General features: G+C 64.1%; 46 protein-coding genes, 1 tRNA gene, 1 pseudogene and 1 riboswitch. Of the genes and pseudogenes, 39 read left to right on the forward strand and 9 right to left on the reverse strand.

What is annotated here, in order from left to right:
* The 19 genes and pseudogenes from BLA15945_RS34790 to metF form a co-directional block, all read left to right on the forward strand.
* Nucleotides 1-305, forward strand: a pseudogene (locus BLA15945_RS34790) (methyl-accepting chemotaxis protein); the annotation flags it as partial.
* Nucleotides 306-308: 3 nt separating this feature from the next.
* Entirely contained in the window at nucleotides 309-1,301 is a 993-nt protein-coding gene (locus BLA15945_RS34795; protein ID WP_059232699.1) for a CheR family methyltransferase, read from the forward strand.
* Nucleotides 1,298-2,053 (forward strand): chemoreceptor glutamine deamidase CheD, encoded by a 756-nt coding sequence (cheD, locus tag BLA15945_RS34800; protein ID WP_059232698.1) that lies wholly within the window; start codon nucleotides 1,298-1,300, stop codon nucleotides 2,051-2,053. Before BLA15945_RS34795 ends, cheD begins: the two co-directional genes overlap by 4 nt.
* Nucleotides 2,050-3,141 carry a protein-glutamate methylesterase/protein-glutamine glutaminase gene (locus tag BLA15945_RS34805; RefSeq protein ID WP_059232697.1) on the forward strand — a complete coding sequence of 364 codons (1,092 nt, stop codon included), beginning with the start codon at nucleotides 2,050-2,052 and terminating at the stop codon, nucleotides 3,139-3,141. The genes cheD and BLA15945_RS34805 overlap by 4 nt, the downstream gene beginning before the upstream one ends.
* A gap of 67 nt (nucleotides 3,142-3,208) precedes the next feature.
* The gene (cheY, locus tag BLA15945_RS34810; protein ID WP_006485893.1) at nucleotides 3,209-3,604 is read left to right on the forward strand and encodes a chemotaxis response regulator CheY; all 396 of its coding nucleotides are present in this window, start codon (nucleotides 3,209-3,211) and stop codon (nucleotides 3,602-3,604) included.
* A 1-nt stretch (nucleotide 3,605) separates the two neighbouring features.
* Complete coding sequence (gene cheZ / locus BLA15945_RS34815) at nucleotides 3,606-4,337, forward strand: protein phosphatase CheZ (RefSeq protein WP_059232696.1); 732 nt, start codon at nucleotides 3,606-3,608, stop codon at nucleotides 4,335-4,337.
* Nucleotides 4,338-4,596: 259 nt separating this feature from the next.
* Nucleotides 4,597-5,100: a DUF2844 domain-containing protein gene (locus BLA15945_RS34820; protein WP_059232695.1), complete on the forward strand. Its 504-nt coding sequence runs from the start codon at nucleotides 4,597-4,599 to the stop codon at nucleotides 5,098-5,100.
* 16 nt (nucleotides 5,101-5,116) lie between these two features.
* Nucleotides 5,117-6,346 carry a DUF3443 family protein gene (locus tag BLA15945_RS34825; protein ID WP_059232694.1) on the forward strand — a complete coding sequence of 410 codons (1,230 nt, stop codon included), beginning with the start codon at nucleotides 5,117-5,119 and terminating at the stop codon, nucleotides 6,344-6,346.
* A 165-nt stretch (nucleotides 6,347-6,511) separates the two neighbouring features.
* Nucleotides 6,512-7,009, forward strand: coding sequence for a VOC family protein (locus BLA15945_RS34830; protein WP_059232693.1), 498 nt, complete (start codon nucleotides 6,512-6,514; stop codon nucleotides 7,007-7,009).
* Nucleotides 7,010-7,133: 124 nt separating this feature from the next.
* Nucleotides 7,134-7,307: a hypothetical protein gene (locus BLA15945_RS34835; protein ID WP_155627095.1), complete on the forward strand. Its 174-nt coding sequence runs from the start codon at nucleotides 7,134-7,136 to the stop codon at nucleotides 7,305-7,307.
* A 184-nt stretch (nucleotides 7,308-7,491) separates the two neighbouring features.
* The gene (locus BLA15945_RS34840; protein ID WP_059232692.1) at nucleotides 7,492-7,872 is read left to right on the forward strand and encodes a DUF805 domain-containing protein; all 381 of its coding nucleotides are present in this window, start codon (nucleotides 7,492-7,494) and stop codon (nucleotides 7,870-7,872) included.
* Nucleotides 7,873-8,182: 310 nt separating this feature from the next.
* Nucleotides 8,183-9,382: a flagellar biosynthesis protein FlhB gene (gene flhB, locus BLA15945_RS34845; RefSeq protein ID WP_059232691.1), complete on the forward strand. Its 1,200-nt coding sequence runs from the start codon at nucleotides 8,183-8,185 to the stop codon at nucleotides 9,380-9,382.
* A gap of 199 nt (nucleotides 9,383-9,581) precedes the next feature.
* The gene (gene flhA / locus BLA15945_RS34850; protein WP_059232690.1) at nucleotides 9,582-11,681 is read left to right on the forward strand and encodes a flagellar biosynthesis protein FlhA; all 2,100 of its coding nucleotides are present in this window, start codon (nucleotides 9,582-9,584) and stop codon (nucleotides 11,679-11,681) included.
* A complete protein-coding gene (gene flhF, locus BLA15945_RS34855) occupies nucleotides 11,678-13,438 on the forward strand; it encodes a flagellar biosynthesis protein FlhF (RefSeq protein ID WP_174994494.1) in 1,761 nt (586 codons plus the stop codon). The genes flhA and flhF overlap by 4 nt, the downstream gene beginning before the upstream one ends.
* Nucleotides 13,431-14,249, forward strand: a complete 819-nt coding sequence (locus BLA15945_RS34860) for a nucleotide-binding protein (protein WP_059232688.1) — start codon at nucleotides 13,431-13,433, stop codon at nucleotides 14,247-14,249. The genes flhF and BLA15945_RS34860 overlap by 8 nt, the downstream gene beginning before the upstream one ends.
* Nucleotides 14,250-14,267: 18 nt before the next feature.
* Nucleotides 14,268-15,002 carry an RNA polymerase sigma factor FliA gene (locus BLA15945_RS34865; RefSeq protein ID WP_059232687.1) on the forward strand — a complete coding sequence of 245 codons (735 nt, stop codon included), beginning with the start codon at nucleotides 14,268-14,270 and terminating at the stop codon, nucleotides 15,000-15,002.
* A gap of 98 nt (nucleotides 15,003-15,100) precedes the next feature.
* Nucleotides 15,101-15,214: riboswitch (S-adenosyl-L-homocysteine riboswitch) on the forward strand.
* A 32-nt stretch (nucleotides 15,215-15,246) separates the two neighbouring features.
* Nucleotides 15,247-16,665, forward strand: coding sequence for an adenosylhomocysteinase (gene ahcY, locus BLA15945_RS34870; RefSeq protein ID WP_059232686.1), 1,419 nt, complete (start codon nucleotides 15,247-15,249; stop codon nucleotides 16,663-16,665).
* A gap of 98 nt (nucleotides 16,666-16,763) precedes the next feature.
* Nucleotides 16,764-17,117, forward strand: a complete 354-nt coding sequence (locus BLA15945_RS34875; RefSeq protein WP_006477367.1) for a phage holin family protein — start codon at nucleotides 16,764-16,766, stop codon at nucleotides 17,115-17,117.
* Between the two features lie 34 nt (nucleotides 17,118-17,151).
* Nucleotides 17,152-17,982 carry a methylenetetrahydrofolate reductase [NAD(P)H] gene (gene metF / locus BLA15945_RS34880; protein WP_059232685.1) on the forward strand — a complete coding sequence of 277 codons (831 nt, stop codon included), beginning with the start codon at nucleotides 17,152-17,154 and terminating at the stop codon, nucleotides 17,980-17,982.
* Nucleotides 17,983-18,102: 120 nt separating this feature from the next.
* On the opposite strand, the gene BLA15945_RS34885 is transcribed toward metF, so the two are convergent.
* Nucleotides 18,103-19,581, reverse strand: a complete 1,479-nt coding sequence (locus BLA15945_RS34885) for an amidase (RefSeq protein WP_174994495.1) — start codon at nucleotides 19,579-19,581, stop codon at nucleotides 18,103-18,105.
* An 82-nt stretch (nucleotides 19,582-19,663) separates the two neighbouring features.
* Entirely contained in the window at nucleotides 19,664-20,356 is a 693-nt protein-coding gene (locus BLA15945_RS34890; RefSeq protein ID WP_059232683.1) for a dienelactone hydrolase family protein, read from the reverse strand.
* 223 nt (nucleotides 20,357-20,579) lie between these two features.
* On the opposite strand from BLA15945_RS34890, the gene BLA15945_RS34895 reads away from it, so the two are divergent.
* Both BLA15945_RS34895 and BLA15945_RS34900 read left to right on the forward strand, forming a co-directional pair.
* Complete coding sequence (locus tag BLA15945_RS34895; RefSeq protein WP_059232682.1) at nucleotides 20,580-21,659, forward strand: NAD(P)H-dependent flavin oxidoreductase; 1,080 nt, start codon at nucleotides 20,580-20,582, stop codon at nucleotides 21,657-21,659.
* Nucleotides 21,660-22,077: 418 nt separating this feature from the next.
* On the forward strand, nucleotides 22,078-23,220 hold the full coding sequence (locus BLA15945_RS34900) for a branched-chain amino acid ABC transporter substrate-binding protein (protein ID WP_059232681.1): 1,143 nt from the start codon (nucleotides 22,078-22,080) through the stop codon (nucleotides 23,218-23,220).
* Nucleotides 23,221-23,323: 103 nt separating this feature from the next.
* On the opposite strand, the gene BLA15945_RS34905 is transcribed toward BLA15945_RS34900, so the two are convergent.
* Nucleotides 23,324-24,541, reverse strand: coding sequence for an MFS transporter (locus BLA15945_RS34905; RefSeq protein ID WP_174994496.1), 1,218 nt, complete (start codon nucleotides 24,539-24,541; stop codon nucleotides 23,324-23,326).
* A 265-nt stretch (nucleotides 24,542-24,806) separates the two neighbouring features.
* On the opposite strand from BLA15945_RS34905, the gene BLA15945_RS34910 reads away from it, so the two are divergent.
* The 3 genes from BLA15945_RS34910 to BLA15945_RS34920 all read left to right on the forward strand — a co-directional run bounded on the left by BLA15945_RS34910 (nucleotide 24,807) and on the right by BLA15945_RS34920 (nucleotide 27,515).
* Complete coding sequence (locus BLA15945_RS34910) at nucleotides 24,807-25,466, forward strand: HugZ family pyridoxamine 5'-phosphate oxidase (RefSeq protein ID WP_174994497.1); 660 nt, start codon at nucleotides 24,807-24,809, stop codon at nucleotides 25,464-25,466.
* A 356-nt stretch (nucleotides 25,467-25,822) separates the two neighbouring features.
* Nucleotides 25,823-26,116, forward strand: coding sequence for an H-NS histone family protein (locus tag BLA15945_RS34915; protein WP_006491875.1), 294 nt, complete (start codon nucleotides 25,823-25,825; stop codon nucleotides 26,114-26,116).
* 241 nt (nucleotides 26,117-26,357) lie between these two features.
* Nucleotides 26,358-27,515: a cation diffusion facilitator family transporter gene (locus BLA15945_RS34920; RefSeq protein ID WP_174994498.1), complete on the forward strand. Its 1,158-nt coding sequence runs from the start codon at nucleotides 26,358-26,360 to the stop codon at nucleotides 27,513-27,515.
* Nucleotides 27,516-27,566: 51 nt separating this feature from the next.
* On the opposite strand, the gene BLA15945_RS34925 is transcribed toward BLA15945_RS34920, so the two are convergent.
* From BLA15945_RS34925 to BLA15945_RS34935, 3 genes are all read right to left on the reverse strand, one after another.
* The gene (locus BLA15945_RS34925) at nucleotides 27,567-28,037 is read right to left on the reverse strand and encodes an Lrp/AsnC family transcriptional regulator (RefSeq protein WP_006477376.1); all 471 of its coding nucleotides are present in this window, start codon (nucleotides 28,035-28,037) and stop codon (nucleotides 27,567-27,569) included.
* A gap of 79 nt (nucleotides 28,038-28,116) precedes the next feature.
* On the reverse strand, nucleotides 28,117-28,776 hold the full coding sequence (locus tag BLA15945_RS34930; protein ID WP_027788625.1) for a 3'-5' exonuclease family protein: 660 nt from the start codon (nucleotides 28,774-28,776) through the stop codon (nucleotides 28,117-28,119).
* Nucleotides 28,773-29,417: an MBL fold metallo-hydrolase gene (locus BLA15945_RS34935; protein WP_059232678.1), complete on the reverse strand. Its 645-nt coding sequence runs from the start codon at nucleotides 29,415-29,417 to the stop codon at nucleotides 28,773-28,775. Before BLA15945_RS34935 ends, BLA15945_RS34930 begins: the two co-directional genes overlap by 4 nt.
* A gap of 655 nt (nucleotides 29,418-30,072) precedes the next feature.
* On the opposite strand from BLA15945_RS34935, the gene BLA15945_RS34940 reads away from it, so the two are divergent.
* Nucleotides 30,073-30,684: a septal ring lytic transglycosylase RlpA family protein gene (locus BLA15945_RS34940; protein ID WP_059232677.1), complete on the forward strand. Its 612-nt coding sequence runs from the start codon at nucleotides 30,073-30,075 to the stop codon at nucleotides 30,682-30,684.
* Between the two features lie 99 nt (nucleotides 30,685-30,783).
* Here the strand turns inward: BLA15945_RS34940 and rsmI are convergent, their stop codons facing one another.
* The gene (gene rsmI, locus BLA15945_RS34945) at nucleotides 30,784-31,662 is read right to left on the reverse strand and encodes a 16S rRNA (cytidine(1402)-2'-O)-methyltransferase (protein WP_059232676.1); all 879 of its coding nucleotides are present in this window, start codon (nucleotides 31,660-31,662) and stop codon (nucleotides 30,784-30,786) included.
* A gap of 46 nt (nucleotides 31,663-31,708) precedes the next feature.
* On the opposite strand from rsmI, the gene BLA15945_RS34950 reads away from it, so the two are divergent.
* The 6 genes from BLA15945_RS34950 to BLA15945_RS34975 all read left to right on the forward strand — a co-directional run bounded on the left by BLA15945_RS34950 (nucleotide 31,709) and on the right by BLA15945_RS34975 (nucleotide 36,029).
* A complete protein-coding gene (locus BLA15945_RS34950) occupies nucleotides 31,709-32,137 on the forward strand; it encodes a YraN family protein (protein WP_174994509.1) in 429 nt (142 codons plus the stop codon).
* Nucleotides 32,138-32,263: 126 nt separating this feature from the next.
* Nucleotides 32,264-32,848, forward strand: a complete 585-nt coding sequence (locus BLA15945_RS34955) for an SIS domain-containing protein (RefSeq protein ID WP_174994499.1) — start codon at nucleotides 32,264-32,266, stop codon at nucleotides 32,846-32,848.
* A gap of 17 nt (nucleotides 32,849-32,865) precedes the next feature.
* A complete protein-coding gene (locus BLA15945_RS34960; protein WP_059232673.1) occupies nucleotides 32,866-33,666 on the forward strand; it encodes a BON domain-containing protein in 801 nt (266 codons plus the stop codon).
* Nucleotides 33,663-34,025: a c-type cytochrome gene (locus tag BLA15945_RS34965; RefSeq protein WP_059232672.1), complete on the forward strand. Its 363-nt coding sequence runs from the start codon at nucleotides 33,663-33,665 to the stop codon at nucleotides 34,023-34,025. Before BLA15945_RS34960 ends, BLA15945_RS34965 begins: the two co-directional genes overlap by 4 nt.
* Before the next feature lie 66 nt (nucleotides 34,026-34,091).
* A tRNA-Ala gene (locus tag BLA15945_RS34970) sits at nucleotides 34,092-34,167 on the forward strand.
* An 824-nt stretch (nucleotides 34,168-34,991) separates the two neighbouring features.
* A complete protein-coding gene (locus BLA15945_RS34975) occupies nucleotides 34,992-36,029 on the forward strand; it encodes a replication initiator protein A (protein ID WP_233464366.1) in 1,038 nt (345 codons plus the stop codon).
* A gap of 1,173 nt (nucleotides 36,030-37,202) precedes the next feature.
* On the opposite strand, the gene BLA15945_RS34980 is transcribed toward BLA15945_RS34975, so the two are convergent.
* The gene (locus BLA15945_RS34980; RefSeq protein ID WP_174994500.1) at nucleotides 37,203-38,237 is read right to left on the reverse strand and encodes a TauD/TfdA family dioxygenase; all 1,035 of its coding nucleotides are present in this window, start codon (nucleotides 38,235-38,237) and stop codon (nucleotides 37,203-37,205) included.
* A 90-nt stretch (nucleotides 38,238-38,327) separates the two neighbouring features.
* Between BLA15945_RS34980 and BLA15945_RS34985 the strand changes: the two genes are divergently transcribed.
* Entirely contained in the window at nucleotides 38,328-39,368 is a 1,041-nt protein-coding gene (locus BLA15945_RS34985; protein WP_174994501.1) for a hypothetical protein, read from the forward strand.
* 4 nt (nucleotides 39,369-39,372) lie between these two features.
* A complete protein-coding gene (locus tag BLA15945_RS34990; protein WP_174994502.1) occupies nucleotides 39,373-42,714 on the forward strand; it encodes a UvrD-helicase domain-containing protein in 3,342 nt (1,113 codons plus the stop codon).
* 771 nt (nucleotides 42,715-43,485) lie between these two features.
* Here the strand turns inward: BLA15945_RS34990 and BLA15945_RS34995 are convergent.
* Complete coding sequence (locus tag BLA15945_RS34995; protein ID WP_174994503.1) at nucleotides 43,486-44,223, reverse strand: adenylosuccinate lyase; 738 nt, start codon at nucleotides 44,221-44,223, stop codon at nucleotides 43,486-43,488.
* A 554-nt stretch (nucleotides 44,224-44,777) separates the two neighbouring features.
* On the opposite strand from BLA15945_RS34995, the gene BLA15945_RS35000 reads away from it, so the two are divergent.
* From BLA15945_RS35000 to BLA15945_RS35025, 6 genes are all read left to right on the forward strand, one after another.
* Nucleotides 44,778-44,999: a hypothetical protein gene (locus BLA15945_RS35000; RefSeq protein WP_174994493.1), complete on the forward strand. Its 222-nt coding sequence runs from the start codon at nucleotides 44,778-44,780 to the stop codon at nucleotides 44,997-44,999.
* Nucleotides 45,000-46,695: 1,696 nt separating this feature from the next.
* Nucleotides 46,696-48,516: an N-6 DNA methylase gene (locus BLA15945_RS35005; protein WP_174994504.1), complete on the forward strand. Its 1,821-nt coding sequence runs from the start codon at nucleotides 46,696-46,698 to the stop codon at nucleotides 48,514-48,516.
* A complete protein-coding gene (locus tag BLA15945_RS35010) occupies nucleotides 48,513-49,817 on the forward strand; it encodes a restriction endonuclease subunit S (protein WP_174994505.1) in 1,305 nt (434 codons plus the stop codon). The genes BLA15945_RS35005 and BLA15945_RS35010 overlap by 4 nt, the downstream gene beginning before the upstream one ends.
* Nucleotides 49,814-52,756, forward strand: a complete 2,943-nt coding sequence (locus tag BLA15945_RS35015) for a type I restriction endonuclease subunit R (RefSeq protein WP_174994506.1) — start codon at nucleotides 49,814-49,816, stop codon at nucleotides 52,754-52,756. The genes BLA15945_RS35010 and BLA15945_RS35015 overlap by 4 nt, the downstream gene beginning before the upstream one ends.
* Nucleotides 52,757-52,773: 17 nt before the next feature.
* Nucleotides 52,774-53,094: a M48 metallopeptidase family protein gene (locus BLA15945_RS35020; RefSeq protein WP_265095829.1), complete on the forward strand. Its 321-nt coding sequence runs from the start codon at nucleotides 52,774-52,776 to the stop codon at nucleotides 53,092-53,094.
* Between the two features lie 63 nt (nucleotides 53,095-53,157).
* Nucleotides 53,158-54,342, forward strand: a 1,185-nt coding sequence (locus BLA15945_RS35025) for a phospholipase D family protein (protein ID WP_174994508.1), incomplete at its 3' end; no start/stop codon positions are given.

Here is a 54,342-nt window from a genome sequence, read left to right on the forward strand (position 1 = left end):
CCGCGCTGCCGGCCCCGCAGGCGGCGGCACAGCCGGCACGCCGCGCCGCGCCGGCCTCGCGTGCCGCTGCATCGGGCGCCAGCCACGAACCGAAGCGCGCGGCCGACACCGCCGCACGCACGCAGAAGGACGCTCCGGCTTCCCGTGGCGCTGCCGCGGGCGGCTATGGCCCGCGCCTCACGAAGTCGGCCGCACCGGCGGACAAGCCGGCGGCGAAGCCCGCGCTCGTGCGTCCGGCGCTGAACGGCGAGAAGCCGGCGCTGGCGGCAGCCGGCACGTCCGACGACGACTGGGAGACCTTCTAAACCATGCCGCACGCGCGCGCGCCGTTTCGACCCGATGCACCGGATGCCTCGCCCCGCGCGGGCGAGCCGGGGCGCGACTTCGCGTTCACGGGCGCGGATTTCGCACGCATCCGCGCGCTGATCCATCAACGCGCGGGGATCTCGCTGTCCGAGCACAAGCGCGACATGGCGTACAGCCGTCTCGCCCGGCGGCTGCGTGCGCGCGGCCTCGACACGTTCCGCGACTACCTCGACCTGCTCGAGCAGGAAGACGATCCGCTCGAGTGGGAAGCGTTCACCAACGCGCTGACGACGAACCTGACCGCGTTCTTCCGCGAGTCGCACCATTTCCCGATCCTGTCGGATTTCGTGAAAGGGCGGCCGGCGCCGGTGTCGGTCTGGTGCTCGGCGGCGTCGACCGGCGAGGAGCCGTATTCGATCGCGATCACGCTGATCGAGGCGCTCGGCGACTCGGCGGCACGCGGCGCATCGATCCTCGCGACCGATCTCGACACGCAGGTGCTCGCGAAGGCGGAAGCCGGCATCTATACGTACGACCAGGTCAAGCACCTGTCGCCGGAGCGGCTCAAGCGCTTCTTCCTGAAGGGCACGGGCCCGCAGGCCGGCCGCGTGAAGGTGCGCCCCGAGCTGCGCGCGATGATCCGCTTCGAGCAACTGAACCTGACCGATGCGGACTACGGGATCGCGAAGCCGTTCGACGCGATCTTCTGCCGCAACGTGATGATCTATTTCGACAAGCCGACGCAGGGGCAGGTGCTGTCGCGCTTCGAGCCGCTCGTGAAGCCGGGCGGGCTGCTGTTCGCCGGCCATTCGGAAAACTTCACGTATGTGACGCAGGCGTTCCGGCTGCGCGGACAGACGGTGTACGAACTGACACGCGACGCCGCGCAGGGCATGCGGCCCCGTGTCGCGCAGGCACCTGCGGCGGCCGCGATGCCGTCGCCCGTGCATGCGCGGGCTGCGGGCGCTGCGCCCGCCTATGGAGATCGCGGATGAGCGCACTGCCGATCGCGACCAATCGCTACTTCGACAACCACTTCGGCCTTCCCGGCGTGAAGCTGCTGCCGAACGAGTTCTACACGACGGGCGAGGACATGGTGCTGATGACCGTGCTCGGCTCGTGCGTCGCCGCGTGCCTGCACGATCCGTATGCGCGCATCGGCGGGATGAACCACTTCATGCTGCCCGACGACGGCGCCGATCCGGGCGCGGCCGCGTCGGAATCGATGCGCTACGGCGCATATGCGATGGAAGTGCTGATCAACGAGCTGATCAAGGCCGGCGGGCGGCGCGAGCGCATCGAGGCCAAGGTGTTCGGCGGCGCGGCCGTGCTGGCCGGGATGACGACGATCAACATCGGCGATCGCAACGCGGATTTCGTGCGCCGCTACCTCGCGCTGGAACGCATCCGCATCACGGCGGAAGACCTGCAGGGCGTGCATCCGCGCAAGGTCGCGTTCATGCCGAACAGCGGGCGCGCGATGGTGAAGAAGCTGCGGCTGCAGGTGCCGGGCGTCACCGAGCGCGAAGCCGCGCTTGCCCGCGAGGCCGATCGCGCCCGCGCGGCACGGCCGCGTCCGCAAGTCGAGCTGTTCACGGCGAAGCGGCCGGCGGCGCCCCAGCCGGCGCGACCGCGCATCGAGCTGTTCGGCGCGCGCGGCGCGGCGCCGGCCGGCGGCGTGCGGGCGGCGAGCCCGTATGCCGGGAGCCCGGGCGCGGCGAACCTATCAAGAAAGCAGGAGGCATGACCGCTGTGCAGAAGATCAAAGTATTGTGCGTCGACGATTCGGCGTTGATTCGCAGCCTGATGACCGAGATCATCAACAGCCAGCCCGACATGACGGTATGCGCGACCGCGCCCGATCCGCTCGTCGCGCGCGAGCTCATCAAGCAGCACAACCCCGACGTGCTCACGCTCGACGTCGAAATGCCGCGCATGGACGGCCTCGACTTCCTCGAGAAGCTGATGCGCCTGCGGCCGATGCCGGTCGTGATGGTGTCGTCGCTGACCGAGCGCGGCTCGGAAATCACGCTGCGCGCGCTCGAACTCGGCGCGGTGGACTTCGTCACGAAGCCGCGCGTCGGGATTCGCGACGGGATGCTCGACTACGCGGAAAAGCTCGCCGACAAGATCCGCGCGGCGTCGCGCGCGCGCGTGCGCCAGGCGCCGCAGCCGCAGGCCGTCGCGCGTGCGGCGGACAGCCCCGCGGCCGCGCCGATGATCAACAACCCGCTCGTCAGTACCGAGAAGCTGATCATCATCGGCGCGTCGACGGGCGGTACCGAGGCGATCCGCGAAGTGCTGACGCCGCTGCCGCCGGATGCGCCGGCCGTGCTGATCGCGCAGCACATGCCGCCGGGCTTCACGAAATCGTTCGCGCAGCGGCTGAACGGCCTGTGCCGGATCGCGGTGAAGGAAGCCGAGCACGGCGAGCGCGTGCTGCCGGGCCACGCGTATATCGCGCCGGGCCACGCGCACCTGTTGCTTGCGAGGAGCGGGGCGAACTATATTGCGCAACTGTCGGACGAGCCGCCGGTGAACCGGCACCGCCCGTCGGTCGACGTGCTGTTCCGCTCGGCGGCGACGCATGCGGGCAAGAACGCGATCGGCGTGATTCTCACCGGGATGGGCCGCGACGGTGCGGCCGGCCTGCTGGAAATGAAACGCGCGGGCGCCCACACGTTCGCGCAGGACGAAGCAAGCTGCATCGTGTTCGGGATGCCGCGCGAGGCGATTGCGCTCGGCGGCGCGGACGAGATCGCGCCGCTCGCCGACATGAGCCGCCGCGTGATGGCGCGCCTGGCGACGATGGGCGACCGCGTGCAGCGCGTTTGAATGGAATGTCACGGGGCGCGTGCCACGATACGCGTCCCGATGGAAACGAATCTGGAAAGGAACGACGATGGACAAGAGCATGAAAATCCTGGTGGTGGACGATTTCCCGACGATGCGCCGGATCGTCCGCAACCTGCTCAAGGAACTGGGCTATTCGAACGTCGACGAGGCCGAGGACGGCCTGGCCGGCCTCGCGCGGCTGCGCGGCGGCGGCTACGACTTCGTGATCTCGGACTGGAACATGCCGAACCTCGACGGCCTCGCGATGCTGAAGGAAATCCGCGCGGACGCGACGCTCACGCACCTGCCGGTGCTGATGGTCACGGCCGAGTCGAAGAAGGAGAACATCATCGCGGCCGCGCAAGCCGGCGCGAGCGGCTACGTCGTGAAACCGTTCACGGCCGCGACGCTCGACGAGAAGCTGAACAAGATCATCGACAAGATGGCGAAAGCCGGGAGCTGACGTGAACGAGCCGATCCATGCGGCGCTCGCCGGCGCGGGGTTCAGCGCCGACAGCCACCCAGAAGGCGCCGATTTCCCGAGCGACCGCATCCTCGCCCGCATCGGCCACGTTACGCGCACGCTGCGCGATTCGATGCGCGAGCTCGGGCTCGACAAGCATGTCGAGCGCGCGGCGGAGGCCGTGCCCGATGCGCGCGACCGGCTGCGCTACGTCGCGACGATGACCGAGCAGGCCGCCGTGCGCGTGCTGAATGCGATCGAGATCGCGAAGCCGATGCAGGAGCGCGTCCAGAACGAGGCCGAGGCGCTCGACGCGCGCTGGGCGCAGTGGTACGCGGCGCCGATCGAGCACGCGGAAGTGCGCGAACTGATGGACGATACGCGCAAGTTCCTGCGCGCGCTGCCGGAGTCGACGTCGGCGACCAGCGCGCAGTTGCTCGAGATCATGCTCGCGCAGGATTTCCAGGATCTCACCGGGCAGGTGATCAAGAAGATCATGGACATGGTCTACCTGATCGAGCAGCAGCTCCTCACCGTGCTCGTCGAGAACATCGCGCCCGAGCGGCGCGAACAGTTCGCGGCGACCGCGGCCGCGCTCGCGGCCGAGCAGATGAGCCCGACCGGCAGCCCCGAGTCGCTGTTGAACGGCCCGCAGATCGCGCCGGAAGGCAAATCCGACGTGGTCCAGGATCAGGGGCAGGTCGACGATCTGCTCGCGAGCCTCGGCTTCTGACCCTGCCGTAGTGCATCGGCGCGCCCCGTCCCGCGGGGTTCCCGATGCGCCCAATTCCCGTTCCCGTCCGGTTTCCCCGTGCGCGCCGCGTCCCGGCGGCGCGGCGCGATCCTGCGCCGGATTGACACTTCGCCACACTCAGCAGGCATACTACGCGTCAGCAGCAACGTAGCGTCATTCGTACGATTCATAAGTTGGCTGACGGCGCGGACCCGACGGCGGCGCCGCCGGCAACGAAGCCAGTCCCTTGGGGGGGAACGTGAAGCTGAAACGCTTGGGCTGGACCGTCGCGCATGCGACGGCTGCAATGGGTGTGCTGTGGGCCGTCCACGCACACGCGGAACTGGGTGGCGCACCGATGTCGCCGCCGGCGGACGACCAGGGCGCAACCGTGCGCGCGCTGCAGCGCGCGATGCGGTCGGCAGACGGCGTGCAGGCGAGCACCGCCAGCTATACCGTCCGCGAAATCACGCTCGGATCGGGCACCGTCATCCACGAATACACGTCGGCCGCCGGCAGCGTGTTCGGCCTCGCGTGGCGCGGGCCGACGATGCCGGACCTCGCGTCGCTGCTCGGCAGCTATTTCCCGCAATACACCGCCGGCGTTCAGGCCGCCCACAAGGCGCGCGGCTGGCGCGCGCCGGTGGCCGTCGACACGAGCGGCCTCGTGATCCGGACGGGCGGCCACATGGGCGCCTTCTCGGGCCAGGCATGGCTGCCGGCGGCGCTGCCTGCCGGCCTGGCCGGCACCGACATCCAGTGACAGCGGGAGAGCGATCTTGAGCATTCATCGTACATTCAAGCGCTGGCTCGGCGTGCTGGGCCTCGCAGCGGCGACGGCCGTGCTCGTGACGGCCTGCGGCGGCGGCGACGGCGGCAGCGGCAACAACAACAACTCGGGCAACAACGGCAACAGCGGATCCGACGGCAACAGCGGGAACACGGCCGTCATCACGGTCGGCACCGGCGTCGCGAACGTGATCAACATCCCGACCATCAGCGTGAAGGTCTGCGCGCCGGGCACGTCGAACTGCCAGGTGGTCAGCAACGTGCTCGTCGATACCGCGTCGTACGGGCTGCGGCTCGTCGGCAGCGCGGTGTCGGGCGTGCTCGGCAACCTGCCGCAGGTGACGAGCGGCGGCGCACCGGTGGCCGAGTGCGGCAAGTTCGTGTCGAGCTACACGTGGGGGTCGGTGCGCACGGTCGATCTGTCGATCGGCACCGAGCAGGCGACGTCGCTGCCCGTGCAGATCATCGGCGACCTCGGGACGACGAACGTGCCGAGCTCGTGCACGAACGGCGGCGCGTCGGCCAACTCGGCGAGCGCGCTCGGCGCGAACGGGATCCTCGGCATCGGGCCGGCACCGTACGACTGCGGCACGACCTGCGCGACGTCGACGTCGTCGAGCAACAACTACTACGCGTGTCCGAACGGCAGCAACGCGAATTGCGCCGTCACGCTCGTGCCGCTGGCGCAGCAGGTGGCCAACCCGGTGCATCGTTTCGCGAACAGCGACGGCGTGAGCGTGCAGATGCCTGACATTTCGCCTAATGGGCAGGCGAATGCGACCGGCACGCTGACGTTCGGCCTGCCGAACCTGAGCGGGAAGACGGTGATGACGTCGACCACGACGGGCGACGTCAGCGCGACGTTCCAGGGGCGCAACGTGACCGCGTTCTTCGATACGGGCTCGAACGCGTATTTCTTCAACGATTCGGCGCAGACGGTCTGTTCGCGGAACACGGAGTTCTACTGCCCGGCGTCCGCGACGACCTATTCGGCGACGCTGAGCGGCCAGAACGGCGTGTCGGGCGTCGTATCGATGCCGGTCGCGAACGCCGATTCGCTGTTCTCGAACCCGTCGACGTTCGCGTTCAGCAACATCGCGGGCCCGTTCGGTTCGTCGAGCTGGCTCGACATCGGCATGCCGCACTTCTACGGCAAGACGATCTACTTCGGGATGGACAAGACCGCGAGCGGCGGTGCACAGCCGTTCGTCGCGTTCTGACGACGCGGCGCGGCCGCAGGCAGGAACAAAGGGGGCGATCGATCGCCCCCTTTTTTTATCCGGCCGCCGTGCGTGCGCCTCGAGCGGATTGCCGCCATGCGCCGGCGCAGCGCCTACGATGTAAGACCGGCACCGGTGCCGGCACGATATCGAGGAGACAGCGCCATGAGCCCGCGCATACAACGCATCACGCCGTTCCTGTGGTTCGACAGCGACGCCGAGGCCGCGGCCGGTTTCTACGTGTCGGTGTTCGACAACGCGCGCATCGTGCACGTGGCGCGCTACGGCAAGGCCGGTGCGCATGCGTCCGGGAACGCCGAGGGCGCGGTGATGACCGTCGCGTTCGAGCTTGACGGGCAGGCGTTCGTCGCGCTGAACGGCGGCCCGGTGTTCCAGATCACGCCGGCCGTCTCGTTCGTCGTCAACTGCCGCGACCAGGACGAGATCGACCGCTACTGGGCGCGCCTGTCCGAAGGCGGCGACGAGCGCGCGCAGCAGTGCGGCTGGCTGCGCGACCGTTTCGGCGTGTCGTGGCAGGTCGTGCCCGCGCAGATGGCCGAACTGATGACCGGCGACGCGGCGCGCGCCGAGCGCGTGATGGCGCAGGTCATGACGATGAAGAAGCTCGATCTCGCCGCACTGCAGCGGGCGGCGGCCGGCTAGGCGCTGGCCGGCGCTGGCCGGCGCGCGTCAGGCCGCGCGAACCCGTTCCGGCGGTTCGCCGCGCGTCTCGGCCCAGCGGAACGGGCGAACGACGGAGCCGCGCGGAATCCGGTGGCGATCGGGAATGGCGCAGGGCGGCGCGCCGCGCGCATGGGCGCATTGCCGCATCGCCGGCCAGTTAATCGAATGCCGTGCGCTCGCGGCGATTATCGCCGGTGCCGGTTTTCATTCGGTTGTAATCAAACGCTGGATTATCGAGGTCGCGGTTTCTGTCAGGTCTTCAAGATTATTAAAATGACGTGGCATGCAAGCCTGCAGCGCTGCATTATGCTGCAGCAGCCTTTCCCGCGTCGCGCCGGCGTGTCGTGCGAACGGCCTCGCGCGCCGGCCCGCACGCGAAAAGAATTGGAATCCGGGGAAATTCAAACATATAATTCCGGCGTTGTTTCCGGGGTGCCAATATAAAACAGGAGGGTAATAAGATGGGTTTTTCCGAAGCCGTTCGTACCGTACTCAATAAATACGCGACATTCGAAGGCCGTGCGCGTCGTGCCGAATACTGGTATTTCACGCTGCTGAGCGTCATTCTTTCGATCGTGGCCCAGGTCATCGGCGCGGGTGGCCGTGATGGGGGGCTGATCACGCTGCTGCTGCTCGGCATCCTCTGCCTGGTTTCGCTGGCGCTGCTCATTCCGGGCATCGCGGTCAGCGTTCGCCGCCTGCACGATACGGGCCGCTCGGGCTGGTTCCTGCTGATTGCGCTGATTCCGATCGTCGGCGGCATCCTGCTGCTCGTGTGGATGTGCTCGCGCGGCACCGAAGGCCCGAACCGCTTCGGCGCGGATCCGATCCCGGCGGCCTGACCGACGCCTGCCCCGGCGCGCGGCCGTCGCGCCGGGGCCTGAACGTCCCGCCTGTCGTTTCACCGTTTCTCCGCCTCCCGCCGTCGCCGTCCCGCCCGGGACCGACACCTCGCCATTGCGCCGACCGGCACGTTTTTCCGCCGCGCCGCGCGTCGTTCCGCCCCCGATCCAGCCGCGTTTGCGGCGGCTCGCCCGATTCCCCGAAATACCCCCCTTTCCCGGCTTTGCTCGACCGATCGGCGTTTGACGCCTCCATGAATAATCGGTGTCACTGGAAAGCGGCATTCCGCCGTACCCGACTGGAGGCCCCGTGGCAGACGAGAGCGATCTCGACAAGACCGAAGCCGCCACTCCCAGGCGCCGCGAGAAGGCGCGCGAGGAGGGGCAGGTCGCGCGTTCGCGCGAGCTGGCTTCGTTCGCGCTGCTCGCGGCCGGGTTCTACGGCGCATGGCTGCTCGCGGGCCCGTCGGGCGCACATCTGCAGGCGATGCTGCGCGGCGCGTTCACGTTCGATCGTGCGACCGCGTTCGACACGAACCGGATGCTGTCGGCCGCCGGCAGCGCGAGCCTCGAAGGCTTCGCCGCGCTGATGCCGATTCTCGCGCTCACCGGCGTCGCCGCCCTGCTCGCGCCGATGGCGCTTGGCGGCTGGCTGATTTCGCAAAAGACGTTCGAGCTGAAGTTCGACCGCCTGAACCCGATCTCGGGCCTCGGCCGGATCTTCTCGATCCAGGGGCCGATCCAGCTCGGGATGTCGCTCGCGAAGACGCTGGTCGTCGGTCTGGTCGGCGGCATCGCGATCTGGCGCAGCAAGGACGAACTGCTCGGCCTCGCGACGCAGCCGCTCGGCGCCGCGCTGCCCGATGCGCTGCATCTGGTCGCCGTGTGCTGCGGCACGACGGTCGCCGGGATGCTGGTGGTCGCCGCGCTCGATGTGCCTTACCAAATCTGGCAGTACAACAAGAAGTTGCGCATGACGAAGGAAGAAGTGAAGCGCGAGCATCGCGAGAACGAAGGCGATCCGCACGTGAAGGGGCGGATCCGCCAGCAGCAGCGCGCGATCGCGCGCCGCCGGATGATGGCGGCCGTGCCGAAGGCCGACGTGGTCGTCACGAACCCGACGCACTTCGCCGTCGCGCTGCAATACACGGACGGCGAGATGCGCGCGCCGAAGGTCGTCGCGAAGGGCGTGAACCTCGTCGCCGCGCGCATCCGCGAACTCGCGGCCGAACACAACGTGCCGCTGCTCGAAGCGCCGCCGCTCGCGCGTGCGCTGTATCACAACGTCGAACTCGAGCGCGAGATCCCCGGCACGCTGTACTCGGCCGTCGCCGAAGTGCTCGCGTGGGTCTACCAGCTCAAGCGCTTCCGTTCGGAAGGCGGCGCGTTCCCGGCGGTGCCGGTCGATCTCGACGTGCCGGCCGAACTCGACAAGGGCACGTCGGTGGCCGCCGAAGACGAACGCGAAGAAGCCGAAGACACGCTCGGCAAGCAAGGAGCCTCCCGGTGATTAGCCCCCACGCTCACATGCTTGGCATGGGACCGGAGTACGCGCTGAAGCGCTACGCCGGATCGACACGTTCGCGGCTCTCCGAGGGGGCGGCTGCCGTCCACGGCCGGCTTTGCAAAGCCGGCCGGCTGCGCGGGTGCGGAGCGATGCTCCGCGAATTCCCCGCTACGCCCCTTGGGTCGGCCCGGCGGGAGGCGGCATGAGCACCCCGACCGGCCTGTTCGCGAAGCGCCCGAACCTGCTGGCAGGCACGAACCTGCGCGCGCTCGCGGGCCCGATCCTCATCTGCATGATCCTGGGGATGATGATCCTGCCGCTGCCGCCGCTGCTGCTGGATCTGTTGTTCACGTTCAACATCGCGCTGTCGGTGATGGTGCTGCTCGTCAGCATGTACACGATGAAGCCGCTCGACTTCGCGGCGTTCCCGAGCGTGCTGCTGTTCTCGACGCTGCTGCGCCTGTCGCTGAACGTCGCGTCGACGCGCGTCGTGCTGCTCGAGGGCCACACGGGCCCCGACGCGGCCGGCCAGGTGATCGAGGCGTTCGGCCACTTCCTCGTCGGCGGCAACTTCGCGGTCGGCATCGTCGTGTTCGTGATCCTGATGATCATCAACTTCATGGTGATCACGAAGGGCGCGGGGCGGATCGCCGAAGTGTCCGCGCGCTTCACGCTCGATGCGATGCCCGGCAAGCAGATGGCGATCGACGCCGACCTGAACGCGGGCCTCATCAACGAGGAACAGGCCCGCAAGCGCCGCCAGGCCGTGTCGCAGGAGGCCGAGTTCTACGGGTCGATGGACGGCGCGTCGAAGTTCGTGCGCGGCGACGCGATCGCCGGCCTGATCATCATGGCGATCAACGTGATCGGCGGGCTGATCGTCGGGATGGTCCAGCACGACATGAGCTTCGCGGCGGCCGGCACGAACTACACGCTGCTGACGATCGGCGACGGCCTCGTCGCACAGATCCCGTCGCTCGTGATCTCGACCGCGGCCGGCGTGATCGTGTCGCGCGTCGCGACCGACGAGGACATCGGCACGCAGATCACCGGCCAGCTGTTCACGAACCCGCGCGTGCTGGCGATCACCGGCGTGATCATCGTGATCATGGGGCTGATCCCCGGGATGCCGCATTTCGCGTTCCTCGGGCTCGGCGGCGGCGCGATCTGGCTGGCCCGCACGCAGACCAAGCGCGCGGCGGCCCGCAAGGCGGCCGGCGACGTGAGCGACATCGCACCGCCCGCCGTGCTGCCGTCCGACAGCCACGAGGCGACCTGGGACGACGTGCAGCTGATCGACCCGCTCGGCCTCGAAGTCGGCTACCGGCTGATCCCGCTCGTCGACAAGAACAGCGACGGCGAGCTGCTCAAGCGGATCAAGAGCATCCGCAAGAAATTCGCGCAGGAAATCGGCTTCCTGCCGCCGGTGATCCATATCCGCGACAACCTCGAACTGCGGCCGAACGCATACCGGATCGCGCTGAAGGGCGTCGAGATCGGCGTCGGCGAAGTGTTCCCGGGCCAGTGGCTCGCGATCAACCCGGGCCAGGTGACGGCCGCGCTGCCGGGCGCCGTCACGCAGGATCCCGCGTTCGGGCTGCCGGCCGTGTGGATCGACGTCGCGCTGCGCGAGCAGGCGCAGGTGTACGGCTACACGGTGGTCGACGCGAGCACGGTCGTCGCGACGCACCTGAACCATCTCGTTGTCCAGCACGCGGCCGAGCTGCTCGGCCGCCAGGAAGTGCAGGCGCTCGTCGAGCGCACCGGCAAGGACGCACCGTCGCTCGTCGAGGACCTCGTGCCGAAGACGATCTCGCTGACGACGCTGCAGAAGGTGCTGCAGAACCTGCTCGAGGAAGGCGTGCCGATCCGCGACATGCGCACGATCCTCGAGGCCGTGTCCGAGCATGCGGGCCGCGGCGATGCGTTCGAGATCACGGCCGCCGTGCGGCTCGCGCTCGGCCGCGCGATCACGCAGCAGTGGTATCCGGGCGCCGGCGAAATGCAGGTGATGGGCCTCGACGCGAATCTGGAGCGCGTGCTGTCGCAGGCGCTCGCCACCGGCGCGAACCCGGGCCTCGAACCCGGCCTCGCGCACAACCTTCTGACCGGCACGCAGCAAGCGATGCTGCGTCAACAAAATCTTGGGCTGCCGCCGGTGCTGCTCGTGCAGCACGCGCTGCGCGCGATGCTCGCGCGTTTCCTGCGCCGCAGCCTGCCGCAATTGAAAGTGCTGTCGTATGCCGAAGTGCCGGACACACGCACGATCAAAGTCGTTAACGTCATCGGGGGTTCCGCTTGAACATTCGCAAATTCACCGGCGCAACGAGCCGCGACGCACTTCGTCTCGTGCGCGAGGCGCTCGGCGCCGACGCGGTCGTGCTGTCGAACCGCACGCTCGATGACGGCAGCGTCGAAATCGTTGCACTCGCCGATTCGGACCTCGCCGCGGTGGCGCCCCCCGCCGCCCGCCCGCGCCTCGCCACGCCGCGCCTGCCGGAATCCGTGCCGGCGGCCGCCGTGCCGGGCATCGTGTCGCGCCCGGGCGCCGTCCCGGCTCGTCCGGCCATCAATCCGTACGCGGCCGGCGAAGGCGGGCTGCCGGACGTGTTCTCGTCCGTGTTCGGCGCGAGCGCTGACGCGGAAGAGCTGGACGCGCATCCTTCGCTGCCCGACGCGGACGCGGCATCGCCGTCGATCGCCGCGCCAGCCGCCGGAACGCCGGCCGCCGGAGCGCCGGCCGCCGCTTCCGAACCCGCGCCGTGGCTGGTCGAGCACGCGAAGCGCCTGACGCAGCAGCGCGACGCGCTGATCGCGCGTGCGCAGGCGCCTGCCGCGCCGCAGCCCGCACCCGCGCCGCAGGCCGCCGCCAGCACGACGCCGCCCGACTGGGCGCGCGACATCGTGCGCGACGCCGAGCGCCGGATCCCGGCCGCCGCGACTCGCACGCCCGACACGGGCGCCACGTCCGCTGCCAAGGCGGCCGAACGCGCGCGCCTGTCCGCCGATGCGGCCGCCGCGGTGGCCGATGCGGTGAAGTCGCGCATCGAGCGGATCGTCAACGACACGGTGATGCAGGAGCTCGGCGCGCTGCGCGGGATGATGGAAGAGCAGTTCGACAGCCTGAGGTGGCACGACCGCCAGCGTCGCAGCGCCGTGCATGGCGCGCTGACGAAGCACCTGTTTGCGGCCGGCTTCTCCGCGCAGCTCGTGCGGATGCTGGTCGACAACCTGCCGTCCGGCGACGGCGCGCAGACTTTCGAGCAGGCTGCCGAATGGGCGCAGTCGGTGCTCGCGTCGAACCTGCCGGTGCTCGACAGCGAGGATGCGCTGATGGAGCGCGGCGGCGTGTTCGCTCTGATGGGGCCGACGGGCGTCGGCAAGACGACGACCACGGCGAAGCTGGCCGCGCGCTGCGTGATGCGCTTCGGCGCGAGCAAGGTCGCGCTGCTGACCACCGACAGCTACCGGATCGGTGGCCACGAGCAGCTGCGCATCTTCGGCAAGATCCTCGGCGTGCCGGTCCACGCGGTGAAGGATGCGGGCGATCTCGCGCTCGCGCTGTCCGAACTGCGCAACAAGCACATCGTGCTGATCGACACGATCGGGATGAGCCAGCGCGATCGCGCGGTGTCCGACCAGATCGCGATGCTGCACGGCGCGAACACTCCGGTGCAGCGCCTGCTGCTGCTGAACGCGACGAGCCACGGCGACACGCTCAACGAAGTCGTGCAGGCGTACCGCAGCGCGGGCGAGCATCCGCATGCGGCATCCCCGGACCTCGCCGGCTGCATCCTCACGAAGCTCGACGAGGCGACTCACCTCGGCGGCGTGCTCGATACGGTGATCCGCTACAAGCTGCCGATCCACTACGTGTCGACCGGCCAGAAGGTGCCGGAGAACCTGTACGTCGCGTCGACCAAATTCCTGCTGAAGAGCGCGTTCTGTGTGCCGCGCGACGGCTCGCCCTTCGTGCCGCAGGACGAGGACATGCCGACGCTGCTGTCCGCATTGACCGCACGTTCCACTGCCGAGCTGCACGAGGTGCGATTTGGATAAACGGATCATCGATCAGGCCGAAGGGCTGCGGCGCCTGCTCGCCGGGCGCGCGTCGCGCATCGTCGCGGTGACGGGCGGGCCGGCGGGTGTCGGCTGCACGTCCACCATCGTGAACCTCGCGGCGGCGCTCGCATCGCTCGGCAAGGACGTGCTCGTCGTCGACGAACGTGCCGACGTGCACTCGGCCAGCGCGACGCTGGCCGGCGCATGGCTGCGCGACGGCGAACGCACGCGGGTGGCGGCCGGCTTCGGCCTGTGCGCCGCCGCACGGCTCGCGCGGGCCGGCTACAGCGACGCGCAGCTGAGCGATTTCATCGACGGCCCGGCCGATATCGTCCTCGTCGACGCGCAGCTCGGCGCCGACGGTTCGTTCTCGGCGCTCGCCCGCGAAGCGCACGACGTGCTGGTCGTCACGCGGGTCGCCGCGCAGGCGATCACCGAGGCGTACGCGTGCATGAAGCGGCTGCATTTCGCGCATGCGTTCGCGCAGTTCCGCGTGCTGACCAATCACGTCGGCAGCCATGCGGACGCGAAGACCGCCTTCGACAACCTCGCGGGCGTCGCGAGCCGCTACCTGACCGTGTCGATCGCCGACGCGGGTTGCGTGAGCGCCGATCCGCTCGTCGAGCATGCGCGCGAACTGACGCATGCGGTGGTCGATGCGTTCCCGTCGTCGGCCGCCGCGCGCGACTACCGGCAGATTGCCGCGGACCTGCTGTACTGGCCGATGCGCCCGCGTTCGGGTGCGGGTCGCGCCGTCCACGCGGGTGGCAAGCCGTCGTATGAGGCGGGCGCGGCACACGCCGCGTGAGCGCCTAAGGAGAGAGCCATGATGTACAACGCTCAAGGAAAGATGTCCCAGGCCGACGTGCTCGCGCAATACGCGCCGCTCGTGCGCCGCCTCGGGCTGCAGCTCGTCGCGAAGATGCCGGCGAGCGTCGATCTCGACGACCTGATCCAGGCTGGCATGATCGGCCTGATGGACGCGGCCGGCCGCTACAAGGAAGACCAGGGCGCGCAGTTCGAGACCTACGCGACGCAGCGCATCCGCGGCGCGATGCTCGACGAGCTGCGCAGCAACGACTGGCTGCCGCGCAGCCTGCGCAAGACGTCGCGCGAGGTCGAGCACGCGGTGCACCAGGTCGAGCAGCATCTCGGCCGCTCGGCGAGCGAGACCGAGATCGCGGAACACCTGAACATGCCGCTCGACGAATACCAGGGGATGCTGCAGGACCTGCACGGTAGCCAGCTCATCTACTACGAGGATTTCGACCGCGCGGCCGACGACGAGCCGTTCCTCGACCGTTATCGTGTCGATCACGCCGATCCGCTGTCGGCGCTGCTCGACGAGCACCTGCGCGAGGCCCTCGTCGAGGCGATCGAGCGGCTGCCGGAGCGCGAGAAGCTGCTGATGTCGCTGTACTACGAACGGGGTCTGAATCTGCGCGAGATCGGCGCGGTGCTCGAAGTGAGCGAGTCGCGCGTGTGCCAGCTGCACAGCCAGGCCGTCGCGCGCCTGCGTGCGCGGCTGCGCGAACAGGCGTGGGTCGGCGCGGAATCCTGACCCTTTGCTGACGGCCGCGCGCGCCGACGCCGCGCGCTCGTGCCAGGGTTGCGCGGTGCTTGCGCATTCCGCGCGCCGATTTGCTACAATCCCCTCCGTTTTCCGAGGAGCGTTGCGACGGACATCTGTGTCCGCCAGGCTCGGAAGGCTTCACCAAGCAGCCGTGCGGCGATGTCGCGCCGGCCCCGCTTCCTGAACGGCGCTCACGTCACCAATCTAGAAACTTTTTAGAAAGGAGGGCGTGATGAACGCCATTATCGATTCCAAGGCTTCCCACGATTACGTCGTCGCCGACATGGCGCTGGCCGGCTGGGGCCGCAAGGAACTCAACATCGCCGAGACCGAAATGCCGGGCCTCGTGCAGATCCGCGACGAATACAAGGCAGAGCAGCCGCTGAAGGGCGCGCGCATTGCCGGTTCGCTGCACATGACGATCCAGACGGGCGTGCTGATCGAGACGCTGAAGGCGCTCGGCGCGGACGTCCGCTGGGCGTCGTGCAACATCTTCTCGACGCAGGATCACGCTGCGGCCGCGATCGTCGAAGCCGGCACGCCGGTGTTCGCGTTCAAGGGCGAATCGCTCGACGAATACTGGGAGTTCTCGCACCGCATCTTCGAATGGCCGAACGGCGAATTCGCGAACATGATCCTGGACGACGGCGGCGACGCAACGCTGCTGCTGATCCTCGGCTCGAAGGCCGAGAAGGACCGTTCGGTGATCGCGAAGCCGACCAACGAGGAAGAAGTCGCGCTGTACAAGTCGATCGCGAAGCACCTCGACATCGACGCGACCTGGTACTCGAAGCGCCTCGCGCACATCAAGGGCGTGACCGAGGAAACCACGACCGGCGTGCACCGCCTGTACCAGATGGAAAAGGACGGCCGCCTGCCGTTCCCGGCGTTCAACGTGAACGATTCGGTCACGAAGTCGAAGTTCGACAACCTGTACGGCTGCCGCGAGTCGCTGGTCGACGGCATCAAGCGCGCGACCGACGTGATGATCGCGGGCAAGGTCGCGGTCGTCGCGGGCTACGGCGACGTGGGCAAGGGCTGCGCGCAGTCGCTGCGCGGCCTCGGCGCGACCGTGTGGGTCACCGAAATCGATCCGATCTGCGCGCTGCAGGCGGCGATGGAAGGCTACCGCGTCGTGACGATGGAATACGCAGCCGACAAGGCCGACATCTTCGTGACGGCCACCGGCAACTTCCACGTGATCGGCCATGACCACATGAAGGCGATGCGCCACAACGCGATCGTCTGCAACATCGGTCACTTCGATTCGGAAATCGACGTTGCGTCGACTCGCCAGTACCAGTGGGAAAACATCAAGCCGCAGGTCGACCACATCATTTTCCCGGACGGCAAGCGCGTGATCCTGCTGGCGGAAGGCCGCCTCGTGAACCTCGGCTGCGCGACCGGCCACCCGTCGTTCGTGATGTCGAACTCGTTCGCGAACCAGACGCTCGCGCAGATCGAGCTGTTCGTGCGCGGCAACGAGTACGAGAACAAGGTGTACGTGCTGCCGAAGCATCTCGATGAAAAGGTCGCGCGCCTGCACCTCGCGCGCATCGGCGCGAACCTGTCCGTGCTGTCGGACGAGCAGGCTTCGTACATCGGCGTGCAGAAGGACGGCCCGTTCAAGCCGAACCACTACCGCTACTGATGTACGGCCGCCGCCGTGCCGTGCGCGCCCCGCTGCGGGGCGTGCGGCGCGGCGGCGGCGATTGATCGTACCGATCGACCACCGAACCGGAGCACTCCATGAGCGTCATCCTCACCTGGGTCATCAACGCGCTCGCGCTGCTGATCATCACGTACCTCGTGCCGTCGATCCACATCAAGAGCTTCGGCACCGCGCTGATCATCGCGGTCGTGCTCGGGCTGATCAACACGGTGATCCGCCCGGTGCTGATCCTGCTGACGCTGCCCGTCACGATCGTCACGCTCGGGGTGTTCATCCTCGTCGTGAACGCGTTGTGCTTCTGGTTCGCGTCGTCGCTGCTGAAGGGCTTCGAGGTGTCGGGGTTCTGGTCCGCGTTCTTCGGTTCGATCCTGTACAGCATCGTGTCGTGGCTGCTGTCCGCCCTGATCTTCGGCCAGCGCGACATCGGCTGAGGGCGGGCGGGCGCAGGCCCAACCCCATCGAATCATGAAACCGATCGAACTCTCGTTTGAATTCTTCCCGCCGAAGACGGCGGACGGTGTCGAAAAGCTGCGTGCGACCCGTGCGCAGCTGCTGCCGCTGAAGCCGAAATTCGTCTCCGTGACGTTCGGCGCCGGCGGTTCGACGCAGCAGGGCACGCTCGATACCGTGCTCGACATGCAAAAGGACGGCCTCGAGGCCGCGCCGCACCTGTCGTGCATCGGCTCGTCGCGCGACAGCCTGCGTGCGATCCTCGACCAGTATCGCTCGCACGGCATCCGGCACATCGTCGCGCTGCGCGGCGACCTGCCGTCGGGGATGGGCGAGGTGGGCGAGCTGCGCTATGCGTCCGAGCTCGTCAGCTTCATCCGCGCCGAGCATGGCGACTGGTTCCACATCGAAGTCGCCGGCTATCCGGAGTACCACCCGCAATCGCGCTCGCCGAAGGCCGATCTCGAGAATTTCGCGCGGAAGGTGAAAGCCGGCGCGAATTCCGCGATCACGCAGTATTTCTTCAACGCGGACGCGTATTTCCGCTTCGTCGACGATGCGCGCAAGCTGGGCGTGGACGTGCCGATCGTGCCGGGCATCATGCCGATCACGAACTTCTCGCAGCTGATGCGCTTCTCCGAGATGTGCGGCGCCGAAGTGCCGCGCTGGGTCGCGCGCCGGCTCGAGAGCTTCGGCGACGATCGCGAGTCGATCCGCGCGTTCGGCGCGGACGTCGTCACGGGCCTGTGCCAGCGCCTGATCGATGCGGGCGTGCCGGGTCTGCACTTCTATACGCTGAACGCAGCGACCGCCACGCGGACGATCTGCGAACGGCTCGTCGTGTAAGCGCGGTCACGCGGTTGCATGCGCAAAAGCCCCGCCGGGTTCGCCGGCGGGGCTTTTTTTATCGTGACGCGTGACGCGTGGTGCGTGGTGCGTGGTGCGTGGCGCAGGCGCGTGCGCGCGTCAGCGCTGCGCCTGCATCAGCGGCGGGCGGCGGTCGAACCACGGCCGCGCTTGTTCGAGCTGCCGTGCAAGCCTGAGCAGCAGCGCTTCGTCGGCATGACGCGCAGCGAACTGCACGCCGATCGGCAGCCCGCGCGCATTCCAGTAGAGCGGCACCGACATCGCCGGCTGGCCGGTCAGGTTGAACAGCTCGGTGCAGCCGGCCCACGCGAACGCCTTCTCCGACGACCTCGCGAGCATTTCCTTCAGCAGCGGCTTCACCGGCAACGCGGCGAGCAGCTTCATCTGCGCGGATTCGAACGGCGTGGGCTGCAGCTCGCCGATCTTCACCGGCGGCGCCGCGAGCGACGCGCACAGGATCGCGTCGTAGCGCGACACGAGGCCGGAAACCTGCACGGTCAGCTGACGCTGCCATTCGAGTACGTCCGGCAGGCGCGTGCGCGCGAGGCGCCGGCCGACCACCGCCATTGCCCAGGTCGCGGCCTCGAATTCGCCGCGTCGCGGCGTGCGGCCGGTCAGTTCGCGTGCGCCGAGCACCATTTCCTCGGCGATCGTCGCCCACAGCGTGAGGAAGGTTTCGGCCGCGCGCGCGTAGTCGACATGCAGCGTCGCCGGTTCGACGTGATGGCCGAGCGATTCGAGCAGTGCGGCCGCATCGTCGAGCGCCGCGCGCGTGTCGTCGGCGAGTGCCGGCGCGAGCATCGGATCGACGACGAGGCCGATCCGCAGCGGGCCGGGCGGCGTGTCGAGTGCGCCGAGGAACGTGCCGGGCGCGCCGTGCGGCAGCGTCTGGCCGGTTGTCACGTCGAGCAGCAGCGCGCTGTCGCGCACGCTGCGCGATACCGCATGCTGGACGACGAGCTCGCCGTTCGACGGCAGGTCGACGAGCACCGGGTTGCGGCTCGGTTTCAGGCCGAACAGCCCGCAGCACGATGCGGGGATGCGGATCGAGCCGCCGCCGTCGGACGCATGCGCGAGCGGCACGATGCCGGCCGCGACGGCTGCCGCCGCGCCGCCGCTCGAGCCGCCGGGTGTGTGGTCGAGATTCCACGGGTTGCGGCACGCGCCGAACAGCTCGGGTTCGGTGTACGGCATCTGGCCGATTTCCGACGTGTTGGTCTTGCCGAACACGTTCAGGCCCGCCGCGCGGCTGCGCGCGATCACCGGCGAATCGTCGGCCGGCACGAAGTACCGGTAGTGCCGGCTGCCCATCGACAGCGGCAGCCCGGCCACCGCCGCGCCGAGATCCTTGACGAGATACGGGACGCCCGCGAACGGCGCATCGGCGCCGGATTCCGTTGCGGCGGTCGCGCGCTGGCGCGCGGCTTCGTAGTCCTGCAGCACGATCGCGTTGATCGCGCTATTGACCGCCTCGGCCTGGCCGATCGCGGCGTCGAGCAGTTCGCGCGGGCTCGCCTGGCGGTCGCGCACGAGCGCCGCGAGGCCGATCGCGTCATGCGCGAGATAGTCCGAGTGCATCGCAGTCACCCCCGTTGTGACGCGTGGCGATGATGGGAGCATAACGCGGACCCGGCGCACCGGGCCCGCAGCCGGGCGCTTTTTACAGGTGCTCGGCGAGGAACGTCAGCGTGCGGCCGTGTGCGAGCGCCGCTGCGCGCTGGTGGTACGACGCGCGGTCCGTGCAGTTGAAGCCGTGCTCGGCGCCCGGATAAACGTGGAAGGACGCGTGGCCGTGGCCGGCGAACGCGGCCTTCACCTGGTCGACGGCCGTGAGCGGGATCCCGTGGTCGTTTTCCGCGTAGTGGAACAGGATCGGCTGCGTGACCTTGTCGGCGAGGTCGAGTGCATTCTGGATGCCGCCGCCGTAATAGGACACCGCCGCGTCGAGCTTGCCGGTCGCGGCCGCACGGTACGCGAGCTGGCCGCCGAAGCAGTAGCCGATCGCGGCGACCTTGCCGGCCACTTCGGGGCGGGCACGCAACGCGTCGGCTGCCGCGCCGATGTCGGCCACCGCGAGACCCACGTCGGTCTTCTTCATCAGTTCGATACCCTTGTCGCGATCCGCGCCTTCGTAGGTCAGCTCGACGCGCGGCTGCGTGCGCCAGAACACGTCCGGCGCGAGCGCGACGAAGCCGTCGGACGCGTACTGGTCGGCGACCGCACGGATGTGCGAGTTCACGCCGAAGATCTCCTGGATGATGATGACGGCTGGGCCCGTGCCGCGCTTGGGCAGCGCGAGATAGCCGCCGAAGCTGTCGTTACCGGTCGGGATGTCGATCCATTGGGCAGTCACGTTCTGAACTCCTGGCGAACGGGATGCGCGATGCGCACCCCGGGGTGAAAGAGGGCGGCCTAGTGTGCCACCAATCGTCGGGTGATGCAGGGCGCGCGCCCGCTTCTCGCGCAGCGATCGTTTCGATCTCGATTATTCATTTTTCGGCGCTGCGCCGCTTCGATAGAGTCGATGTGCCGGCCTTTACAAAGCGCTTTCGCGCATCGTCATCGAAGGATTCGCCATGTCTGCCCGTCAGTTTTCCACCCCCTTTTCCGAACGCTTCGGCCTGCGCCTGCCGCTCGTGCAGGCGCCGATGGTCGGCGCGACCACGACCGCGATGGTCGCCGCCGCATCGAACGCCGGCGCGCTCGGCAGCCTCGGCGCCGCCGCCTTCGCGCCCGAGCGCCTCGCCACCGAAGTCGACGCCATTCGCGCGGCGACCGATCGCCCGTTCGCGGTCAACCTGTTCGTGCTGCCGGACGCCGCGCCCGATGCGGCGACCGTCGCGCGCGCATTGGCGGCGATCGACCCGCTGAACGCGGCGCTCGGCTTGCCGCCGGGCACGGCGCCTGCCCGCTACGCGCCCGATTTTCGCGCGCAGCTCGATGCACTCGTCGCATTGCGCGTGCCGGTCGCGAGCTTCACGTTCGGCGTGCTCGACGCGGCCGACGTCGCGCGGCTGAAGGCGGCCGGCACCTATGTGATCGGCACCGCGACGCACGTGGCCGAAGGGCTCGCGTGGCAGGCGGCCGGCGCCGACGCGCTGTCCGCGCAGGGTGCCGAGGCGGGCGGCCATCGCGGCACGTTCATCGGTTCCGCCGACGATGCGCTGATCGGCACGCTCGCGCTCGTGCCGCAGCTCGTCGATGCGACCGGCCTGCCCGTGCTCGCCGCGGGCGGCATCATGGACGGCCGCGGGATCGCGGCCGCGCTCGCGCTCGGCGCGCAGGGCGCCCAGCTCGGCACCGCGTTTCTCACCTGTGCGGAAAGCGCGATCGCGGCAGACTGGAAGGCGCGCCTGCTCGCGAGCACCGATACGTCGACGCAGGTCACGCGTGCGATCACCGGCCGCCATGCGCGCGGGCTGCGCAACACGCTGATGGCGCGGCTCGGCGAACACGTGGCCGACGTCGCACCGTACCCGGTGCAGAACGCGCTGACCCAGCCGCTGCGCCAGGCCGCCGCGCGTGCGAACGACGGCGACTACCTGTCGCTGTGGGCCGGGCAGGGCGCGCCGCTCGCGCGGCGGCGCGGCGATGCGCTGACGACGTCGCAACTCGTCGCCGCGCTCGATGCCGAATGGCGCGCAACGGCCGCTTGAATCGTTCATATCGGACGACGAAACGCGCGTGTTGTCACGCGCGTTTCATTCAATGATCCCGGGCACAAAATACCGAATCGAAATGCCCCGGGAATCTTTTAAAACGACCTTTCGGCGGGTCGCCCTGAATTAGCGGAAACCCTTATCCGACGGGGCTTGCGGCGATATTCGAGTGGTTGCTCCAAAGTGCGCATATCAGTAGTGTTACCACTACCCCAAAAAAGTCCCACAAATTAATTTGATCACCTACACTTGCGCGCAAGTACGGACGGGTGGCTGCTAAAAGCGGCTGTTTTCACGTGCTTGAGGCCAAGTGCATGAACGATGCAACCGGCGAATCGTCCAGTGATTGCAAACACAGGGATGGCAGCGGGGCACCGGGCGATGGCGTTTATTGGGACCGAAACTGGAGACTTACATGAATATCAAGATGCAAAAGCTGTTGCCGATCACCGCCGCGGCGATGCTGTGCGTTGCAGCTGCAAGCAACGCGGCCGCCGATCAAGTCGTCAAGATCGGCCACGTCGCGCCCTTGACGGGCGGTATTGCACACCTGGGCAAGGACAACGAAAACGGCGCACGTCTCGCAGTCGAGGAGATCAACGCGAAGGGTCTCACGGTCGGCGGCCAGAAGATCACGCTGCAACTCGACCCGCAGGATGACGCCGCCGACCCGCGGCAGGCCACGCAGGTTGCGCAGAAGCTCGTCGACGACAAGGTCGTCGCGGTGGTCGGCCACCTGAACTCGGGCACGTCGATCCCGGCCTCGAAGATCTACAGCGATGCGGGCATCGTACAGATCTCGCCGTCGGCGACCAACCCGGCGTACACGCAGCAAGGCTTCAAGACCACGTACCGCGTGGTCGCGACCGATGCGCAGCAGGGCCCGGCACTGGCGAACTACGCGCACTCGAAGGGCATCAAGAGCGTGGCGGTGGTCGACGATTCGACCGCCTACGGCCAGGGTCTCGCGAACGAGTTCGAGAAGAAGGCGAAGGCGCTCGGCCTGAAGGTGATGTCGCATGACGCGACGAACGACAAGGCGGTCGACTTCCGCGCGATTCTGACCAAGATCAAGGGTGAGAATCCGGACGCGATCATGTACGGCGGCATGGACGCCACCGGCGGCCCGTTCGCGAAACAGGCGAAGCAGCTCGGCCTGCGCGCGAAGATCTTCGCAGGCGACGGCGTGTGCACGGAAAAGCTGGCCGACCTGGCTGGCGATGCGACCGACAACGTCGTGTGCTCGGAAGCCGGTGCGTCGCTCGAGAAGATGCCGGGCGGCGGCGCGTTCAAGGCGAAGTACGAGAAGCGTTTCGGCCAGCCGATCCAGATCTACGCACCGTTCACGTATGACGCCGTGTACATCATCGCCGATGCGATGAAGCGCGCGAACTCGACGGACCCGGCGAAGATCCTCGCGGCCATGCCGGCGACGAACTACACGGGCGTGATCGGCACGACGACCTTCGACTCGAAGGGCGACCTGCAGCACGGCGTGATCTCGCTGTACAACTACAAGGGCGGCAAGAAGTCGCTGCTCGACGAAGTGAAGATGTAACGCAACAAGCGGTCAACAGAAGGGGTGAAAGCGCGCATGCGGCAACGCATGCGCGCTTTCTTTTTGGCCGTTTTGGCCGTTCGGGCCGGCGTGGGCCGGGTGGTCAGATCTTCAGGTGCGCGAGCACCTTCGGCGCGATGGCCGCAACGAGCGCCGCGCACAGCGCGACGACCGACAGGCCGATCGTCAGGTTCGCGGCCTGCGCGACCGCACCGATCACGACCGGACCGAACAGCAGTCCGAAATACGCGAGCCCGGCCACGTGCGCGAGCCCTTCGGCCGCGTGGATGCCCTTCACGCGCGCGGCGGCCGCGAACAGCACGGGCATCATGTTGGCCAGGCCGAGGCCCATCAGCGTGAAGCCGGTCAGCACCGCGACCGGATTCGGCAGCAGCAGCGCGCCGATCATCCCCGCGCATGCGAGCGACGCGCTCGCGAACACGAGCTGCGGCGCGCCGAAGCGCGCACGCACGGCGTCGCCCGCGAAGCGGGCGATGGCCATCCCGCCCGAGAACGCCGCATACGCGGCGCTCGCGAGCGCAGGGCTCGCCGCAACGACGTCGCGCATGTAGACCGTCGCCCAGTCGTACATCGCGCCTTCGGCGATCAGTGCGATCAGCGCGATGCCGCCGAGCATCCACAGTGCGGGCGAGCGCCAGCGGTTGCCGCCGCCGTGCGCCTGTTCGTGGTGCGGCACATGCGGCAGCACGGCCGGGCCTGCGGCCACGAGCACCGCGGCGCTCACCGCCGCCGCGAGCGCGAGATGCGCGGCCGGCGCCATGCCGGCCGACAGCAGCGCGCCGCCGGCCGCTGCGCCCGACATCCCGCCGATGCTGAACATCCCGTGCAGCGACGACATGATCGGCTTGCCGAGCGCGATCTCGACCGCGCTGGCCTCGGCGTTCATCGCGACGTCGAGCGTCGCCATCGAAAAGCCGAACAGCGCGAGCACCGCGAGCAGCATCCAGTAGTCGGGCACGACGAGGATCAGCGCCGCGCACGCGGACATCACGAGCCCGCCGGCGAGGCACGCGGTGCGCGAGCCGACGCGGGCGATCCAGCGCGCGATGGTCAGCATCGCGGCGATCGAGCCGCCGGCGACCGCGAACAGCGCGATCGACAGCAGGCCGGGGCTCAGCGCGAACTTGTCGCGCACGGTCGGTACATGCACGCCCCATGACGCGTACATCATGCCGGCGACGAAGAACAGCGCCATCGACGCGGTGCGCGCCCGCTGGCGGGCCGGCAGCGGCAGCACGCGGTGCGCGTCGGGCGGCGCGGCGAACGGGGACGACGATTCGGGAGAGGAGGATTCGGACACGGGAAGGCTCGTCAAAAAATGCACGGACGCACGCGGCGCCCGCCGGAATCGTCCGATTCTATCGAACCGCTTACGATCCTGCCGGACGCCGGACGCCGGACGCCGGACGCCGGACGCCGGACGCCGGACGCCGGACGCCGGACGCCGGACGCCGATCGTTCGGCCGTTCGGCCGTTCGGCCGATGCGCGGCGCGTTGCGCCGGCGGGTAACATCGAAGCGCGCACGGCAAGCCCGGCGTACCGCCCTTCGACCGCAGGAGTCCTCTTGAACATCGATCCCGCCCTTGCCCTGCATCTGCTGCACCGCTGCGCGCTCGGCACGCTCGCCACCCATGCGCGCGATCCGCAGGGTTTCCCGTATCCGACGGTCGTTCCGTTTGCACCCGATGCAAGCCATCGGCCCGTCATCCTCGTGAGCGGCCTGGCCGAGCACACCCGCAACCTTGCCGCCGATCCGCGCGCGGGCTTCCTCGTCGTCGATGCGACCGATGGCGACGTCCTGAACGCCGAACGCGCAACGTTGCTCGGCCGGTTCGTGCCGCTGGGAGACGATCCGCACGTCGCGGCGCGCTATCTGCGCTACGAACCGGACGCCGCGCGCTATCTTGCCCTCGGCGATTTCGCGTTCTGGGCGCTCGATGTCGAACGGCTGCGCTATATCGGCGGTTTCGGGCGGATGGGCTGGGTCGACGGCACGCATCTCGATGTACTGCCGTCGCTTGCGTTCGACGACGAACAGGCGCTGTGGGAGGCCTACGACGGGGGCGCGGCACGTCGCGACGGGCTCGATTTGCTCGGTGTCGATCGCCACGGTGCCGACTGGCGTTGCGACGGCCGCCGCGTGCGCACGCCATTCGACGCGCCGTCGGCCGATACCGGGGCGCTGCGCGACCGGCTGATTGCATGCGCACGGGATGTGACGTGACGTCGCGGGTCAGTGATTTGTCCGTTTAGCAAACCGCGTCATGTGGTTTTTGCAAAGCTGTCGTCCGATGAAAGCTTCGATTTTCCCGAATAGAGGGTAATTGCGTATGTTGATAGCCCGAATAGGCAATCACTAATGTCCTAATCTCTGTGTACGCGCGTAAAAATTTGAGAAAAGGCCGCAGCCGGTCAAAATGACATGCGCGAATTACAATGGGTCTCGGGATTTTCATGAATCTCTCTTCTATCAAATCTTTTTTGTGCTAATCTCTGCCTTCGAAAATCCGAGGCACATATATTTCATGAATGGTGAGCTGGCTGCAGACCGGCGCCATTGGTCAGATAGAAAGGGAAACTATGTCTTCTTACAAGGACCTGCTGGCCCAGCGGGAGAAGCTGGAGAAGCAAATCGAAGAAGCAAAGTCGCGTGAATACGCTGAAGTGCTGAATGACGTGAAGCAGAAAATTGCCGACTATGGCTTTTCGCTCGCCGAACTCGGTCTCAGCCGCGCGAAGGCAGGTAAGGTTGGCCGTCCGCGCGCAGGCGTGGCCGCGAAGTACCGCGATCCGGAAACAGGCGCAACGTGGTCGGGCCGCGGCAAGCCGCCGCGCTGGATTGCCGGCAAGAACCGCGAACAGTTTGCGATTTAAACGTTTGTTTAAGTCGCCTGTGCTTCAAAAAAGCCGCGTGTCCGTTCAGGAGCGCGGCTTTTTTGTTTCCGGGCACCGCCGGCGCGCAAACATTGTCATAAAAATGTAAGAATCCGGTGTGAATGAAAATGCGACACGTTCGTATAAGCGGTTGATTTAAATGAGAAATTTGTGGGTATTGGAAGGGGTTGCGGAGCGCTTTTGATAGAATTGCGTATCGCACACCGATATCTCATATTTCATGTCCACCTTTTCCGGCGACGCGCAGAGCGCGGATAAGCACGCCGTTGCGCGCAAGAGCACGCTTGTCAGTATTGTTCTGAATGTCGTCCTGGCGACATTTCAGATCGCCGTTGGTGTGATTGCGCATTCGCAGGCATTGATTGCTGACGGTGTGCATTCGATATCCGATTTGATCTCGGATTTTGTCGTGCTGGTTGCGAATCGCCATAGCGGCGCATCGCCGGATGCCGACCACAATTACGGCCATAGCCGCTACGAGACGGTCGCGTCATTGTTTCTCGGCGCGATCCTGATTGCGGTCGGGATCGGCATGCTCTGGCGCGCCGGCGACCGCCTCGTTAATCTCGAAAACATCCCGGCCGTGCATTTTTCCGCGCTGATTGTTGCGTTGACCGTGCTCGTGTCGAAGGAGGCGCTGTTTCGCTACATGCTGCGCGAGGCGCGGCGCGTGCGCTCGGCGATGCTCGTCGCGAACGCCTGGCATGCGCGTTCGGATGCCGCGTCGTCACTCGTGGTCGCGATCGGTATCGTCGGCAGCCTGGCCGGCGTGCGGTTGCTCGACCCGATCGCCGCGGCGATCGTCGGCTTCATGGTCGCGCGCATGGGCTGGACGTTCGGCTATGACGCGTTGCAGGACCTCTCGGATCGCGCGCTCGATACGGCCGACACGGCCGAGATCCGCGCGCTGCTCGCCGCGACACCCGGCGTGCGCGATGTGCACGATCTGCGGACGCGCAAGATGGGCGATGCCGCGCTCGTCGATGCGCACATCCTCGTCGATCCGAAGATCTCCGTCTCCGAAGGGCATTACATCGCTGAGACCGCGCGGGCGCGCGTCCTGTCCGACCCGCGCGTGCTCGATGCGCTGATCCATGTCGATCCCGAGAACGACGCGGCGCGCCGTCCGGCGCTCGCGCTGCCGCCGCGCGGCGAGATTGCCGCACGGCTCGAGGCCGCGCTCGCGCGGCGCGGGCTGCGTGCGGCGACGATCAACCTGCATTACCTGAGTACGGGGCTCGAGATCGACGTGACGCTCGCCAGCGATCCGCGCGATACCGACGCGGCGCTGGCCGGCCGGATCGACGTCGGCGCGCTGGAGCGCGAGTTCGGCGCACGCCGGATCGGCTTTACGCGCGCGATGCCCGCGCAGGTGTAACCCGCGGCCGGTAACTGCGAACGCGGCGAACCGGCCGTGCCGGCCCGTGCGTTACAGCGGCAGTTGCGTGTCGAACTTGATTTCGCGCAGCACGACGCTCGTGCGCACCTGCGACACGGCCGGGATCTTGAAGATCCGTTCGTGCAGGAACACGTCGTAGGCCTTGATGTCCGGTGCGACGATCTTGAGGATGTAATCGGCTTCGCCGGTCGTGCTGTAGCACTCGGTGACTTCCGGGCAGGTCGCGATCTCGCGCTCGAACTGCTCGACGCCGCCTTCGTTGTGGCGCGTCAGGTGCACGTGCGCGAGCGCGCAGACGTGCAGCCCGAGCTTCTCGCGATCGAGCAGCGCCGTGTAGCGCTGGATCACGCCCGACTGTTCCATGTCCTTGATGCGGCGCCAGCACGGCGTGCTCGACAGGCCGACCTGGTCGGAGATTTCCTGTACGGAACGGCGCGCGTCGAGCTGCAACAGGCGAAGGATTTTTTGCGAAAAGGAATCGAGCGTCACCTGCGCCTCCATGCGGCAGCAACAACATGCTGAATGTTAGAGGGCCGGGAAAGGAAACGCAATCTGGTGTGGCGCTGCTGAGCGAGATTCGCTAATTTGCCCGCGGATCCGTGGGATTTTGCCCCGCCCCCGCGTTTTCCGACCGATCGGTGTCCGACACGGCGAGGCCCGCGAGCGCGGCCTGCTGCCGGCGCAGGTCGGCGAGCATGTTGCAGAACAGCGCGCCTTGTTCGATCGCGTCGTCGAGCGCGACGTGCGTATGCGGATGGTCGTCGAACCAGTGCTTCGGAAAGCGCGGCTTGATCGCCTTGCGGTACGGCAGGCCGGTCATCGCGAACGCGAGCGTCTTGATGTCGAGTGCCGACCACGAGAACGGGCAGCGTCCCGCGAAGCGCATCATGTACCAGAACATGAACGTGAAATCGAAGCCGGCCGGCATGGCGACGAACACCGGCTTGCCGGGCAGCGCCTCGACCCAGTCGACGTATGCGACCAGCGCCGCCTCCGGCGCCTGCAGGTCGCGCCGGCACGCGGCCCAGGCTTCGGGCTCGGTTTTCCACCAGGCTTCCTGCACCGGGTGCGCCTGCGCGCCGGGCAGCGTCTCGAGGTTCGCCGAGAAGGTCGCGATCAACTGCTTGTCCTCGGTGTAGGCGGCCGATGCGAAGCTCAGCATCGAGTGCGGGCCGGGGATCGGGCCGTCGGCCTCGACGTCGGTGCTGACGTAGATTTCCGGGATGGCAGTCTGGTTCATCCGAACACCTTGTCGGACACGAACGGGTTCGTGCGGCGCTCGTCGCCGAACGTCGACACCGGGCCGTGGCCCGGCACGAACGTGACGTCGTCACCGAGCGGCCACAGCTTTTCCTTGATCGAACGGACGAGATCCTCGTGATTGCCGCGCGGGAAATCGGTCCGGCCGATCGAGCCGGCGAACAGCACGTCGCCGACGATCGCGACGCGATGCTCGCGGCTGAAGAACACGACGTGGCCGGGCGTGTGGCCCGGGCAGTGATAGACCTCGAGCGTCTCGTCGCCGAACTGTACGGTGTCGCCGTCGTTCAGCCACTGGTCGGGCTCGAAGGTGTCGGCGGCCGGGAAACCGAAGCGTTCGCTCTGCATCGGCAGCTTCTCGATCCAGAAGCGTTCTTCTTCCTGCGGCCCCTCGATCGGCACGCCGTAGTGCGTCGCGAGCGTCTTCGCGCCCGCACAGTGATCGATGTGCCCGTGCGTGAGCAGCACCTTCTCGACCTGCACGTTTTGCCGCGCGACTTCCTGCTGGATCCGGTCGAGATCGCCGCCCGGATCGACGACGGCGGCACGGCCCGTTTTCTCGCAGACGAGCAGCGAGCAGTTCTGCTGGAACGGCGTGACCGGAATGAGCGTGACTTTCATGAGGGCACCGGCGGCTAAAAGGAGCGATTGTACCGGTCGCGCGCGCCGCCTGCCGCTCGTGCGCCGCATGCCGAGGCGTGCGGACGAGGGCATTCCCGGAGCATGTCGATTGTTACAGCCATAGTGAGAATCAATGGTCCGCCGGGGGGCTTTTCGGGACAACGTTTTGATTTATGTATAATGCGCTCCATTGCGCGTGAATTTCACGCCATTCGCTGGTGTTTCGGCCCCGTTAAAAGAGGCGTCCGATTCACCGTCAAGCATCAGCCGCCGGGGAGTCCGGCGGTGTATCCAGCACCGAACATTCGGTGCTCACGTCTTGTCCGGCCGGGTGCTGCGCGCCCGCCTTGCGGCCCTGCTGCCGCGCCGCCGGATGAGGCCTGTGCCGCCGTTCCTGTGCGTTGGTCGTATCGACGCGCGCGAACGTGAAGCCATGTTCGATGGCGGCATGTGGGGTCTGGTCAGGCTGTTGGGGACAGGTTGCGCCAGACGTGAAAACTAATCAGGACGGTTGCGGCATAGACGAAAGCCGCGCCCATGCTAGCCGCCTGCTCGCATCCGAGCGGGGCGTGCACGCATTTGCCGTCCGGGCCGCGTGTCTGCGCAGTAGCGCAGCGTTGTGAAGGAGCGGCCCGAACCAGAAGGCGACACGTCGATGAATTTACGTTTTCCGAGTCGATTCGGGACCATTGCATTGTTTTTTGCGCTGACGGGCTGTGCGGTGCCACCCAGCCAGACCACCAGCAGCGCGAACCAGAAGAAAGCGGTCGACAAGACGGCCGCTGCCGCGAAGGCGGACGACGACAAGCAGCAACTCAATTTCGATTCCGCGCTGGCATCGATGCCGGCGACGGACAGCAAGGACGCGAAGAAATCGTCGCTGGCCGACGCCGAGCCGATCGACGGCAAGGATGTGTCCGACTTCCGCCAGACGGGCCGCGCTTCGTGGTACGGGCGGGATTTCCACGGCCGCCGCACCGCGAACGGCGAGCGCTTCAACATGAACGCGTTCACCGCCGCGCACCGCACGCTGCCGCTGTCGTCGTACATCAAGGTGACGAACTCGTCGACCGGCAAGTGGGTCGTCGTGAAGGTCAACGATCGCGGGCCGTTCAAGCGCGGCCGTGTGCTCGACCTGTCGTATGCGGCTGCCAAGGTGATCGGCCTCGTGCACGCCGGCACGGGCCGCGTGAAGATCGAAGGGCTGTCGCCGCAGGAAGCGCGCGAGGCCCGTGACGAAATGTTCGCGTCGATCTCGGCGAAGTGACGCGGCGGTTCGTCCGCACACGCATCAGGTATCAAGTATCGAGTACAAAGGGCTGCCTTCCGGCAGCCCTTTGTCGTTCCGGCGCGGCGTCGTCCCGCGTCAGCCTTCCTTCAGCGCGAGCGCACGCGCATACAGCGTGTTGCGCGATGCGCCCGTCAGCGCGGCCGCGAGCTTCGCGGCACTCTTCACCGGCACTTCTTCCAGCAGCAGCCTGAGCAGCGCGTCGTGCGCGGTGTCGTCGGCTTCGCCGCTCGCCGCCGGCGCGCCTTCGACGACCAGCACGAATTCGCCGCGCTGACGGTTCGCATCACCGGCAAGCCAGGTCTGTCCTTCGGCCAGGGTGCCCTGGAACAGCTGCTCGTGTAGTTTGGTGAGTTCGCGCGCAATCAGCAGCCGGCGCGCGGGGCCGAACGCATCGGCGAGCGCGGCGACGGTTTCGGCGATCCGGTGCGGCGCTTCGTAAAACACCAGCGCATACGGGTGCGACACCAGCGCCTGCAGCGCGGTTGCGCGCTGCTTGGCCTTCGGCGGCAGGAAGCCCGCGAACGTGAACGCGCCGGCCCAGCCGCCGGCCACGCTCAGCGCGGTCACGGCCGCGCTCGCGCCCGGCAGCGGGATCACCGCGAAGCCGGCGTCGCGCACCGCGTCGACGAGCCGGGCGCCGGGGTCCGAGATGCCGGGCGTGCCGGCGTCCGAGACGTAGGCCACGCGTTCGCCGCCACGCAGCAGCTCGATCACGCGCTGCGCGGCTTCGCGTTCGTTGTGCTCGTGCACGGCCAGGAGCGGCTTCGAGATCCCGTAGCGGGCGAGCAGCTGGCCCGTGTTGCGGGTGTCTTCGGCCGCGATGCGGTCGGCGAGGCCGAGCACGTGCAGCGCGCGCAGCGTGATGTCGGCGGTATTGCCGATCGGCGTGGCGACCACGTAAAGCGCGGCGTCCGGGTAGTGCTGCGTATGCGCGAGTTCGAGGAGGGCAGTCATGGCAGGCAATGCACGCAATCGCGGCGCAAGCGGAACAAGGTCGGCATTGTGCCACGCGGCGCCGGCCGGCCCGGGCGACGGGCGCGGTTTGCCGCGCGCGGGCGACAACTTTTCCGGCGCGGCGCGATCCAAACCGGTCGGCGCGGCGTTCGAGCAGCGCGCGCGGCAGTTTCTCGAGCGCCGCGGCCTCGGGTTCGTCGCGGCGAACGTGACGATGCGCGGCGGCGAGCTCGATCTCGTGATGCGCGAGCCCGACGGCATGCTCGTGTTCGTCGAAGTGCGTGCACGGCGCAGCGTCCGGCACGGCGGCGCGGCCGCGAGCGTCGGCTGGCGCAAGCGGCGGCGTCTCGTCGCGGCGGCGTTGCAGTTCTGGGCGCGACACGGTGCCGGTGCCGCGTGCCGTTTCGACGTCGTCGCGTTCGAGGCCGGGCGGCTTGCGTGGCTGCGCGACGCATTTCGTACCGACGATGCGTAGCCGCGAGCTGTGACGAGATGTAAAGAGTTCTTGCCGGACCCCCGGAGTGGGTGCCGGAGTACGGTAAACTCGCCGCACCCACGATGTCGCGCGACATGTGCCACGCGCCCAGTTCACCAGGAATCGATGTCAGTCGAACGTATTCAGCAACAATTCCACGACAGCGCCGCGCTTCACGCCGAAGCAGCCGACGCGCTGGCGTTGCCGATCGCAGCCGCGGTCGATGCGATGTTCGCCGCGCTGGCGAACGGCAACAAGATCGTCGCGTGCGGTGACGGCCCGTCGGCTGCCGCCGCGCAGTACCTCGCCGCGTCGCTCGTCGGCGGTTTCGAGCGCGAGCGTCCGGGCCTGCCCGCGATCGCGCTGGCCACCGATGCGTCGCAGGCCGGTCTCATGGGTGCGATGGCCGCCGAGCAACTGTTCGCGCAGCAGGTGCGCGTGCTCGGCCAGACCGGTGACATCCTGCTGGTGCTCGATTCGGGCGGCGCGTCGTCGCGCGTGCTGGCCGCGATCGAAGCGGCGCACGAGCGCGAGATGACCGTCGTCGCACTGACGGGCGGCAATGGCCATGCAGTCGCGGCCGCGTTGTCCGATACCGATATTCCGATCAGCGTGCACGCCGTTCGCGCGGCACGCGTCCACGAAGTCCATCTGCTGACCATCCACTGCCTGTGCGACGGCATCGACGCGATGCTGCTGGGTGAGGATTGAACGAAGGAGAGCCGTCGATGAATCAAAGCCGCGTCAAACAGACGCTCGTCAGAACCACGCTGCTCGCCGCGCTGACGGCGGGCCTCGCCGTGTCGCTGCAGGGTTGTGTGCTCGGGGTCGTGGGCGCAGCGGCCGGCGGCGGCGCGCTGATCGCGACCGATCGCCGTACGCTCGGCGCGCAGACGGAAGATCGCGAGATCCAGGTCAAGTCGCTCACGCAGATCAACAACGGGCTGCCCGACCAGTCGCACGTGAACGTGACGGTGTACAACCGCCGCGTGCTGCTGACGGGCGAGGTGCCGAACGATGCGTCGAAGCAGCGCGCCGAGGAAATCGTGCGCGGCATCAACAACGTGAACGGCATCGTCAACGAGCTGTCGGTCGAGCCGGCGTCGTCGCTGTCGTCGCGTGCGAACGACTCGTACCTCGAAGGGCGCGTGAAGTCGGAACTGATCGCGACGAAGGGCATCTCGGCGAACTACTACAAGGTCGTCAGCGAGCGCGGCAACCTTTACCTGATGGGCCTCGTGACGGTGGACGAAGGCAATCGCGGTGCGGAAGCCGCGAGCCAGGTGCCGGGCGTCGAGAAGGTCGTGAAGGTGTTCCAGTACGTGAAGCCGCAGGACGCGCAGGCGCTGCAGGACGCATCGCCCGCGAGCGGCGCATCCGGCGCGCAGGCTGCCGCCGCGCCGGCGGACAGCGCGACGGTCGGCGCCGTGCCGGACGCGTCGGTGCAGTCCACGCCGCTGCAATCGCCCGCACCGATCTCGAATTCGTCGAGCGTGCATCCGGGCAACCCGAAGGCGAAGGCGCAATGAAGGCCGTGAAGATGACGCAGATGAAACGATGGATCGCGCAGGGCGCCACGGCGGTTGCGCTCGTGGCCGGCACGCTGGGCGCGGCGCACGCGGACGTCGGCGACGGCCTGAAGGTGGCGCGCAGCAACGCATGCATGGGCTGTCACGCGGTCGACCGCAAGCTCGTCGGCCCGTCGTTCAAGGATATCGCCGCCCGCTACAAGTCCGATCCGCAGGCCGTCGCGAAGCTGTCGAAGAAGGTGAAGGACGGCGGCTCGGGCGCCTGGGGCGCGATTCCGATGCCCGCGCATCCGCGCATGAGCGACGCCGACGTCCGTTCGGTGGTCGAATGGGTGCTGGCCGGCGCGCCGTCAAAGTGACGCTTCAGGGGGCACGTAACCCCTATTGCCAAGCGCAGAAATGCGTGTGTATGATGATTGACTGATGGGGCGGTAGCTCAGCTGGGAGAGCGTCGCGTTCGCAATGCGAAGGTCGTGAGTTCGATCCTCATCCGCTCCACCAAGAATTTCCTTTAAAACCGGCCGCTTAGGCCGGTTTTTTCTTGTTTTTCTTCTATATCAGTCCCATTCTTTTTCGGTCCATTCCAGTCTATTAGTGTCCCAGATTTGTCCCGCGTGAGACCCGTGTCGGATCGGCCGATGCGGCCACTATGGTTCCGTCCGCACGCGTATCCGCTGTTGACTGATTTAAGCAGACCATAGACAATCCAACTCGATTGACCTTTGACTTGATCGGACGAGCCGATCAAGGCCCGTGTGGATAAGCACCCTCCGCGCGCGGTTAACGACATGCCAACCGACCGAATACGAACGGCGTCGGCGCAGCGCAATACAGAGCGCAGCAGGGCATGGCGAAGGAGCCACTGAGGGCCATTCGGCCCGCCTCTTGGTACAACGCTGCGGCGTCTGGGCCATCGGCTGGTGCGCACGTTCGGTAGCTCACATGCACATATTGCTTGTGGGTCGCCGGAGTTCGCCCATGCCAAAAGATTTTCCCGTCGAGTTGCTGACGCTCGGTCAGCTATGTCTTCTTCTCCATAGAAAGCCCGCGACAGTCTACGCAGACATTGCAGGGAAGCGTTTCGATCGCTTGCCGCCGATCGTTCGATTGCCCGGCCAACGGAAGTTGCTCTGGCGCAAGCAGGACGTCTTAGACTGGATTGATCGGCACGTCCAACCAGCAGTGGCTGCCACCGTTGTTAAGCTCAGGTCCCGCAAAGCGGTGCAAAAGGCCGAGGGGGTAGCCGAGTCCCCGCAATCACGTCGAAGCGGGCGACCGACGAAACGCGAACAGCTTGAACGTCTGGCGGCAATGCGGGAGGGCAGATGAACTCCCCAGTTGAGCAGAACTTGCCGTCAATTGCCGAGGGTGTCGAGGATGCGCGGTTGGACATGAGTTCGTCCTCGAATTTCGTGTCGTCAACCGCATGTCGCCCGAAAGAGCCGACCCATGACGAGCAGGGCATTTCCCCGGCGCATATTGATGTGTTCGAGGTGCTTGTCGTTGCACATGACTGGTCGGTAAAGGGTGACTTGTCTTCGATGGAATACCCCATCTTCTCATTGAGCAAGAACAAAGACACCCGCATCCGTGTCTATTCTCGAGGCGGGAAGACGGTGAAGGTGATCCCCTCTGCCCTCGGGGCCGCTACGTTGTTCGACAAGGACATCTTGCTGTACTGCATCAGCCAGATCGTCAAAGCCCACGGCGCCGGCATCAAGGTGAGCCCCCGTCTCAAGATCGCAGTGCATCCGTTGCTGATCGGCACGCGGCGAAGCACGGGTGGTGCGTCCTATATGCGCGTGCTTGATACGTGCCGCCGCCTCAAGGGCACCACGATTGAGACCAACGTCAAAACTAACGAGCGCGAGCAAGTCGAAGGGTTCGGTCTGATCGAAGACTATAAGGTGGTGCAGTACACCAAGAATGGTAAGGGCGCGTTGGAACTAGAGCTGACGATCGCCAACTGGCTCTACAGGGCCGCCCTTGCCTCCGACATCCTGACGCTGCACCCAGACTACTTTTCGCTTGGCCAAGCGCTTGAGCGCCGTCTGTATGAGCTGGGCCGCAAGCACTGTGGTTATCAGCCCTGGTTCTCCATCGGTTTGCCGTTGCTCAAAGAGAAGGCTGGCAGCTCGCAGAGTGCGAGCCATTTTCGCCAAGAACTGAAGGACATTATCAAGCTCAACCGACTGCCGGACTACCGGCTGGCCCTGGACGAATCGACCAAACCCAATCAGCTTGTCTACCTAACCCGCGACAGTAAGCGTCTCGTAACAGAAGCCAACCGCGCCGGTAAACTGAGCTGGCTTTCGGACCTACTCCAGCAGCCGATGCTGTTGTCCAAGCCTGTCACCCGATGACTTGCCTATCGCCGCAGGTCGTCTATCGCCGACAAAACCGATTGCGAGCCTCAATCGGTCGATTCGTCTATCGCGGTGACTTTACTCGTCTTTCGCCGATGGTCGTTTTGCGCGAAAAGCCGCGCCGGAAGCGGGTCTTGAGCACACTGGGGCCGGAACGCGACCGAACTGCAGTCAGCCTGACGGCTGAACATTACTCGTCTATCGCCGTAACCTTGGCCACTTGTCCACAGATTTTCCGTCATCGTCGTCTATCGCCGTCGCATTTGTCGTCTATCGCCGTGACTCTGACTCGTCTATCGCCGGACCTCAAATTCGTCTTTCGCCGATGTGACATCCGGAATATTTATTTTCAATCATCGACTTACGACGGATTTCCACACCCTTAACACGCGTGCGCGTCTTAACGCTTTTTCTTTTAACGCCTTTAACGCGACACATCTCAACGGACTTCGCCCCCTCTCCTCCAAGGCGCGGCGCCCCTTGGCCTTCGGCCTTACCCTGCAAATCGTGCGCGCCCTCGGCGCGAGGATCATTACAGGCCCGGCTGCGCCAGGCGGGCTGTAGGTAACCGTCATAGCAGCAGCCGTCTAAGCGGCTCAGGACCGCCGCAAGCGGCCATCCTGACCTGGCCCGCAAGCGGGCCACCCTGACGGGCGCTAAGACCCGGGATAAATCACGCTGGCCACGTCTGCGCCGTGGCCAGCGCTCAACCGGGGCGCGTGTGCGCGCGGCTGTAAGCCGCGGTAGGGCGCGAAGGCCCAATAGGGCTTGTAGAAGGGAGCGAGGGAGAGCGATAAACCGTCAACAGGCTTATGAACGAGCGTGGCATCCATCGAGGGATGTGTCCAGTATTCGTATTGACTGGTTGATGCGGGCGTTCTCTATTGCATTGCAAAAAATCGGGCACGCTAACCGTGCTTCGGTCGGTGAACTTATTTCGACCCAGAACGGTCGGCGCGAATTGGCACGACGTCAGCGGCAGCATCTGGAGAACCATTGTGGTCCCTCGAGCAGTCAAGCTAAAGGTCAGCTACGAAGCGATTCCGATCGTGCGCGGCCGGCCACGGCATTGCCGCCTTTCGGCGGGCCTAACGGAAGTCGGCCATCCTAGCGACTGCGCCTGGAAGGCCGTTATCAAGTCCGGTTGAAGGGGCCCATCTGCTGGTGGTGCTAAGGGTACAGAATATGCGGGGGGCGATCACCAAGATGACGCTTGTAGGTCGCAAGGTTCGAGGTATCGAGGGCGTATGCACGGAGAAGCCATCGTGACTGGCCTCCGACGTCCTCTCCGACCTCTCCCCGGCCGTGCAGGCTCAACCGGTTGTTGATTATGAGGATGTCGCCCGGCTGCACCACGACCGGCACGGCAACCCGGTTGCAAACCGCCTCGAGATTGTTGGCAGCTTGTTCTGCCAGCCCGCCCATTTCGGACGGAACGACGGCGCTATGGCTATAGCGCACGTAGGTGCCACCGGCAACGTCCTTCAAAACGGGCTCGTCGACGACAACAAGCTCCTTTCCCAAGATGCGCTTCATACCCTGAACGAAAGTCTTCTGGGAGCGAATCGAGTATTGCGGCTTCTTGAGCTCATCAATGTCGTCGGGCAGCATGGTAGCAAGCACGTCCGCCAGCGGCATCAGATTCGTTGGAACGTTCATAGGGTTACGCAGCCCCACGAGAGTCACGAGGTCAGGCGAAGGGGCGATGCGCACATCTTCGGCGTCATCTTCACCATTGAACGGGAAGCTCACGCCATCCGTATGGCCGCGCATACTCTTCCTCGATTTCTCGGCGAAGGCACCGTCCCCTGGCATCGCCACAAGGTTCACGAACAGGTTGCCGTCGTTCTCGGTGGCGTAGGAGATCGTTTCCAGATTCAGCGCGCCATGTACGGCGAGCACGGCCGCCCTGCCCGCCATCGTGGCACCCGTATCGGGAACGGGAAAGAACCCTTGGGGCGTGTCGATCAGCTCGACAGGGTCGAAGACATTCTGCAGATGGCGATGCGCGGCCTGACTCACGAATCCTCGAGCGGCGGCCGGCGTATGGCCGCCGAGCATCAAATTGCGTTCCACGGCAGCGCCCAATGTCGCACTCAGGGCAGCCGGATTTGCCATCTCGGCGTGCCGTTGGGCCAGTGCGGTCGTCTGCATCCAGTGGTCCACAGCCGCCCTGACGGCCGTGGCGAGGTCCGTCTCCGTCATAGGCTCCTCCTGAGGTTGATATATTATTGATACGCGCATAAACTGATGTCAAGGGGCGAACGTTCGCCTGCTATGCCACGGAGGGCGTTAATGAATCCCGCTCATGACCCTGTAGGCCTTGCAGAGGGACGAGCACTGCTGGCCCAACTGCCAAACCTTTACCTTGCCGCCTTGAAGAGTACCCAACTAGAGTATCCAGTTGGGGGCGAAGTGCGCTGCTCATTTGAACTCCCCACCTTAGGCAAGCGAACAAAGACAGCGCCTACTGCAAGGGAAGCTATCCACGCTGTCCTTATAGAGCTTTCTGATGTTTTGATGACCCGGATGCCATTTCACGATTGGTCAAAGGATGCGGACAAGCATGCCTTGCCTATTGCACCTTCGATGGGAAGTACATCGTCGTTGGAAAGCGAGAGCGCCGAGCGATTTCAGTCAAAGGATCGCCAGTTCACCATCGGGGTCACACTGCCCGTGACATTGAAGAAGGCGTTGAACGGCCTTGCGGAACAGCAAGGAACAAGCTTTGCGGGTGTTGCTCGTCAATTGGTAGCGGTAGGGTATGACGACTTCGACGATAGGTCGTTCTCGGAAGGGTCGGCGGGACTGCTCTCCAAGTTTGCTTCCGACGTTGGCAAATGGTTTCCCGCAGACACTGAGCAGGTAATGCTTAGGCTCGATCGATCCTTGGCAGTACGTCTTCGTTCTAGTGCAAAGGAGTACCGAAGGTCAGCATCCGAGTTTGGAGTGATGTGCTTGGCACATGGACTTGTTTTGCAGACTCAGCTAGTTGAGCTCGAGCAGAAGGTCGCAGCATTTCGCGGTGCGGCTGTTCGCAAACTTGCTCCACAGGTCGGTCTCGGAGCTCAGGTAGCTCTGCTCTCGGGAGTGCTCGCAGGTTCCATCCGTGCACCAAAGAGGGTGCTGAGGCGTCTCAGTGAAGTCTTCGATGCGACAGAGCTTGCTTTGACAGAGTTCTTCAAGCGCTCCTTTGAGAATCGCACTGTTCCAGCGTTCAAGGCAGAGAATGGAAAGCCTCAAGTATCTCCTTCTGCGACGTCTTGGGAGGATGCTGTCAAGTCGTTGAACTTGCCAGCGGACCAAGCGAAGGAACTTCTTCAGCTCGACGAATAGAGCCATGAACCCATTTCAGCGTGCACGGAACGAAGCCAGAGCCACAAGAGAAAGGCTTGCCCCTGGACAGGCTGACACTGCTATTCCGGCAAAGGACCTTCTCGGAGCTATCGAGGACGAGCTCGGCCTTGCCATCGAACCCGTCGAACCGTCATATCCTGACCTTGGCGAGGGAAGCGCAGTACTGCAGCGCGAGCAGTTGTTCATCTATGTCAGCAACGAAGTCCCGTTGTGGAGCGATGTATTCTGCGGACTCGTTGCCCATGAGCTCGGCCACTGGTTTCTTGATGCAACCAAAGCACCGATAACGGTTGCTCACCTGAAGACTCTATTTGGGAGTGACGGTTCGCCCGCCGTCATGAAGGTGGAGGCCTATGGAGCCAGAGAGCGACAGGAACTTCAAGCCAACGTATATGCTAGAGAGCTGTTGTTGCCTCGGGACTTGGCGCGCAAACTTGCGCTTAGTGGTGTGGGCCCAAGCAGTGTCGCCAGGGACCTTGGCATTCCACTGGAGTTCGCTCGCCAGCAGATGCTTGACGCGCTGCTTCTGCCAGATACCGAATCCGCTGCTAGTGCGCTGAATCCCCCGAGTCCCGACCAGCTCGCTGCTGCACGAGCCGAAGAGCGTGCAGCAAACGTCGTTGCCGGGCCCGGAACAGGCAAGACGTCGACGCTCATCCACCGGGTCAAGTATCTCGTTGAAGAGAAGAAGGTGGACCCAAGTCAAATCCTCGTTCTGACGTTCACGAACAAGGCTGCATTTGAACTTGTCGAGCGTTTGCGCGGCGCCGGCATTGACCGCGCAGCCGACATTTGGGCAGGTACTTTCCACGCATTCGGGCTCGAGTTCCTGCGCAAATTTCACCAACGGTTCAAGCTGGAACCCGACCTGCACGTCGCTGACCGTCTCACGTCGATGACGATGCTCGTGGCGGGGCTGCCGCAGTTGAGCTTGAGCTACTACCTGAGGGTGGAAGACCCATATGATTGGCTCAGCACAGTCATCGAGGGAATCAAGCGCCTCAAAGAGGAACTCGTTTCTCCTGAAGAGTACCGCGAGTACATCACCGAGAATCCAGCGGAAGACGCAGAACTTCAGCGCCGTCGGGAAGATGTGGCGACGCTCTTTGAAGCGCATGAAGGGCTGCTGGCGCAGGGCCGGACGGTCGACTTCGTCGACCTCATTGCAAAGCCGGCTCTAGCTCTTAAGGCAGACCGAACGCCATTCACCGAGCTCGCCGACAGGTTTCAGTACATCCTCGTCGACGAGTACCAGGACGTTACACACGCAATGGTCGAGCTGCTGCGCCAGTTGGCGCAGAAGGCGAAGTCAATCTGGGTTGTTGGCGACGTTCGGCAAGCCATCCATCACTGGCGCGGTGCCTCGCTCAAGAGCTTGTTGAAGTTCGACGCAGAGTTCAAGGCGCACGCTGGCGGCACAAAGATCCAGCGCTATCCCCTCGATACCAACCGTCGCAGTGCCCGCGAAATTCTCGATCTGGTGCAGGAGGTGGGTCGTCAGCACAAGCTTGAGACCAGCATGCCGCTCGATCCGATGTCGGCGGCAAAGGGTGCTTGTGGGGAAATGCCCAAGGTCATTACTTGCGCCAAGCGGGAGGAAGTCCTAAGTGCGGTTGTCGATAACGTGGTGGCTCTACAAAGGGCTGCAGTTCCCTTCGGACGCCAGGCAGTATTGTGCCGAAACGGCAGCGATGTTCAGCAGGCTGCTGAAGTACTCGCCTCCCGAGGGATTCCGGTAATCTACATCGGCGAATTGGCGCAGCGACCAGAGATCAAGCGGCTACTCTGCCTGATGCAGCTGCTCGTGGAGAGACAACCGCGAGCACTATTGGGCCTCGTGGATGTTGCCGGATTGGCAATGCCCGTGGCCGACATCCACCGACTGCTGGAGGCGGCTAATGCCGACATGGTGTACCAGCGAGGCCGGTGGCTGGAGGACCTGCCGACAGGCCTTTCCGCTCCGGGCATGGCAGTCATTGCAAAGCTGAGCCAATTGCTGCGTGGCCATCGCCATAGTTCCAACCCCTGGGCCTTCGTTTGCGACATCCTGCTGGAGCATCACTTCGGTCTGCCGCCTCACGCAGACCAATCCGTCAGTGCGTGGGTGCAGCGGATCGCACTATGGCAATTTGCGTATGCTGTTCGCAACGGAGATGGCGAAATGAAGGAGGCACGCCTCTCGCGCTTCCTGATGCGTCAGCGCTTGCGACAGCGCATCGGTGAAAGTTACGTCGACCGCGAGCTGCCCCCCGAAGCCGGTGCTCTCGATGGCGTGCGACTGCTGACTGTGCATGGAAGCAAGGGGCTTGAGTTCGAAGCGGTTCACGTGGCCTATGTCAATGCAGGAAGCTATGGCGCGCAGATGCCCACGTGGGTGCCACCCGAGAACGTGTTGGACATCGTGCCTCCGGAAGCTCTTGGTAGCAGCCAGGCCGAATACGACGTTGAAGCGGCGGTCGAGCGAAACAACCTGCTGTACGTCGCGGTCTCACGTGCCAAGCGCCACCTCCACATCTATCAGGAGAACGAGTTCGGTGACGACACGCTCGCTCCGCAGCTCCAGCATTTTCCTCGCAAGTTCATCCCTGTTTGCTATAGCGGCTCGGCCATTAGGGCGGCTGCCGCAGCACCACACCGGGCATTTACGCCGCCGAGCGTCGTGAACTTTGAGCATTTCGACACCTATGTGATGTGTTCCCTTCAGTACTGGTACTCTCAGGTCGTAGAGCTCAGGAGCGAAGCGGATATCGACATTTCTCTGCGAGCGCGTTGGGCAGTCATGAGCGCTTTGAAGGCGGTGGCCTCGGGCATGCCGGGTGCGCCGGATGCACACCTGCTTTCGGCATGGACGGAGCAAAAACTTCCATCCGACCTTGAGGACCCGTCTCTATGGCGAGATGCGAACTTCGCGTTCTCGCGAGGCCTTGACCTCATGCGCTTGATTCTTAATGAAGGCGGCCGATTTGCTGAACCCACCTCCCTCGTCGGTGGAGTAACCGTCCAGATGCCATGGGGCTTCGTTATCAAAGGGCCGTACTCCACTGAGTTCGCGATGATGCGCTTCGCCCGCCGTAGGGTGTCGGATATTTCGACGGTGTTGAAGCCTATGGTTCCCGGTCTCGACCTCCCTGGAACGAAGAAGCTAACTCTCAACCACGTCCTCTCCGACAAAGTCGACGACGTGCCAGGCGGCAAGCGCCTCGAGGCAACCAAGTCGTTCAAGGCGGCGGTCCGAATGCTCGCGGGCGACAACCGACCTACGAAGGGTCGGCACTGCGGCCGCTGCGCCTACATGACCATCTGCCCATCGGCACCGAGCTTGTAGCAATGCTGAGGAGAGGTCCACCGGTCGTTCGCTCCGACGCCTCTCACGCGGCGGCAGACGCCGCGGTGCCGTGACTGAGCGCACTTACCTTACGACCAGCTTCAACGGATGGACCGCGTCAAGGCTCTTCACGCTCGACCCGCCGCTGCGTCTAAGCAGTTAGCCGCGAGTCCCATATGCTGGTTACGGTGGGTTCCAAGTCGAGGCGCGACCAAATAACCTCGGCGGCCGGGCTGAAAAAAGAGACGGCATTCAGTCATCGAATGTTTCACGGAAGATTAAGAGACTTAACTGGCCCCTTGCATCGCAACGCTCTCGGCTGTTTCGAGGGGAAATGTTTCACGGTTGGAAAGGGTTTGGCGGCAAGCCAGCATTTCAACGGTGACATAACAGCGCGTATGTAAGATTGCGGCCGCCGATCGTCATACTCATGACGTTATACGTAATCATGAATCAGCAAGTTATGGTGTGACGAGGGGAAGCGATGCTGCTTCGCCGGAGTAGCCGGAATCCCAGCACACACCGTTTACCGGGGGAATCCATGGTTGATTTGCCACGGCGACGTGGCGAAGGCTGCGCAATGCAAGTGGCTGCCAGGCTGTCGCCGAACAGCCAAGAGCAGACGTTCGGCCATAGCGTTGGCAATCTCGAGCGAACGATAGCGAGAATGTAAGTCTTGATCGCCGGCAAAGGATCGCTCGAACCCCAGTGCCTAAATTTGACTCAAGCCGCGATGTGGCTTCAGCTTAGAAAAATTGCGACGTCCTTTGATCACGGCAGGAGCAACCATGTGACCTGGTAGACGCGCCCAAGAAGGACTTGCACCTGCTCAATTGGTCTGGCACGTTCCAAAGCCGGCGTCATTGTCGCTCGGAAGCGAGAATTTCGAGTTCTATCAAGCAGTTCGGCACTTAGCTCTTCGATGTAGTTAAGGTCAAGACGACTCTCTCTTAGTTTCGGGGAATTTTCCTTTCCTCCTGAATAGTGACGCTCGAATCGGCGAGTCTCCGAGTGAAGTGTCGCATTTAATCCCGTTGGGCCGTAAGTAATGTTGTGGCGGTCGGCGTCGCCAATTTGACCGACATCGATCGGGTCAAGAAGTATCGAGTTGCCGGCAATACTGCTTGCGCGGAAATGCGTTTCGAGTTCGTGGCTGAGGTGAAATTGGGGTGCGCAGTAGAACGCATTTCCCTTAGTTCGACTTAGCTCGAAAAGCGTGTTGTGCTGCTCATTGTCCACTGGGAATCTGAAATATGGGCCAGAATGTGCATCAAAAAAATGCGCATTGCGTCCGGCCTTGGTATCGGCGTAGGAGGAGACCTTGTGTTGGAAAAATACAGATTTTGTGTAATGACCATGTCGAATGCGAAATTCGACGTCGTATCCCAAGTCCTTCTCTGCTTGTTGAGATGGAATATGTGGATGACTAGCCAACAGAGCAGCGTTTGAGCGACAGTATTCAGCATTGAAGCAGAACTCAAACGTCCTTTCACTAAATCCAGGGCCCATACATAATCCTTGTTTGAACAGAGCTTGCCGCCTATTAGGCAAGCATTGAAGTTCGGTTGCGCATCGAAATCGCGCCATCGGCACTAAGCCGTCTGACGAAGCACACTTTATCAGTGAAATATCCAGTCAACCAGTCCAGGCAAGGCCAGGCATTGAGTCAGTAAGATGATCGCTTTGGGGCGAAATGCGCCTGCTAGGCGAGTGCGGGTTGTGTGCCAGCTCTTGTGATGCAGCCTAGGCGGCTGGCAATGCCGAAAATGACGGATATGCCGACTATCGACCTAGGGGTTATTTGGTCGCGCGGCACCGCTGTGTGACCGTTCGAGTACGACGGTGCCTAATGCCATCAAGGCACTATTTGCAGTGTCTGCGACGCTCGGCGAGGGTTCCTGGGAGTGGCGAGCCAGCCGAACGGCTCCTGAAGCCCAAAATTTCGCCTGATTCTTTCAGCTGATCGAGGTTATTTGGTCGCGCCCACGGGATGCAGCAGGCGAAATCAACACTTTCGAGAGTCTGGGCAGCTGGCGTATGCTTGTAACAAAGGAGAACATGCCATGCCAGCTGACAAACTAGGCCGCTATATGCGGAGCCCCGAGTTTCTGAAGCGGGCCAATGAAGCCGTCGCTGAAGCTGTGCGCGATCTGGAGTCGTGCGGCATCCGGCCTGTTTATCTCGATCGGAAGACAGGCAGGATTGTCGGTGGCAGCGAGGACGTGTTACGCGAAAACGGCTCTTGCGAGGAGCGGCTGACGTCTGGACGCAGCCAAAACGCTTGAGATCAGTGAAATGGGAGTTGACGGACGCGCAACGAATGCTCTTCGTCAACTATCCGTTCCGAGGCGTTGATCGCCGGATGGACGCTTGCATCGACGCAGTTGGTTTTGCGGTTTGCACTTGCCGGAATTCAGACCAGGCGCTGCGGCGCGGTGCATAGTGTCGGCGCGCAGTGCGGGTCGATCGGTGGCCGAGGAGAGCGGCAACCTCTTCTGCGGACGCGATAGCCTTCGCGTTCGCAGAAAATTGATGGCGAGCGGAGTAGAGCGCGTATGTTCGCTTGTAGTCACCAGGCCACAGAGCGGCGCACGTTCGTCGAATTGCTTGCGTGCATCCCTTCTGAATCACGGAGAACTCGAGCCCGCTAGCGAGAAGCTCTCCGAGTGACTCAATGTGAGCGCGGACTACTGGGAAGTCGTCGGCGCCAACGGGGACCACTCGGCTTATGCCCGTCGCTCGGCCGTTGGTAGCTTTTGCGTTCAGTACGTTGAGAGTCCTGCCGTCTTCGGACAGTCGTGCATTTTCCCATTCGCACGGACGCAACCCCGTCGCAAGTCCCGCCATTAACCACAGTGCGGCGCGTTTCGAATAATCGCTAGCGCGGGCTGGATTGGCGAGGTTTGCTACCAGCACATCATAGTCGCGCCTTGGAATGCCTTTTCGTTTGCGCGATGACGTGTGGCCGGGGTCGCGGTTCGACCGACAATCGGTGGACGGAAGGCTGCGGATCTCCTCTGCGGTTTGTTGGAACAGCGGATCGCGGTTTCGCTCGAACTCGATCTCGTATCTGCAAACGAGGCTAGCTTGGTACTGCCGAAAAGTCGCCCACTTCCAGTCCTTGGCGCGCCGCTTCATGTAGGCAATGACATCGCTTGGTGCCGGATAGGCATCCTCAGGTAACTCCAATTCTTCTGCGATCCGACACAAGAGGCCATGTGCGCGCGACAGGTATGCAGCGATGGTCGGTTTCGTTCGGGTTTGACTTCTGGCCGTTTGACGTGGGTCCTTCATGATGTGGATCCGGCTTCCCTTTCGAAGGCAATTGGTGAGTGGTCGACTTGGCGTGATCGAGAAGTTGCGGTTTCAAGGCTATCAGTTTTCGAATGAATTTTGCATTCTGCCCGATCGTATTCTGAGTGCTTTGGGATTCGTTACACGGTGAGGTATCACGTAGCGGCTATATTCCATATAGCCGCGTTACAGCTTCACATGGTGTGAGCTGTAACAGCCATAAGGTGTCTTAAAGGACTCAGATACCGGCAGGTTAGAACCCGTACTGGCCGCGTGCTCCCGCTCATGCGGCGGCGGCAAGTTGCATCCTGTTGGTTGAGATAGCAGTGGTATAGGGGCGAACGAGTCGGATGCGTCGAAAGTGCGTCGTTTTGGGGGGGCATCGTAAAGTGTCGAGCTCTCACGAAAGTGGAAGCGACGCAGAAGTGCGTCGATTTGCGGCGGAGCGCGCTCATGTGAACTCGGAGCTGCGTCAATAGTGCGTCGTTTTCTCCATCGCCGATAGCGACCATGAATCGGGCACGACTCAGGGAGTGAGCTGCAGACTCCTGATGCCGGTCACCGCTGAGCGCGTGCCTGCAGCTTCCTGTCGAAACGAAGGGACTCGATTCTTCGTTCGGCCAGCAAGCCAAGACTAGGTTCGGCAAGGTCTTGACAAATTTCTGTCATATCGCAAATATAGCAAACATGACAAAAATCCATCTACCTGCAACGCTTCGCGCCATTCGCGCCAAGCTCAATCTCACCCAAGAGCAGCTCGGCGAGCGGCTCGGGGTATCGTTTGCCACGGTGAATCGCTGGGAAGGAGGCGGTAGCAAGCCGCAACGCGCAGCGACTGAAGCCATTTCGGCGCTCGCGACGGAAGCGGGGATCGAGTTGGAATCCCTCGAGATCACGGCAGCCGTTCCCGCCGTGCCACGCCTCCGCCGCGGACGGGCAGCGCCGCCCACGCCGACTACCAAGCCGATGGAGCAGATGCTTTGGGATGCGGCCTGTTCGATCCGTGGCGAGAAGGACGCGGCAAAGTTCAAAGATTACCTGCTACCGCTGCTGTTCCTGAAGCGATTATCCGACGTGTTCGACGATGAGGTTGGGCGCTTAGCTGAGGAATACGGCGACCGTGCTACGGCGCTAGAGATCGCTGAAGCGGACCACTCGCTCCTGCGCTTCTATATGCCGCCCGAGTCACGTTGGACAATCATCAGTGGCCGTGAGTCTTATGAGTGGCCACTTGACGAACGTGGAAGGTCTACCGCACCGAAGGACATCGGGGAACATTTGACCAAGGCCGTACGCGCGGTGGTCAAAAACAACCCGTCGCTTTCGGGCGTGATTGATGTCGTGGATTTCGGCGCCGAGCGGAACGGCGAGCGTGACATCAACCCGGCCAAGTTGCGCGGCGTGGTAGAGACATTCTCCGATCCGCGTTACCGCTTGGGGCTGGCCGACGTGCAGCCGGACTTCCTGGGCCGCGCTTACGAATATCTGCTGCGCAAGTTCGCCGAGGGATCGGGGCAGAGCGCAGGCGAATTCTTCACGCCGACCGAGGTGGGCTTCCTGATGGCTCACATCATACGACCGAAGCCCGGCGAGACCTGCCATGACTACGCGTGCGGTTCGGCGGGCTTGCTTATCAAGCAGCAGCTCGTCGCCCGCGAGCTCGACCCGACTAGCAAGGTGCCGCTCAGGCTCTCCGGTCAGGAGCTGCAGGCCGAGAGCTATGCCGTCGCTCAGATGAACGCAATCATCCACGACATGGAGGTGGAGCTCGCACGCGGAGATACGATCATCAACCCCAAGTTCCGGGATGCCGATGGCACGATTCGCCAGCACGACATCGTCGTCGCGAATCCGATGTGGAACCAGCCGTTCGCGTCCGACCTGTTCGCCAACGACCCGTTTGATCGCTTCCGCATTGCCGGCGGCATCACTAGCGGCAAGGGTGACTGGGCTTGGCTGCAACACACGCTTGCGTGTATGGACAACGACGGTCGGGCCGCTGTCGTGCTCGACACCGGCGCAGTCACGCGAGGCTCAGGCTCGAAGAACGAGGACAAGGAGCGCAACGTCCGAAAGTGGTTCGTCGATCACGACCTGATCGACGGCGTGATCCTGTTGCCCGAGAACCTCTTTTACAACACCACGGCCGCTGGCGTGATCGTTGTGCTGCGCAAGAACAAGCCCGCCGACCGGCGCAACAAGATCGTCTTGCTCAATGCAAGCAAGCATTTCAGAAAGGGACGGCCGAAGAACTATCTGCCCGAGGATGACCTCCGCTCGCTAGCGGCGATGTACCACAAGGGCGAGCCGGTCGAGGGTGAGCTGACCGTCATCACCATGCAGCAGGCCGAAGAAGCGGACTACAACCTCAGCCCGGGGCGTTGGATCGCCCAGGGCGGCGACGCGGACCATCGCTCCATCAAGAGCATCATGGCGGACATACTGGCGCTTGACGAAAAGGCCAGAGAGATCGATCAAACCCTCGCAACGCTGCTCGCCCCCCTATGACGAATTCAAACTGGACATGGCGCCCCTTGGGCGAGCTGTTCGAAATCGGCGCGGGCAAAACGATGTCCGCCGCAGCGCGCGCCGGAGCCGACAAAGTGCCATTTCTGCGCACGTCAAATGTGCTTTGGGACAATATCGATCTCACCGAGGTCGACGAGATGTCGATCTCCGCAGCCGAACTAGTGGTCAAGAGCCTCGAAGCTGGCGACCTGCTGGTATGCGAAGGTGGAGAGATCGGCCGCGCGGCCGTCTGGGACGGTCGCGTGCCCGTGATGTCGTTCCAGAACCACCTCCATCGACTGCGCCCTCTTTTGGGCGACGTGGATGCGCGGTTCTACGTCTACTTTCTACAGAGTGCGTTCACGCAGCTTGGCATCTTCGAAGGCGCAGGCAACAAGACAACGATCCCCAATCTTTCACGCAACCGACTCGCGGCGCTGGATGTGCCTCACCCACCATTAGCAGAGCAACGGTCGATTGCGGAGTCGCTTGCCAAGGTGCGTGATGCAATCGTTGTTCATGACAAGGCCACGTTGACCGCGCTGGAGTTGAAGCATGCGGTGATGAACGACCTTTTCGCGCGCGGCTTGCGAGGCGAAGCGCAGAAGGAAACCGAGATCGGGCTAATACCAGAGAGCTGGAGCCTCGTCGAATTCCGCGAAATCCGTGAATGGTTGCAGTACGGCACATCGACGCGCTGCAGCGTCGAACGACGCAGCTATCCGGTCTTGCGGATACCGAACGTCGAATCTGGACGCGTCAACCCTTCGGACTTGAAGTACTGTGACCTTTCTGCGACTGAAGCCAGCAAATATCTGTTGGAACCGAGCGATCTCCTTTTCATTCGCACCAACGGGGTGCTGGAGCGACTAGGCTCTTGCGCTGTGTATCAAGGCGAGCCGGAGGGCTCTCTCTTCGCGTCCTACCTGATCCGGGCTCGAGTCAGGACGCCCGTCGCCAATCCGCGATACCTCGCGTACTTCTACGGATCACGCCTAGGCACATCGCTGATCGCCGGTCGCGCTACCCCGGCAGCAGACGGCAAGTACAACTTGAACACAGGCACCATTGACTCGCTGCCGATGCCCCTCCCGCCGACGTTGGACGAGCAGACGGAAATTGTCGGCATCCTCGAAGCCATCGACCGCAAGATTGACTTGCACCAGAAGAAGCGCGCCGCGCTGGAGGAGCTTTTCAAGTCCCTGCTGCACAAGCTGATGACCGGAGACCTCTCAGTCTCGGATCTGAAGCTGTCGGCACTTTCCTCGGCCTTGAATGAACGCGAGGATATCGCGGCATGAGCACCCTCAAGATCAGCGAGGCTGGCACCGTGCAGTTTCCAATGGTGAAGCATGCCGTCGAAATCGGGTGGTCAGCTATCACGCCCGACGATGCCCGAATCAAGCGCGGCGGCGAGTCGGGCGCATTCTTACGCGACGTGCTGGAGGCTAAGATTGCAGCCTTCAACCCTTGGCTCACCGCCGACGCAGTGCGCTCGATCGTCGAAACTATGGATGCGCTGCCTGCCAGCATCGAGGGAAACCGTGAACTTCTGGCGTGGTTGCGCGGCGAAAGGCAGTGGTACGACGAAGCCGAAAAGCGCCATCATGCCGTAACGCTGATCGATTTCGAATACATTGAAGACAACGTCTTCCATGTGACGTGGGAGTGGAAGATCAAGCCGCCTGCTCGGAAGGGAAACAGGGCCGACGTGATGTTTCTGGTCAATGGCTTCCCGGTCGTTATCGTCGAGCACAAGAACCCGAAAGACGGCGACGGTATCGAGCGTGCGATCAAGCAGTTGCGCCGATACGAATTGGAGACACCGGAGCTGCTCGCCGCGCCGCAACTCTTCAACGTCACGCACCTGCTGGACTACTGGTACGGTGTAACCTGGAACGCGAATCGGCGCGACATGGCGCGCTGGAAGCAGGCGCCCGAGGAGACTTATCGGTTCGCGGTTCAGGCCTTCTTTGAACGCCACGACTTCCTGCGCACTCTGCAGCACTGGATTTTGTTCTACGTGCAGGACGGCGAGACGCGCAAGTCGGTGCTGCGCCAACACCAGCGCCGTGCCATCAACGCCATCCTCGACCGGTGCGCCGATCCAGCTAAGACGCGTGGGCTGGTTTGGCACACCCAAGGCTCAGGCAAGACGTTCACGCTGTTGACCGCAGCGCGCCTGATCCTGGAAAACAAGGCGCATTTCGCCAATGCAACGGTCATCATTGTCGTAGATCGCACTGAGCTGGAAGGCCAGCTAAAGGGCTGGGTGGAGCGTTTGCTCGGGGAGATGCAGCAAGAGGACATCGCCGTAACCCGCGCGAAGAATAAGGCCGAGCTGCAGTCCCTGCTGGACGCCGATTTCCGGGGCCTCATCATTTCGATGATCCACAAATTCGAGGCCATTCGCAAAGACAGTTGCCTGCGCGACAATGTCTACGTTTTTATCGATGAGGCCCACCGCTCGGTAGCCAAGGATCTAGGTACCTACCTGATGGCCGCCGTGCCCAAGGCCACGATCATCGGTTTCACTGGCACTCCCATCGCACACACATCGCAGGGTGAGGGCACGTTCAAAATATTCGGCACGCAAGACGAGCAGGGGTACTTGGACAAATACTCGATCGCCGAGAGCATCGCCGACGAAACCACGTTGCCGATCAAGCACGTGATGGCACCTAGCGAAATGACGGTGCCAGCTGAGCGGCTGGACAAGGAGTTCTTCGCGCTGGCTGGGAGCGAAGGTGTCACCGACGTTGAAGAGCTCAACAAGGTACTCGAACGCGCGGTAGGACTTCGAACTTTCCTTACGGCCGACGATCGCATCGAGAAGATAGCGACCTTCGTGGCCGAGCACTTCAATGAGAACGTGCTGCCGTTGGGCTACAAAGCCTTCGTGGTGGCGGTGAACCGCGAAGCCTGTGCCAAGTACAAGAAGGCACTGGACAAGCTACTTCCGCCCGAGTGGGTTGTACCGGTCTACACGCAGAACGCGGCGGATGCGGTGGATCGTCCATTGGTCGCCGAGCTGCAACTCTCGGACGAGCAAGAGGAGCAGGCGCGACTATTGTTCAAGAAACCTGCCGAGAACCCCAAAATTCTGATCGTCACGGACAAGCTGCTCACCGGCTATGATGCGCCGCCGCTATACTGTCTGTACCTCGACAAGCCGATGCGCGACCACGTGCTACTGCAGTCCATTGCGCGTGTGAACCGCCCATACGTTGACGCTAATGGCGTGCAGAAGCGCGTCGGGCTCGTGGTGGATTTCGTGGGTGTGCTGCGCGAGCTCAAAAAGGCGCTGCAGTTCGATTCGTCAGACGTCGGTGGCGTGATCGAGGACCTGGACGTGCTACTTCAGGAATTCCTGAAGAAAATCGCGCAAGCTGAGAAAGATTACCTGCAAGTCTCCAGCGGCGACTCCCCGGACGAGCGCCTCGAAAAGCTTGTGTTCGGCCGCTTCCTCTCGCCCGATGCTCGCAAGGCATTCTTCGAGGCATACAAAGAAATCGAGGCGTTGTGGGAAATTCTCTCGCCCTCGCCGGAGCTGCGCGATCACATTGGCACTTACAAACAGCTTAGCCAACTCTATGCGGCCGTGCGCAATGCATATGCTGAAAAAGTCGGGTTCGTGGCGGATCTCGCTTACAAGACGCGTCGGCTGATCGAGGAGAGCGCAGAACAGCAGGGGCTGGGGCGGTTGACCAAGAGCGTGACCTTCGACGTACAGACCCTGCAGGCGCTGCGTAAGGAAGATGGCTCAGACGAGGGCAAAGTCTTCAACCTGGTGCGGGGCCTACAACAGGAGATGGACGAAACCCCTGCAGTCGCGCCTGTATTACAGCCGCTGAAGGATCGTGCCGAGCGCATTCTGAAGGACTTGGAGGATCGCAAGACCACCGGACTGGCCGCGATGGACCAGCTTGCGGCGTTGGCCGCCGAGAAAGAAATAGCGATTAAGGCGGCGCGGGACAGTGGGCTATCCGCGCGAGCATTTGCGGTGTATTGGGTATTGCGCGAGGACGTCGCGGTTAAGACCTCTGCTATCAATGCGATGATGCTTGCAAAGGACGCGGAAGCACTGTTGTCGCGCTTTCCGAATTCGGCAGTGAATCCAGATGAACAACGTCGCCTTCGGGCTGCCATGTACAAGCCGGTACTGGCGTTAGGGCAGGACGAACGCGCGCGTGTCGTCGATCTCATCGTCAGGCTGCTGCTCGCGGAGGCTGACGAGTGAAGTCGTCTCTGTACCCTGTGCAAGAGCTGCGACGGCGCGCGTTGGCGTGGGCGGTCAAGCTGCGCGTGAACCCGCGCGTCGTTCGGATTCAGGAAATGCGTAGGAAATGGGGTTCCTGCTCCTCGTCCGGGACGATCACTTTGGCTTCCGATCTCCTCGACCTGGATGAGCGCGTTCAAGACTACGTCATTGTCCATGAGTTGCTCCACCTACGCTTCGCTAGCCACGGAAGGGTGTTCAAGGCCTTGATGGGTGCCCACGTCCCGCAGTGGCGTGAGCTTGAAAGGACGCTCCGCACCGAGAACGCAAGAAACCAGCGGGGTAATCGACAAGCCTAACTCGAAATCCAAAATAGTCAGTGCCCGAAGCCACCTTGCACATAAAGAGGAAACACGAACCTCATGCGTTTTATCGCTGGTCCCCTCAATAGGCAGCTCCTGCACAATCTGCTAGTCGAAATGATTGACGATTGCACCCGGGTTCGCGCTGCAGTCGCGTATGCCAGCCAGGATAATATGCAGCTCTTCGAGGCTTGTGCTAAGCATCTCAAGCCTCTCGAATTCTACGGTCGCTATGATCACACAGTGGCGATTGACCCCGCGGTGCTCAAGTGGTTTTTAGAAAAGGCAAGCCCAAATTTCGAATGTCGGCTTGTTCCGGATATCCTTCATGCGAAAGTTATTTGGTGGGTCGATGCGGGAGTGTATATTGGCTCAGCTAACCTATCCGATCGGGCATGGATATCGAATATCGAGGCTGGCACATTCCTGTCGCATGACGAGCTAGTCGAGACAGGAATGGAATTGGAGCTCCTACGATTCTTCGAAGAAGTTGACGACCGCGCACGTCCGTTGACCAAGGAGATCTACCAGGAGCAATTACGCCTCAAAGAGAGTCGGTCAGATCTTGAGAGACGCGACTATGGCCTTGAGCAGCAGTTCGACAAGAACAGGTTGCTGCCGAAGAACCATGGGCTGGTGTTCGTGGATACTAAGCGCTCCTCCGAGAAGCGCTTCCAGAAGTTCGAGCAGGACTGGAGCGACACGTTGCAGGTTATGCGTGCGATTGCTGCTAGAGTCTCAGCGTCTCATGTTAAGCCGGATTGGATCGATGCAACGGTGCCACCAGGCGTTCAGGCCGACCAATTTCTCCACGCTTACTACTATAAGCAAGTAAAGGACGGGAACCGCCACCCATATGAAGAGTTCTTCGCTAGGAACTCAAAAAATCCCGAGCTGGCGCTGCGCGATGCAATGGAGTGGTGGCATGAGGCCGACTTCGACCATTCGTTCGAAGAGCGCACGATCTATGAATGGTCGCCACGGCTGCGAGAGCTCTTGGCACGCGACCGCATTCTCAAGCTGAGCGAGGAAGAGTTTGTTGATGCCATTTCGCGCGTCCATGCGATCCGTGACCATGCCATTAAGCAAGAGAATGAGCACCTCGGTTTGCCCGACATGCCGCAGGCCGGCGACGATAAGGTGCAGAAGTTCGGGGAATGGATTTGGCGTAAGCGTCATTTCGTGGCCGCATGGACAGAGCTGCAGCCGGTGTCCAAAGTGATGTCCGTTACTTCAAGTGATGGG

It is taken from the genome of Burkholderia arboris, from assembly GCF_902499125.1.
Taxonomy (GTDB): domain Bacteria; phylum Pseudomonadota; class Gammaproteobacteria; order Burkholderiales; family Burkholderiaceae; genus Burkholderia; species Burkholderia arboris.

Coding starts and splice junctions, on each gene's coding strand:
- BLA15945_RS34795 (WP_059232699.1), top strand. CDS start 309: ATGCCGCACGCGCGCGCGCCGTTTCGACCCGATGCACCGGATGCCTCG.
- cheD (WP_059232698.1), top strand. CDS start 1,298: ATGAGCGCACTGCCGATCGCGACCAATCGCTACTTCGACAACCACTTC.
- BLA15945_RS34805 (WP_059232697.1), top strand. CDS start 2,050: ATGACCGCTGTGCAGAAGATCAAAGTATTGTGCGTCGACGATTCGGCG.
- cheY (WP_006485893.1), top strand. CDS start 3,209: ATGGACAAGAGCATGAAAATCCTGGTGGTGGACGATTTCCCGACGATG.
- BLA15945_RS34830 (WP_059232693.1), top strand. CDS start 6,512: ATGAGCCCGCGCATACAACGCATCACGCCGTTCCTGTGGTTCGACAGC.
- BLA15945_RS34835 (WP_155627095.1), top strand. CDS start 7,134: ATGGCGCAGGGCGGCGCGCCGCGCGCATGGGCGCATTGCCGCATCGCC.
- BLA15945_RS34840 (WP_059232692.1), top strand. CDS start 7,492: ATGGGTTTTTCCGAAGCCGTTCGTACCGTACTCAATAAATACGCGACA.
- flhA (WP_059232690.1), top strand. CDS start 9,582: ATGAGCACCCCGACCGGCCTGTTCGCGAAGCGCCCGAACCTGCTGGCA.
- BLA15945_RS34865 (WP_059232687.1), top strand. CDS start 14,268: ATGATGTACAACGCTCAAGGAAAGATGTCCCAGGCCGACGTGCTCGCG.
- ahcY (WP_059232686.1), top strand. CDS start 15,247: ATGAACGCCATTATCGATTCCAAGGCTTCCCACGATTACGTCGTCGCC.
- BLA15945_RS34875 (WP_006477367.1), top strand. CDS start 16,764: ATGAGCGTCATCCTCACCTGGGTCATCAACGCGCTCGCGCTGCTGATC.
- metF (WP_059232685.1), top strand. CDS start 17,152: ATGAAACCGATCGAACTCTCGTTTGAATTCTTCCCGCCGAAGACGGCG.
- BLA15945_RS34885 (WP_174994495.1), bottom strand. CDS start 19,581: ATGCACTCGGACTATCTCGCGCATGACGCGATCGGCCTCGCGGCGCTC.
- BLA15945_RS34895 (WP_059232682.1), top strand. CDS start 20,580: ATGTCTGCCCGTCAGTTTTCCACCCCCTTTTCCGAACGCTTCGGCCTG.
- BLA15945_RS34900 (WP_059232681.1), top strand. CDS start 22,078: ATGAATATCAAGATGCAAAAGCTGTTGCCGATCACCGCCGCGGCGATG.
- BLA15945_RS34915 (WP_006491875.1), top strand. CDS start 25,823: ATGTCTTCTTACAAGGACCTGCTGGCCCAGCGGGAGAAGCTGGAGAAG.
- BLA15945_RS34920 (WP_174994498.1), top strand. CDS start 26,358: ATGTCCACCTTTTCCGGCGACGCGCAGAGCGCGGATAAGCACGCCGTT.
- BLA15945_RS34925 (WP_006477376.1), bottom strand. CDS start 28,037: ATGGAGGCGCAGGTGACGCTCGATTCCTTTTCGCAAAAAATCCTTCGC.
- BLA15945_RS34930 (WP_027788625.1), bottom strand. CDS start 28,776: ATGAACCAGACTGCCATCCCGGAAATCTACGTCAGCACCGACGTCGAG.
- BLA15945_RS34935 (WP_059232678.1), bottom strand. CDS start 29,417: ATGAAAGTCACGCTCATTCCGGTCACGCCGTTCCAGCAGAACTGCTCG.
- BLA15945_RS34940 (WP_059232677.1), top strand. CDS start 30,073: ATGAATTTACGTTTTCCGAGTCGATTCGGGACCATTGCATTGTTTTTT.
- rsmI (WP_059232676.1), bottom strand. CDS start 31,662: ATGACTGCCCTCCTCGAACTCGCGCATACGCAGCACTACCCGGACGCC.
- BLA15945_RS34955 (WP_174994499.1), top strand. CDS start 32,264: ATGTCAGTCGAACGTATTCAGCAACAATTCCACGACAGCGCCGCGCTT.
- BLA15945_RS34960 (WP_059232673.1), top strand. CDS start 32,866: ATGAATCAAAGCCGCGTCAAACAGACGCTCGTCAGAACCACGCTGCTC.
- BLA15945_RS34965 (WP_059232672.1), top strand. CDS start 33,663: ATGAAGGCCGTGAAGATGACGCAGATGAAACGATGGATCGCGCAGGGC.
- BLA15945_RS34975 (WP_233464366.1), top strand. CDS start 34,992: ATGAACTCCCCAGTTGAGCAGAACTTGCCGTCAATTGCCGAGGGTGTC.
- BLA15945_RS34980 (WP_174994500.1), bottom strand. CDS start 38,237: ATGACGGAGACGGACCTCGCCACGGCCGTCAGGGCGGCTGTGGACCAC.
- BLA15945_RS34985 (WP_174994501.1), top strand. CDS start 38,328: ATGAATCCCGCTCATGACCCTGTAGGCCTTGCAGAGGGACGAGCACTG.
- BLA15945_RS34990 (WP_174994502.1), top strand. CDS start 39,373: ATGAACCCATTTCAGCGTGCACGGAACGAAGCCAGAGCCACAAGAGAA.
- BLA15945_RS34995 (WP_174994503.1), bottom strand. CDS start 44,223: ATGGGCCCTGGATTTAGTGAAAGGACGTTTGAGTTCTGCTTCAATGCT.
- BLA15945_RS35000 (WP_174994493.1), top strand. CDS start 44,778: ATGCCAGCTGACAAACTAGGCCGCTATATGCGGAGCCCCGAGTTTCTG.
- BLA15945_RS35005 (WP_174994504.1), top strand. CDS start 46,696: ATGACAAAAATCCATCTACCTGCAACGCTTCGCGCCATTCGCGCCAAG.
- BLA15945_RS35010 (WP_174994505.1), top strand. CDS start 48,513: ATGACGAATTCAAACTGGACATGGCGCCCCTTGGGCGAGCTGTTCGAA.
- BLA15945_RS35015 (WP_174994506.1), top strand. CDS start 49,814: ATGAGCACCCTCAAGATCAGCGAGGCTGGCACCGTGCAGTTTCCAATG.